Here is a 57,671-nt window from a genome sequence, read left to right as displayed (position 1 = left end):
TCTCGCGAAAATCACGGGCCGCTCCGACGACATGCTGATCGTGCGCGGCGTGAACGTGTTCCCGAGCCAGATCGAGGAGATCGTCGTTGCGCTGCCGCTGCTGTCGGGCCAGTTCCAGATCACGCTGTCGCGCGACGGTCACATGGACCGGCTCGACCTCGCGGTCGAGTTGCGCTCCGAAGCCGAGGCGTCCGTCACCGACAGCGATCGCGCGGCGCTCGCACGCGAGCTGCAGCACCGGATCAAGACGATGGTCGGCGTGTCGTCCGGCGTGACGGTGCTCGCGGCCGGCGGCATTCCCGCGACCGCGACCGGCAAGGCCCGGCGCGTGATCGATCGCCGCCAGGCTGCCTGATGCAGATGATTGCCGTTCTACCCGAGGAAACCTGTTCGATGGATGAATTGAAGACCCTGGCCGTCGCGGTCGATGCGCGCGGCATCGCGACCGTCGCGCTGCAGCGCGGCGACGTGCTCAACGCGTTCGACGAGACGATGATCGCCGAGCTGACCGATGCGTTCACGGCGCTCGGCCAACGCGACGACGTGCGCGCGATCGTGCTGCGCTCGGACGGCCGCGCATTCTGCGCGGGCGCCGACCTGCAGTGGATGCAGCGCGCGAGCACGAACGATGCGGCCGCGAACCTGCGCGACGCCGAGCGGTTCGCCGCGATGATGCGCGCGATCCGGCAGTGCCCGAAGCCGACGGTCGCACGCGTGCAGGGCCACGCGTTCGGCGGTGGCGTCGGCTTGTGCGCGGCCTGCGACATCGTGATCGCGAGCGACCACGCGCGTTTTTCTGTCAGCGAGGCGCGTTTCGGGATCCTGCCGGCCGTGATCGGCCCGTATCTGGTCGAGGCGGTCGGCCAGCGCCAGGCGCGCCGGCTCGCGCTGACCGCGACGCAGCTCGCCGCCGGCGAAGCGGTCGCGATCGGCCTGATCCAGCAGGCCGTGCCGCTCGACGCGCTCGACGAAACGCTCGAACGGACGCTCGCCGAACTGGGCCGCAATGGCCCGAACGCGCTGATGGAGATCAAGCGCTTTTTCGACGCGATCGGCGAGTATCCGCCGTCGGACGCGCGCGCGGCGTTCACCGCACAGACGATCTCCCGCGTGCGGGCGACGCCGGAAGCGAAGGAAGGCTTTTCCGCGTTCTTCGCGAAGCGGCCGCCGGCATGGGAGGCGGGCGCCGAATAACGACCAACGGCGACGCTCGGCGCCGCCGCGGGCCCGGCCGCATTTTGCGTCTCGGGCCCGGGCGCTTGCTCTACAATGCGTGACCCCCGGCGCGCTGCCGGCCCAGCCCCGACCGATTCCTCGCCCGATGATCGTCAACCGCCTTATCTCCGAGATCCTGTTCGGCTTCACCGGCCTGATCGGCATCATCAATCCGATCGGCATCGCGTTCCTGTTTCTCGAGCGGACCGAGGCGCTCACCGAGCACGAGCGGGACCTGCTCGCGCGGAAGGTCGCGTTCAACGCGTTCATCGTGCTGATGGTCGCGTTTTTCGCCGGCACGCCCGTGCTGCATTTCTTCGGGATCTCGATGGAGGCGCTGCGGATCGGCGGCGGCCTGGCGGTCGCGGTGGCGGGCTGGCAGATGCTGAACGAGCCCGACGTGCCGGGCGGTGGCGATACGCCGGTCAAGCCGATCGACGCGAACGCGATCATGACGCGCGCGTTCTTCCCGCTGACCGTGCCGCTGACGGTCGGCCCCGGCTCGATCTCGACCGCGATCGCGCTGAACGCGAACCGCACGCACAAGCTGTCGGAATTCATGCTGTCGAGCATCGTGTCGATCGCCGTTTCCGTGCTGGTCGCCATCGTGATCTGGCAGACCTACAGCCGCGCCGCGCTGCTGTCGCGCTACCTCGGCACCGAAGGCACCAAGGTCGCGATGCGCGTGTCGGCGTTCCTGCTGCTGTGCATCGGCGTGCAGATCATGCTGACCGGCTTCTCCGCATTCCTGCAGCCGATCGCCGACCAGGTCAAGTAACCCGGTTCGTCCTTTCCCGCCGCGCGGCCATACGCGTTCGCGCCGTGCGGGATAACATGCCACGTCTGGCGGATGCGCTGTGCGTATCCGGCCGCAAACCCAACTTGAGTGGCGAGGCGTGCGATGGAATACGTGAAATTCGGGTCGACCGGGCTGGAAGTGTCGAAGCTGGTGCTGGGTTGCATGACGTTCGGCGAGCCGTTGCGCGGCACGCACCCGTGGACGCTGCCGGAAGCGGAGAGCCGCCCGATCATCCAGCGGGCGGTCGAAGCCGGCATCAACTTCTTCGATACCGCGAACATGTATTCGGACGGCACGTCGGAGGAGATCGTCGGCCGCGCGCTGCGCGATTTCACGAAGCGCGACGACGTCGTGATCGCGACCAAGGTGTTCTACCGGATGCGGCCGGGCCCGAACGGCGCCGGCCTGTCGCGCAAGGCGATCATGACCGACATCGACCAGAGCCTGCACCGGCTCGGCACCGACTACGTCGATCTCTACCAGATTCACCGCTGGGATGACGGTACGCCGATCGAGGAGACGCTCGAGGCGCTGCACGACGTCGTGAAGGCCGGCAAGGCGCGTTATATCGGCGCATCGTCGATGTTCGCGTGGCAGTTCGCGAAGGCGCTGCACACGTCGAAGCAGAACGGCTGGACCCGCTTCGTCAGCATGCAGAACCACCTGAACCTGCTGTATCGCGAGGAGGAGCGGGAAATGCTGCCGCTGTGCGAAGCCGAAGGCATCGCGGTGATTCCGTGGAGCCCGCTTGCGCGTGGACGCCTGACGCGCAGCTGGGACGAATCGTCGGAACGGCAGCAGAAGGACGAAGTCGGCCAGCGGCTGTACGACGCAACGGCCGATGCGGACAAGGCGGTCGTCGAGGCCGTCGCGGCGATTGCCGCCGCGCGCAACGTGCCGCGTGCGCAGGTCGCGCTCGCGTGGGTCGCGCAAAAGCGCGGCGTCACTGCGCCGATCGTCGGCATCTCGAAGCCGCATCAGCTGGACGATGCGCTCGGCGCGCTCCAGCTGAAGCTGACGGACGACGAAATCGCCACGCTCGAAAGCCCGTACGTGCCGCACGCGGTCGCCGGGTTCAACTGAACGCGGCATCGCCGGGCAGCGCCGCGTGCCGCGTTCAGTGCGCGGCGGCGAGCATCGGGTAGGTGAACAGCCCGAAGTGGACGACGTTCAGCCCCGCATGCGCGAGCGCGGACGCGAGCAGTCCGCCGCGCCGCCACGCCAGGCCGTAGCCGACGCCGGCCACCGTGCCGAGCACGATCCATGGCCAGCCGCCGGCCGCGTGCGCGGCGCCGAACAGCACCGCGCCGATCGCGAGCGCGGCCCACGGCCCCCATGCGAACGCGCGGAGCGCGCGCGTCAGCCCGCCTTGCACGTAGCCGCGGAACAGCGCTTCCTCGGCGAGCGTCACGAGCAGCAGGTTGTTCACGAGCCACAGCCAGCCGGACGGCGGCCATTTGGGCGCCCAGCCGACCATCCCGAACGCGAGCGCGGCGGCCAGGCACGCGGCGGCCGTCGCGACGGCCGCCACCGCGCCCGTGCGCAACGCACGCGACAGCGCGACGTCGGGGGCGACCCACGGCAGCACCCACAGCAGCCACAAGCCGATGAGCGGCTTGTCGTAATTCAGGTACATCGTGAACGGCACGGCGTCCGGCGTGAAGCGCGTCGGCGCGATCACGCGCGGATTGTGGAAGCCGGGAATCAGGTGCAGGCTCAGCGCGATCGCGAGCGCGGCAAACACGATGTGCGCGGCGATGCGCACTGCGAGCGGGCGCGCGGGCAGCACGCCCCAGGCAGCCGCGGCCAGCAGCGCGAGCGGCGCCAGCGTGATCGGTGCGAGCTGGCCGAACGCGAGGGCGCCCGCATAGCCGAGCGCGGCAAGGCCGACGCTCAGGCCGTGCAGCGGGCGATGCCACGCGAATGCGGCGGCCGCGAACAGCGCGAGCCAGATCGTGGCACACGGAAGGAGCGAAAGGGACATAACGGGAGAGGCATTATTCGTCGGACGAGACGCCGCGCATCATACAGCAGGCACGGTGACAGGCCGCCGCGCCGGCGCCGGCCGATCGGCCCTCAGCGGCCGGCGACCTCGGTGACGCCGTCGCGGCCGCCGATGTGGACGCTATTGCGCACGCGCATCCGCCGCCGGTACCAGAACGTCCACAGCAGCAGACAGCCGAACACGGTGTAGCCGATGATCGGCGACACGACCAGCACGCGCTCGACCGGCCACGTGATGACCATCCAGCAGCGCAGCAGCATTTCCAGCGTCATGAACCCGCCCCACACGAAGGTCATTCGCCGGAGCATCTGCCGCAGCCCGGGCTGGGCGGCCCAGACCGATTCGAAGTGCGCGGCGCCGCCGTCCATCTCGCGGGCCACGGTGGCACGAGCGAGGTAGAAGATCAGCGGACGTTCGCGGAACAGCGACAGCAGGAACACGATGCCGATCGTGCCCGACGCGAGCGATTCGCGCATCAGCAGCGTGCGCGGGCTGCCGCCGAGCGCCATCCCGATGATCGACAGCGCGATGCCGAGCAGCACGATGGCCGCCACCGCGTCGACGCGGCGCGACCGGATGAATTCGACGATCGACCAGATGATGGGCGGAACCGCCGACGCGTACAGCGCGCCGGTTTCGCCGAAATGCGGATGCGCGACCCGGTAGGCAACCCAGGGCAGCAGCAGGTTGACGAAGAGTTCGAGAATCAGTCCGGCTCGCGGTTTCACGGTGCGGAATTCCACGCAGGTTGGGGCGAACGCGAGAAGGGCGTGGTTGCCCCCGGTTGCCCCGAAAAGGGTTCGGTCCAGTATATCGAAGAATCGCGCGGGGCTGCGGGGTTGCAATGACGGCTTGCGCCGGCGCGGGCGTCACGCATTCGCGGCCGCCGGCAGCCCGAATCCCGCTCATTGCAGCGATCCGTGAAACGCAGCGTTGCGCACATTTCCCTTTACTTGAAGTTAACTTCAATTTGTATCATGTGCGCCAGTCCGATCGCGGCCGCGTGAGACATCCCGTTGCACGCGGCCGCTTCAACGGAGGTGGAGATGACCGAATCGTCTGTCGCGGCCGATGCCGCCGCGCTGCCGTCGCGCAGCTACCGGGCCGCCGTCGCGAACGTCGTGCTGGCGAGCATCGTGTCCGCGTTGCACGTCGGCAAGGCGACGATCGCGTTGCCGTCGCTCCAGCACGAATTCGGCGGCTCGCTCTCCTCGCTGAGCGGGATCATGTCGGTGTTTCCGTTCGTCGGCGTGTTCGGCGGGATCGCGGCCGGGTTGCTGGTGCGCCGCTGGGGCGACCGGCTGCTGCTGATGACGGGCCTCGTCATTCTCGGCCTGTCGAGTCTCGCCGGCGCGTGGGCGGGCAGCTTCGCGCTGCTGCTGGCCACGCGCTTCGCCGAGGGGCTCGGTTTCGTGATCGTGGTCGTCGCCGCACCGGCGGTGCTGAATCGCGTGACGCCGCCCGAGCGGCGCAATCTCGCGTTCGGCCTGTGGAGCACGTTCATGCCGGCCGGCATGGCGCTGTCGATGCTGGTCGGGCCGCTGCTCGGCGGCTGGCGCAACGGCTGGCTCGCGGCCGCGGCGCTGACGCTCGTCGCGGCGGCCGCGGTGCCCGTCACGACGTCCGCCGACTCGCCATCGCGACAGGCAGCCGCGCCGCGCATCGGCGCCGCGCTGCGCGACGTGCTCGCGTCGCGCTCGACGACGTTGCTGGCGCTGGGCTTCGCGACCTACAACGTGCAGTTCTTCGCGGTGATGACGTTCCTGCCGGTCTTCCTGATGCAGCGCCTCGGTGTCGCGGTCGGCGCGGCGGGGTTGATCAGCGCGGCGATCGTCGCCGCGTGCGTGATCGGCAACCTGAGCGCCGGCTGGCTGCTGTCGCGCGGCGCGCGGCCGGGGATCGTGATGGCCGCGACGTCGGTTGCAATCGGCGCGGCGGGCGCAGGGCTCTTCAGCGCGGCGACGCCCGCGCCGCTCGCGGTCGCGCTGGGTTTCGCGTTCTCGGCGATCGCGGGCATGTTGCCCGCGACGATCCTCGCGTGTGCGCCGGGCTCCGCGCCGTCGCCTTCGCTGGCGCCGCTCAGCATCGGCTGGGTCGTGCAGGGCAACTATCTCGGACAAGTGATCGGGCCGCTGACGATCGGCGCGATCGTCGGCGCGTTCGGCTGGTCGGGCGGCATCGGGCTGATGCTCGCGGCGGCCGTCGCGGGCGCGGCGATCGGCCTGGCGCTGCTGCGCGAACCGATGGGCCGGCGCTGAGCGCGGCGCCGGTGCCGTTCAACCTGCACGGAAATCCGTCAAGCATGCTCAATACCATGGAAAGCCTGATCTGCGAAGAAGACGTGGCGTGCGATGCGCAGGCATCCGGCGAACACGAAGCGGCACCGCTGCGCAGCGGTAATGTCGCGCATCCGCCGGTGACGATCGGTCACGCGCCGGCTCCGGAACAGGTCGCGGCAGCGGTCTCGCCGTTGCGCCCGCAACTGTTCGTCACGGTGCTGGAGGCCGGCGACGAGAGCCTGCTGATTCGGTGGGTCGAGAGCGGCCGTTGCCATTACGGCGAGCAACGCTGGCGCTTGCGGGTCGCGTTGCAGCCGGGCCGCTGCGCGATCTCGGGACGGCCGATCGAGCCGGGCGAGCCGGTGTTCCGGCCGGTGCGGCGGCCCGTGCCGGCCAACGGCGACGAGATGATCCGCCCGGCATCGGTGCCGGGCGCGGCCGGGGTGGCGTGCCCGGATGTTGCTTCTGAACATGACGATGCGCGGGATCCGGCCGAGGTTCTCGACTGAACGCGGGCCGGCCGTGCAACCGCGTTACTTCTTCAGATCCTTCCGGTACTGGATGAACCCGGCGTTGTTCGCGAGCCTGTCGTACAGCGCGCGCGCGGTCGTGTTGGTTTCGTGCGTGAGCCAGTACACGCGGCTCGCGCCGGCTTCGCGGGCATGCTCGTACACGGCCTCGATCAGTGCGCCGCCCGCGCCTTGCCCGCGTGCGTCGGCCGCCGTGTAGAGATCCTGCAGATAGCAGTACGGCCCTTCGGTCCAGCACGAGCGGTGGTAGATCGAATGCACGATCCCGACCAGCGCGCCCGATGCGTCGAATGCGCCGAGCACGAACATCGGTTCGGCGGGGTCCATCAGGCGGGCCCACGTCGTCGCGAACACCGTGTCGCTCAGCGCGGTGTCGTAGAACTTCTGATAACCCTGCCACAGCGGGCGCCACGCGGCTTCATCGGCGGCGACCAGCGGGCGTACCGTGACGCGCGTCGCGTCGTTCGCGCGGCCGGCCGCGTCTCGGGCGCTGGCCTGCGCATGGCGGATCGCGGTGAGCGACTGGCGCTGCTCGCCCTGCGCGTCGAAGTTCTCCGGCGCGAGCCACGCGTCGAACGCGGCGCGGACGTCCGGCCATTCGCCGTCGATGATCGAGAACCACGCGGTGTCGCGATTGCGGCCCCGGTAGAGGATCGCTTGCCGGAACGTGCCTTCGTAGCGGAAGCCGAGCCGGGCGGCCGCCTTGCGCGACGGCGCGTTCAGGTCGTCGCACTTCCATTCGTAGCGCCGGTAGCCGAGCGTGTCGAACGCGTACTTCATCAGCAGGAACTGCGCTTCGGTCGACACGGGCGTGCGCTTGAGCAGCGGCGAGAACGTGACGGAGCCGACTTCGATCACGCCGTTGGCCGGATCGATGCGCATCAGCGCGAGCGTGCCGACCGCGCGGCCGGTGGCGCGGTCGATCACCGTGTAGTGCAGCGGATCGGCGCTGGCCCGCGCGCCGCGCGCGTAGTCGCGGTAGCTCGACTCGTCGGCGTACGGGCCGTGCGCGAGATAGGTCCAGTCGCTGCCGTCGGGCGCCTGTGCATAGGCGGCGTACAGGTCGGCTGCGTGGCGCTCGGCGTCGAGCGGCTCGAGCCGGCAGTAGCGGCCTTCGAGCACGATGCGCTCGGGGCGCGGGCGCGCGGACCAGTCGGGAACGGGGTGGCCGATGGGCTGTTGGAAGGCGTTGGTCAGCGTGGACAAGGTCGATCTCGCTTCGGTTGGCGGCCGGCGACATGCCGGCATGCAGACGATCGTAGTCGCGCCGAGGTACCATGAGAAGCGCCAGCCTTCGGCAAATTTATGGTGCCACGATTCGGGTGCCACCGACCGTGCGCCGTGTTCCGCCACTTTCACGTTGCGATGTTCCGATGACGACTGCCTTTCCTTCCGGCGACACCCCGTTGTTGCCGCTCGACGCGCCGCTGGCGCGCACGCCGGGCGCGCCTTCGCTGCAGCGCCAGTTGCTGCGCCGCGTGCGCGACGCGATTCTCGGCGGCGCAATGCCGACCGGCACGCGGCTGCCCGGCACGCGCGCGCTGGCCGAAACGCTCGGCGTGTCGCGCAACACGACGGCCGCGGTCTACGAGCAACTCGTCGCCGAAGGTTTCCTGCAGTCCGACCGCCGCGGCACGCGCGTCGTCGGGCTGTCGCGGCCGGCGCCGCCGCGCCGGCGTGCCGCGCCGCCGGCCGTCGCGCAGCGGCTCGGCCGGATCCGCCCGAGCCTCGTCGGCACCGGCGAATCGGAGGGCTTCCGGCCGGGCGTGCCCGCGCTGTCGCATTTCCCGGTGGATGCGTGGCGGCACGCGATCGATCGCGCGCTGCGCCGCGCCGGCCGCGACCTGCTCGCGTACGGCGATCCGCTCGGCGAGCGCGCGCTGCGCGAATCGATCGCGCGCCACCTGGCCGTGACGCGCGGCGTGCGCTGCGATCCCGAGCAGATCGTGATCACGGAGGGCGCACAGGGCGCGATCTCGCTGTGCGCGCAATTGCTGACGAACCCCGGCGATACGGTGTGGGTCGAGGAGCCCGGCTATCGCGGCGCGCGCACCGCGATGCAGGCGGCCGACCTCGACGTCGTGCCGATGCCGGTCGATATGGAAGGGTTGCGCGCGGACGAAGACGACTGGCGCGAGCGGACGCCGCGCCTCGTCTACACGACGCCGTCGAACCAGTTTCCGACCGGCGCCGTGCTGTCGATCTCGCGCCGGCTCGCGCTGATCGATGCCGCGCGCCGGCATCGCGCGTGGATCATCGAGGATGACTACGACAGCGAATTCCGTCACACCGGCGAGCCGATCGGCGCGATGCACGGGCTCGCGCCCGATTCGCCCGTCGTTTATCTCGGCTCGTTCAGCAAGACGATGTTTCCGGCGCTGCGGATCGGCTTTCTCGTGCTGCCCGACGCGCTGCTGGCCGCCGTGCGGAGGGTGCTGCCGGAGATGCTGCGCGGCGGAACGCGCCATGTGCAGCTCGCGCTGGCGGATTTCATCGAGACGGGGGAGTACGGCCGGCACCTCGGGCGGATGCGCCGGCTGTATCGCGACCGGCGGCGCTTGCTGCTCGCCGCGCTCGACGGCAGCCTGGGCGTGCCGCACCAGGTCGAGGGCGGGCCATGCGGATTGCATCTCGCGCTGCGGCTGCCCACGCGCTATCGCGACCGCGCGATCGTCGACGCGGCGCGCGCGCACGGTATCGGGCCGTTTCCGCTGTCGGGTTTTTCGATCGATGCGGCACGGGCGGGCAACGGGCTCGTGCTCGGTTTCGGCAATACGTCGGCCGATGCGTTCGAGCCGATGTTGCGGATGTTGTCGGCGATCGCGGAGCGGGTCGCCGGCGATTGAACCGTTGCCGGACTTGTGCGGATTGACGAATCGCGCACTTTGTCCGGAACGAGCGCCATCGCGGCTTCGCGGCCGTCGCACCACCCGGCATGCGGGTTTCGATTCATCTGTTCGAACAGGCCGCGTGGAGTATAAATGGATGCGTGTACCGGTGCTTGTCGGGCGCCTGCGCGTCTCGCGCAGGTCGGCGCCGCGACTGCCGGGGGAGGTGCACCGTGGTTCGCCAGACGCTTGCTCGCGCCGTGTTTCACACCGCGCTGTTGGGAGGCGCGTTCGCCTTTTTTGTGTCGACGCCGCCGGCCGCCATGGCGGGGAGCGTCGCGCAGCCCGCCACACCCCCCGTCATAAGGGCCAGGCCGGCCGCCGCGCCTTACGCGATTCCGGTCGATTTTCCGGCCATCGTCGATCGTTACGGACCTGCGGTCGTGACGATCATGACCGCGCTCGAGCAGCAAACCGGCGGGCCGTCCTTCGCGATCCTCGATACCGACGATCCGCTCGCCGCGTTCTTCCGGCGCGCCGCGCCGCCGCCCGCGCAGGGTGTGCCGGCGCCGCCCGACATGTCGCCGCGCGCGGTGTCGGGCAGCGGCTCGGGTTTCATCGTCAGCGCCGACGGCCTGATCCTGACGTCCGCGCACGTGGTCGACGACGCGACCGACGTGACGGTGCGCCTCACCGACCGCCGCGAATTCAAGGCGACGGTGCTGGCCGTCGATCCGCAAAGCGACGTCGCCGTATTGCGTGTCAACGCAACGAAACTGCCGTTCGTGCGCATCGGCGATTCGGCGAAGGTGCGGGCGGGCGAACCGGTGATGACGATCGGCGCGCCGGACGGATCGGGCAACACGGTCACGGCCGGCATCGTCAGCGCGACGTCGCACCGGCTGCCGGACGGCAGCGCGTTTCCGTTCTTCGAAACCGATATCGCGCCGAATCCCGACAACTCGGGCGGCCCCGTGTTCAACCGTGCGGGCGACGTGATCGGCATCGTGGTGGAGGTCTATACGGGCGCCGACCGCTACGCGAGCACGACGTTCGCGATCCCGATCGCGTTCGCGGCAAAGGTGCGCGCGCAGCTACAGGCACAGATGCAGGAGCAACAAGCGCAGCAGGCACCCGCGCCGGGCGCGCCGTCCGGCAACGCGTTTGGTCTCGACGTGCAGGATGTCGGCATCGGGCTGGCCGCGGCGTTCGGGTTGCCGCGTCCGGCGGGCGCGCTCGTCAACGGCGTCGCGCACGGCTCGCCGGCCGCCGCGGCCGGCGTGAAGCCCGGCGACGTGATCGTGAAGCTGGGCGACAAGGCGATCGGCCACTCGGCCGAACTGAACGACCTGGCCGCCGCGCTGCCGCCGGGCCAGAAGGCGCCGCTGCGCGTGATTCGCAAGCGCGCGCCGGTGATGCTGACGATCACGGGCGCCGACGAGGCGGCCGGCAACGCGGGCGCGACGGTCGGCATGGCTGCGCCGATGGCCGCTGCGCGACCGGGGCCAGGGCCGGGAGCGGGGCCGGCGGCGGGTGACGGTGGCGACCGTCTCGGGCTGACGATGCACGCGCTGAGCGACGACGAGCGCCGTTCGACGGGGCTCGCGGTCGGGATGATGGTCGACGCGGTGCACGGCCCGGCAGCGAACGCGGGCATCCAGCCGGGCGACGTCGTGCTGGAGCTCAACGACACGCTGCTGGAGACGCCGGACGACGTGCCGTCGCTCGAAGCGAACGGCGGCAGCGTGATCGCCGTGCTGATCCAGCGCAACAACGCGCGGAAGTTCGTGTCGGTGCGTGCGCGTTAGCGCGTTGACGCGGTTGGCGTCGTCCGCCTACCATCGTCCGATATCGCTGGCAGTCAATCAGGCATTCAGGAGCCATCCGGCATGAAAGCGGCATTCATCATCGTAGTCGTACACAGGCGCAGGGTCCGGTAGCGGCACCGCGCCGGCACCCCTGCGCCCCCGACTCGTTCGGGGGCTTTTTTTGGGGTTCATCGAGGATTACCGGGGAACGCGAGGCAGACTGTCGGCGATCGGCCGATTCCGTTGGAATACTCGGCTCGGACGACGTCCATAACTCACTTGCACTTGCGATGAGGTTCGGTTGAATCGATGCGCCTGACTTCGAAGAAGCTTTCGCCTCTCATCGCATGGCTACACCGCCATCGCAATCATCTCGTTGCCGAGCGGCGCCAACCGTTTAGCCATTCGTCGCAGGTTTTGCGCAGTTGTTGCCAACAGGAATTCGTCCTGCACTCCGCTCAGATCTCGTGGCCTCAGCGATCGAGCTTCAGATGCGCGAACAGCATCTCGACCGTCTTTCGCTCGCGGCGCTATTGTTTGAACTCCGGTGTGCCGATAGCTTCCGCGCCACGTCCCGAGCATTTTCGTGAACGCGCGCGCAATCTTGCGGAACGGCATTGCAAGCAACCTTATCGACTCGAAATTGGGGCGGCTTCATGTTCAACGACTGCCGGAGAGATATCGCCGCCCCCTAACATCAATTGGATTCCGGTTCAAGCGTGGCAGGTAACTTTCGGGTCCCACTGATAATATCCAATCTTGCCGATATTTCCAGTTCTGCGATCAACCTCCATTAACGCAAATACTACAATATAATTATCTGTGCCAGTGCCAATAACAGAAGAATCGATACGGTTATCCAAAAACTGCTTAATATCGTAAGGTTCACCTTTGTCAATGTTGTAACCCAAATAAGACCCCGGGACATCACACGGAGGGCCCTTAAATTGAAGGACATGTAGGATCCCATTAGGTTTGATCGCAACTAGGGCTCCCGCATGGTTGATGTTTCCACTGAAGGAGAGCCCGCGCCAACGGACGGTATCGCCGGTAAGGCCATAAATCGTGAGATCCGGTGTCGCGTTTGTATCGGGCTCCACATACTCCTCAGGAGCAACCAGATACGCATATTTTACTGATTTTGGCCCGTGTTCGATCCACGTGGCGGTCTGAGGAGTATTATTAGTCTTTATTGGATAATCGTGCAGAATTAACTCGACGTCAAACAATGCAATAATTTCGATTGTTGCGGGTGCGCCAGCGAGAATTTCGCGATGTCCCATGATTTTCTCCGAAGTAAATTTGTGTCAAAGCAAAGGTGCTTGCGGCACCCATTTCTCTTCTGGATTTAAAATCTTCTCGATCGAAGAATTCGAATCTTCCCAAAGAGTTCTAGCAGCGTAGGCGGAATTGGCGCGCGAATCGATTACACTCGATTACAGTCCGATGTGGCCGATAGAGGAGTATTGGCCACTAGCAGATTCCGCGCGATTCGCAGCAGTGGGGCGGACAGCGACATCCACGGAAATCCGCGAAGAACCTTTTTTTTGCATTGCGCACGGCCATGCGGCGCGTGCGCGGAGGGCATCCGCTTGCAAACGAACCTGCCGATCGCTTCCGAACCGGCGTCTCCGAGACACGCGACGCTGATCCTGCTGTGCGCGTTCTCGGTGCTGCCGCTGAGCCTGTTCCTGCCGTCGCTGCCGGCAATCGCGCGCGACCTGCACGCCGACTATGCGCTCGTCGCGCTGTCGCTCGGCGGTTACGCGGCGGTGGCCGCGTCGCTCGAGTTCGTGATGGGGCCGCTGTCGGACCGGTTCGGGCGAAGGCCGATCGTGCTGACGAGCGTCGGCGTGTTCGCGCTCGGCTCGCTCGGCTGCGCGATGGCGACCGATATCCGCGTGTTTCTCGCATGCCGGCTGATGCAGGCGGCAATCACGTCGGTCTATCCCGTGTCGATGGCGACGATCCGCGACGCCGGCGGCGGCAGCCGCGCGGCGAGCCGGATCGGCTATGCGGCGATGGCGGCCGCGTTCGCGCCGATGCTTGGCCCGACGCTCGGCGGCGTGCTCGACCAGTCGGTCGGCTGGCGCGCGAGCTTCTGGCTGCTCGGCGCGGCCGGCATCGCGTTGTTCGGCTGGTGCGCGTTCGATCTCGTCGAAACCCATACGAACCGGTCGTCGAGCCTCGGGCGGCAGCTGCGCGCGTATCCCGCGCTGCTCCGTGCGCGCCGTTTCTGGGCCTACGCGCTGTGCATGGCGTTTTCGACCGGTTCGTTCTATGCATTCCTGGCCGGCGCGCCGCTCGCCGCGAGAACGATGTTCGGCATCGCGCCGGCGGAGATCGGCTTCTACATGGGGACGATCACGGCCGGTTTCGTGTGCGGCAGCTTTCTGGCCGCGCGTTACGCGCGCCGCTTCGCGCTGGCCACGACGATCCTGTGCGGGCGCGTCGTCGCATGCGCGGGGCCGCTGATCGGGCTCGCGCTGGTGTCTGGCGGCGCGACGCATGCGATCGCATGGTTCGGGCCGTGTGTGCTGGTCGGCATCGGCAACGGGTTGAGCAATCCCGGCGCGCATGCGGGCGCGGTGTCGGTGCGCCCGGATCTGGCGGGCAGCGCATCGGGGCTGGCCGGCGCGATGACGATCGCCGGCGGCGCCGCGCTTTCGTCGCTGACCGGCGCGGTGCTGACGGCCGGCAACGCGGGGTATGCGCCGCTCGCGATGATGCTGCTGTCGGCCGGGATCGCGCTGGTGGCCGCGGTCTGTGTGCACGTGTTCGATGCGCGGGACGCCGGACTGTGAGTGCAGGCGCGGCACACCGAAGCGCGGAGATGCGGGCCTGCTACCGTGTGACAGGCGATTGGCGGACAATTCGGCCAATGTCGGGAGACGACGAACCCTCCGCAAGCCGTATTCCCCGACGCATGCGAAGGGCGAATGGACGAGGTAACGATGGACGACTTTTCTGATTTCCAGCGGGAAATTGCCGACGCTGCGAGGGCCACCTTCAAGGCGCTGCGCGCACTGCACCCGGACGAGCAGTTCTACGCGTTCGCGCTTTATACGGACAGCGGCGCGATGACGGTGGTGCCGGCGGCCAATTCGGTCGAAGGGCTGAGCCGGATCCGCGCGCAACAGGCGATCGCCGATGACGATCGGGACCCGTGGTACACGTGGGGCTTTTCGGAGTGGGCGTATGCGGCGGCGGAAGCGTCGCCGTTCAATGCAATCTGCGGAAAGCTGGCCGATGCCGTGCTGAGCCCGCGGTTTGCCCGGTCGAGATTCGCGGAATTTTCCCGGCAACTGCACGCGGACATGATCGAGGCGTTGCGGCTGCTCGATCGCGACGGCCTGTTCGGCACCGGCGAGGCCAGGGCGGCCATCACGCTGTTCGTATCGATCAGCGACGACGATGCGGCCGAGGCACTGGAAAACGAATCGGCGAAAGCGCTGAATCCGCCGGCCGTCGTCGAAACGTTCCTGCGCCGCTACGACTGACCGGAAGCGGGACAGGGCATGGCGGCTACCGGACGGGCGGCCGCCATGCCTGCGTCGTCAGGGCTTCGCGCCCATCACGAACTCGAACGTCGCGACGCCGTCGACGCCTCCCGTCACGCGGTCGCCCGGCTGCAGCGCGCCGACGCCGGCCGGCGTGCCGGTGAAGATCAGGTCGCCGGCCTTCAGTTCGACCGAGCGCGACACGTACGCGATCACATCGGGCACGGCCCAGATCATGTCGGCCAGATCGCCTTGCTGGCGCGTTTCGCCATTGACGGCGAGCCAGACGCGGCCTGTCGCCGGGTGGCCGGTGGCCGCGGCCGCGCGCAGCGCGGTCACGGGGCCCGACGCGTCGAAGCCCTTCGCCCAGTCCCACGGACGGCTCAGCTTCTTCGCTTCGGCCTGCAGGTCGCGACGCGTGAGGTCGACGCCGACGCCGTAGCCCCACACGTGCGACAGCGCGTCGGCCGGGTCGATCGAGCGGCCGTCCTTGCCGATCGCGACCACCAGCTCGATTTCATGATGGAGGTCGTTCGTCAGCGGCGGATACGGGACGGTGCCGCTTGCCGGGACGATCGCGTCGGCCGGCTTCGTGAAGAAGAACGGCGGTTCACGATCGGGATCGGCGCCCATTTCCCGGGCGTGGTCGGCGTAGTTGCGGCCGACGCAGAATACGCGGCGCACCGGAAAGCGCGCGGACGCTTGTTCGACTTCGACGGAAGGACGCTCGGCGGCGTCGATGACATAGGCGGACATCGGATGGCCTCGTTCGGTAGGAAGACGGATGCCGGCGCCCGTGCGGCGCACGGGCCGGCATGCATGCAACGATACCGGACGTGCGTGCGGCCGGATGCGACGCAAGTGCGTTTTACCGGGACAAAACTACGCGTCGGCGGCCGCCGGCGCATCGTCGCCGGCCGGCAACGCGGCGTTCGCGTCGCGGTAGGCCTTCGGCGACACGCCGACCCGCGCGCGGAAGCGCCGCGCGAAATACCCTTCGTCGCGGAAGCCGACCGAGCGCGCGATGTCCGCGATGCGCCGGCTCGTATGGGCCAGCAGCGATTGCGCGAGCGCGATCCGGCGCTCGGTCACGAGATCGGTGAACGTGCTGCCGGTTTCCTTGCGGACCAGGTGCGCGAGGTAGTTCGGCGACAGGAACGCGGCCTCGGCGGTCGCGGCGAGCGTCAGGTCCTCGCGGGTCAGATTCGCGCGCACGTGCCGCAGCACGCGAGCGAGCGCGTCGCGCCGGCCCGCGCGCTGGGCGCCGCGCTGCGCGAGCTTGTCGAGTGCGCCCGCGTATTGCGTGCAGACGAGTCCGATCAACTGCAGCAGGTAGCCGCGCAGCAGCGTGGTCGAGCCGAACGTGCGCACACGATCGGTGTCGAGCATGCACAGCGCGAGGCGGCGCGCTTCATCGTAGGTGTCGCCGGTCAGGATGAAGTCGAGATGTTCCTGGAAGCGGAACGGCGTCAGCTCGGGAAAGCGCTGCGCGGGCACATCCTCGAGATCGAGCGGATCGACGTCGAGATCGGCGCGCAGGAACGCCTGGCTGAAGTTGATCACGATGAAGTGCGCGCCTTCCGGATGCGGGATCAGATGCTCGCGGTGCGGCAGCACGAACGCGAGCGCGCCGCGCGGAAACGGCCGCGTGACGCCGCCGATCCGTTGCTCGGTGTCGCCGCCGAGATTGAACTGGATCTGGAAATACGCGTGCCGGTGCGGCTCGGTGATCGCCTGGCGCGACGCCTGGTCGCGAATGTAGAAATCGAGCCGGTCGCTGCGTTCGGGCATCCCGTACAGGCGCGGCGGGGCGGTGGAGGGCATGAAGGATTCTGCTGTTCGTGACGCGGTTGAGCCGCGATGGTACAGCGAACCGGGCGCGGCCGGAATGTGCGGCGGCCGCGCCCGGTGGCGATCAGGCGTCCGGATGGAAGCCGAGATAGCGGGTGTCCGGGCCGGCCAGGCTACCGGCAAGCCGGCTCGACGCGTCGACCGACGCGAGTGCATCCGTCGTCGCCGCGCGGTTCGACACCAGCGTCCAGGCGAGCGTGTCGTCGGCGGCCACCGTCGGCTTCGCGAGCAGATCCGTCAGCGCGGCGAGCAGCGCGGGCGCGGGCGGCGCATGAATCACGAACCCTTCATTGGCCACGGCCGCCGTGTCGATCCCCAGCACCGCGCACAGGCGTGCGCGCAGCGGCGTTTCAGCTTCGCTCGCCGCTCGCGAGCGCGCGATGCTCTCGCGCGTGTCCGCATCGACGATCGTGCCGCCGCGGATGAGCGGCGTCTGCTGCCATGCGTCGGACGGGCATTCCTTGCCGCCGGGCGTCAGCGGCACGAACGGATTGATCTCGGCCGGGTAGATCCGGCACACGAGCGGGCGTTCGTCGTAGATCGCGCAGCGCAGGTCGTCGCGCAGGTTCGGGCAGGGCCCTGCATGGGCGGCGGTGAGCACCACCGTGACGCGCACGGGCAGCGAGCCGCTGAGCGCGGGTGTCGAACGGGCGCGCTTGTAGGCGGCGAACGCGTTGTCGGGCTCGGGTTCGACGAGCCATGGCATCGCGTCGCACAGCAACTCGACGTGACCGCCGCGCCGCAGCCAGGCGATCGCCTCGCCGATCGTCAGGGGAATGCGCAGGTCGCGGCAGCATCCGCCGCAGCCGGTGCAGGCGAAGTCGATGTCGGGGGCGGTGACGGTATCGTTCATTGGGTGTGTATCGGGGGTTCGGGCGCGCCGCGAAGCATCGCGACGCCGCCGGTGGTTTCATTCATCGGTCGAGCAGCGGTGCCACGCGGCGGCGCAGCTCGGGCACAACGTCGGCGTCGAACCACGGATGGTGTTTGAACCACGCCTGGTTGCGCGGCGACGGATGCGGCAGCGGCAGCACGTCGGGGCCGTAGTCGCGCCATGCGTGCACGGTGTCGGTGAGCGTCGCCTTGCGCGTGTCGCGCAGGAAATGCCGCTGCGCGTACTGGCCGATCAGCAGCGTCAGCCGGATCGACGGCAGCTCGGCGATCAGCCGGTCGATCCACAGCGGCGCGCATTCGGGACGCGGCGGGTTGTCGCCGCTTGCGCCGCGGCCCGGGTAGCAGAAGCCCATCGGCACGATCGCGAAGCGCGTCTCGTCGTAGAAGGTGTCGGCGTCGACGCCGAGCCAGTCGCGCAGCCGCTTGCCGCTCGCGTCGTCCCACGGGATGCCGCTCGCATGGACGCGTGCGCCCGGCGCCTGCCCGACGATCAGGATCCGTGCGTCGCGATGGGCGCGTACGACGGGGCGCGGGCCGAGCGGCAGGTCGGCTTCGCAGACGCGGCACGCGCGGATTTCGGTGAGCAGCACGTCGAGCGGCGCGTGCGTTCGTTTCGGCATCGATTCGGATCGGGGACGGAGTGGCCATGCGGTGTCGCCCGGGTGGCCGGAGCGGCGTGGTGTCGCGCCGGCGCGCGCGCCGCATGCATCACGCGGCGCGCATCAAACCCGCGACGGGCCCGGTGCGCCGCCTTCGGCGACCGCAGCATCATACAACGCGGTCTGCGCGATCGCCGCGGCGATCTTCGTGTCGTCGTGCGAACCGTCGAGCATGCCCCAGCGCCGGTATTGCGACAGGAACCACCGGGCTTCGAGCGGATCGGGCCGGTTCACGGCGCCGCCGTCGTGGAAGCGGATCGGCAGCGGCGGCTCGGCGTAAGGCCCCGCGCCGTAGTCGCCGAGCAGGCGCGGCGCGATCAGCCGGGCCGGTACGCCGAGCGCGTCGGGCGACGCGAGCCAGTCGGCTGCCTCGCGGCGGTGCGCGGGGCTGTCGAGCCACGCGCACGCATCGACGAGCGTGCGGATCAGCGCGCGGGCGGTGGCCGGATACAGCGCGACGAAGTCGCGCCGGGCCGCGAGCACCTTCTCCGGATGATCGGGCCAGATCTCGCTGGTGACGGCGACGGTCCGGCCCGCGCCGCAGGCGTCGGCCACCGCATGCCACGGCTCGCCCGAGCAGAAGCCATCGAGTTCGCCGTTCGCGAGCGCGGCGACCATCTCGGGCGGCGGGATCACGACGCTGCGCACGTCGCGCAGCGGATCGACGCCGTGCGACGCGAGCCAGTGATTCAGCCACATCGCGTGCGTGCCGGTCGGGAACGTCTGTGCGAGGAGCGGCTTGCGGCCGAGCGTTGCGAGGGCCGCGCGCACGCTGCCGCTTGCGCGGTACGCGTCGGCGAGGCTGCGCGAAAACGTGATCGCCTGGCCGTTGCGGTTCAGTACCATCAGCGCGGCCATGTCGGCCCGCGGGCCGCCGATGCCGAGCTGCAGCCCGCAGACGAGCCCGTAAAGCGCATGCGCGGCGTCGAGTTCGCCGCTCAGCAGCTTGTCGCGCACGGCGGCCCACGACGGCTGACGGTGCAGTTCGAGCGTCAGGCCGTGCGGTGCGCCGAGATCCAGGTGCTGCGCGACGATCAGCGGGGCCGCGTCGCTCAATGCGACGAAGCCGAGGCGAAGATGTGCGCGTTCCGGCGCGGCGGGAAGGGACGTGTTCATGGCGTTCATTGGGGTGTCGCGTCGAGCAGTTGCCGCGCGACGTCGACGATGCGCAGGCCCTGATCCATCGCGCGCTTGCGCAGCGCCGCGTACGCGTCGTGCTCGGACAGCCTGCGCTGGTCCATCAGCACGCGTTTCGCGCGATCGATCAGCTTGCGCTCGGCGAGTTCGCGCTCGACGTCGGCGAGCCGGCGGCGCAGCGCATCGTCGTGCGAGAAGCGTGCGAGCGCGACTTCGAGAATCGGCGCGAGGCGTTCGGCCGACAAGCCTTCGACGAGATACGCACTGACGCCCGCGCCGACTGCCGCGCGGATCAGCGCCTGGTCGCCGTCGTGGCTGAACATCAGCACCGGGCGCGGCGCGGTCGCATGCATCACCGCGAGTTGCTCGAGCGTATCGCGCGATGGCGAATCGGTATCGATGATCACGACGTCGGGGCGCTGCTCCTCGACGGCCGCCGGCAGGCGCGCGGGCGTCGCGACGTCGTTCAGCATCTCGTAGCCGAGGCGCGCGAGCGCGTCGCCGAGTTCGCCAATCGGCTTGTCGGTGTCGGTGACGAGCAGCACGCGCAGGCGGGCGGATGGGGCAGACGAACTCATGAGGCGAGCAGCAGGGGCGGCGAAGCTTCAGCGCAAGGCGCGCACGACGGATGCCGGCCGCAAGCGCGGCCGGCGTTGACGGAAACGGGGAGCGGCCGAAGCCGCGCGATGCCGCGCATGCTAGGCGGCCCTGGACAGCGCCGCTTCGCCGGCGGCATCCGCGCACTGCACGGCGGCTTCGCCGATCGCGCCGCCGACGAGGATCACGGCCGGGCTGCCGAGCCGCGCTTCGTCTATGCCGCGCGCGAGGCCGCCGAGCGTGCCGGTCCAGCGGCGTTCGTCGGGCGTGCCGGCCCATTGCACGGCCGCGGCCGGCGTCGAAGCCGGTAGCGCGGCGAGCAGGCCCGCGGCAATGCTGTCGACACGGCTCATCCCCATGTAGATCGCGAGCGTGGTGCCGGTCGCCGCGAGTCGCGACCAGTCGGGTTCGCCGTGGTCCTGGCGGTGCGCGGTGACGAACGTGACGCCCTGGCAGTGCTCGCGGTGCGTGAGCGAGATGCCGAGACTCGCGGCGGCCGCGAATCCCGACGAGATACCGTTGACGATCTCGACCGGAATCGCGGCGGCGCGCAGCGTCGCGAGTTCTTCGCCGGCACGCCCGAACAGCAGCGCGTCGCCGCCTTTCACACGGACCACGTGCGCGCCGCGCTGCGCGTAGCGGCGCATCAGCCGCTCGATGAACGCCTGCGGCGTCGAGCGGCAGCCGCCGCGCTTGCCGACGCGGATGACGCGCGCCTGCGGTGCGAGTTCGACGATGCCGGGTGCGACGAGATCGTCGAGCAGCAGCACGTCGGCGGCGGCCAGCGCCTTCACGGCCTTCAGCGTGAGGAGATCGGGATCGCCGGGGCCGGCGCCCAGCAGCGTGACTTTGCCTGTCGTCATGTCGTGTTCCAGTGCCGCGTGCGTGCGGCGGTCGTTAACGCGTTGTCGGCGTGGCGGCGGGCGGTCGAAGCACACGGGCGTCCGGCCGTGCCGCGCACGGGGGGACGCCGTTGTCCGGATGGGCCCGTCGTGAGCGACGGGCCAGGTTTGCAGGGACTGCCCACCGGCGCCGTTGCCGGTGTGATGCATAAGGTTCAGCAATATCCGGGCCAGCCGCCAACACGCGCGGCGGGTGCGTCGCGCAACGCAACGCGAGACGGCCGCAGGCCTGCCTGCGACTGCCGCGCGCGGGCAGACGCAATGCCGCAACGGCGTGCATCGTGCCCCGTCAGCGCGCACCGCGATGTCGCACGGCGACAGTGCTGCAGCGCACCACATCTGTGCCTCGCTGCATCACGGCGCATCGCGCGCCGTGGGCCGGACGGCCTCGCGCACTGACCGGCGAGCCTTGCGCGGCGGGGCTGCCGGCCCGTTTCGGGCCGACATGGCACGGCGTTTGCGTAAGCTGGTTCGGGCGGATCAACGGCGATTCGTCCGCAGTACCGATTACAGACGCGCCCGGCAACGGGCTTCATGGGCAACGGCGTCCTACACATCGGGTCTCGACGAGACCGGGTGTGCAGGACGCCGTTTTTCGTTTGGCGGATGACATGACCGACAAAGCTACCCGTATCGATCTCTTCAGCTTCCGCACCGCGCCGATGCGCGCGTTCCACCTGACGTGGATGGCGTTCTTCGTCTGTTTCTTCGCGTGGTTCGCGTGCGCGCCGCTGATGCCGCTCATCGCGCGCGAATTTCACCTGACGGCGGCGCAGGTCGCCAACATCAACATCGCCGCGGTGGCCGCGACGATCGCCGTCCGGCTGCTGGTCGGCCCGCTGTGCGACCGCTTCGGCCCGCGCCGCGTGTATGTCGGCCTGCTGCTGCTCGGCGCGATCCCCGTGTTCGCGGTGTCGTTCACGCACGACTACCTGTCGTTCCTGATCTGCCGCCTCGGTATCGGCGCGATCGGCGCGGGCTTCGTGATCACGCAGTACCACACGTCGGTGATGTTCGCGCCGAACGTGGTCGGCACCGCGAACGCGACGACGGCCGGCTGGGGCAATGCGGGCGCGGGCGCGACGCAGGCGCTGATGCCGCTGCTGGTTGCCGCCGGCCTGATGCTCGGCTTCGGCGATGACGCTTCGTGGCGCATCGCGCTGGTCGTGCCGGGCGTCGCGATGCTCGTGATGGCGTGGGCGTACTGGCGCTTCACGCAGGATTGCCCGCAAGGCGACGTCATCGCGCTGCGCAAGGAAGGCGTGACGGTCGACAGTGGCAAGAAGGGCGGCTGGGCGAGCTTCTTCGCCGCATGCGGCAACTATCGCGTGTGGATGCTGTTCGTCACGTACGGCGCGTGCTTCGGCGTCGAGGTGTTCATCCACAACATCGCCGCGCTGTACTACGTCGATCACTTCAACCTGTCGCTGAAGGACGCGGGCTTCGCGGTCGGCCTGTTCGGGCTGCTCGCGCTGTTCGCCCGCGCGCTCGGCGGCTGGCTGTCCGACAAGATCGCCGCGCGGCGCAGCCTCGACGTGCGTGCGACGCTGCTGTGCGCGTTGATCGTCGGCGAAGGGCTCGGGCTGATCTGGTTCTCGCATGCGCAAAGCATCGGCATCGCGCTCGTCGCGATGCTGACCTTCGGCCTCTTCACGCACATGGCGTGCGGCGCGACCTACGCGCTGGTGCCGTTCATCGACCGCAAGGCGCTCGGCGGCGTCGCGGGGATCGTCGGCGCGGGCGGCAACGTTGGCGCGGTCGCCGCGAGCTTCCTGCTGAAGGGCGTCGGCGACGTGCAGCACACGCTGAGCGTGCTCGGCCTCGCCGTCACCGCGACCGCGCTGTGCGCGATGGCCGTGCGCTTCAGCGACGAACACAAGGCACGCGAAGCCGAGCTGCGTGACCGCGCGCTGGCCGCCGGCAGCGTCGCCAACTGATCGACCGAAGGAAACGTCATCATGAAACTCATCGTCATCGGCCACGGCATGGTCGGCCACAAGCTCCTCGAATGCGTCGCGGCGGAAGCGGGCGCGGCGGGCGCACTGCAGGTCACCGTGCTCGGCGAGGAACCGCGCCCGGCCTACGATCGCGTGCACCTGTCGGAATTCTTCGCGGGCAAGTCGGCGGACGACCTGTCGCTCGTCGAACCCGGCTTCTTCGAGCGTCATCCGCAGTTCGACCTGCGCCTGAACGCATGCGTCGCGTCGATCGACCGCGCCGCGCATACGGTCACGCTCGCGTCGGGCGAAACGCTCGCGTACGACAAGCTGGTGCTCGCGACGGGTTCGCGCCCGTTCGTGCCGCCGATGCCGGGGCACGATCGCGCGGGCTGCTTCGTGTACCGGACGATCGAGGATCTCGAAGCGATGCAGGCATGCGGCACGCACGCGAAGCGCGGTGTCGTGGTCGGCGGCGGGCTGCTCGGCCTCGAATGCGCGAAGGCGTTGCGCGACATGGGGCTCGACACGCACGTCGTGGAATTCGCGCCGCGGCTGATGGCCGTGCAGGTCGACGACGGCGGCGGCCGGATGCTGCGCGCGAAGATCGAGGCGCTCGGCGTGACCGTGCATACGGGCAAGAACACGCTCGAGATCGTCGACGGCGAGGCAGGCACGCACCGGATGGCGTTCGCCGACGGCACCCACCTCGACGCCGACATGATCGTGTTCTCCGCCGGCATTCGCGCACGCGACGAACTGGCGCGCGCCTGCGGGCTCGAAACCGGCCCGCGCGGCGGCGTCGCGATCGACGACGCATGCCGCACCAGCGACGCCGACATCTACGCGATCGGCGAATGCGCGGCATGGAACGGCATGGTGTACGGCCTCGTGGCGCCCGGTTACGACATGGCGCGCGTGGTCGCGAAGCAGCTCGCCGGCAGCGCCGACGAGACGGGCGCGGCCGCGTTCGCGGGCGCCGACATGAGCACTAAGCTGAAGCTGATGGGCGTCGACGTCGCGAGCATCGGCGACGCGCACGGCACGACGGCCGGCAGCCGCACGTACCAGTACGCGGACGAACGCCGCCAGGTCTACAAGAAGCTCGTGGTGTCCGACTGCGGCAAGTTCCTGCACGGCGCGGTGATGGTCGGCGACGCGGCCGAATACGGCACGCTGCTGCAGATGATGCTGAACCGCATCGAGCTGCCCGAATCCCCGGAATTCCTGATCCTGCCGTCGTCGGACGGCGTCGCGAAGCCGGCGATCGGCGTCGACGCGCTGCCCGCGGCCGCGCAGATCTGCTCGTGCAACAACGTGTCGAAGTCGCAGATCTGCGCGGCGGTGGCCGATGGCGCGACGAGCCTCGGCGCGCTGAAATCGTGCACGGGCGCCGGCACGTCGTGCGGCGGCTGCGTGCCGCTCGTCACGCAGATCATGAAGGCCGAGATGACGAAGCAGGGCCTCGCGGTCAACAACCATCTGTGCGAGCACTTCCCGCATTCGCGCCAGGAGCTGTTCCACCTGATCCGCGTCGAAGGCATCACGACGTTCGCCGAACTGCTCGCGAAGCACGGCCAAGGGCTCGGCTGCGACGTGTGCAAGCCGGCCGTCGCGGGCATCCTCGCGTCGTGCTTCAACGAGTTCGTGCTGAAGAAGGAACATGCCGGGCTGCAGGATTCGAACGACTACTACCTCGCGAACATCCAGCGCGACGGCACGTATTCGGTGGTGCCGCGCATGCCGGGCGGCGAGGTCACGCCCGAAGGGCTGATCGCGGTCGGCCAGGTCGCGCGGAAGTACGGGCTCTACACGAAGATCACGGGCGGCCAGCGCGTCGACCTGTTCGGCGCGCGCGTCGAGCAGCTGCCGTCGATCTGGGAAGAGTTGATCGCGGCCGGCTTCGAATCGGGGCATGCGTACGGCAAGGCGCTGCGTACCGTGAAGTCGTGCGTCGGCTCGACGTGGTGCCGCTACGGCGTCGACGATTCGGTCGGTCTCGCGATCGACCTCGAGAACCGCTACAAGGGGCTGCGCGCGCCGCACAAGATCAAGTTCGGCGTGTCGGGCTGCACACGCGAGTGTGCGGAAGCGCAGGGCAAGGACGTCGGGATCATCGCGACCGAGAAGGGCTGGAACCTGTACGTGTGCGGCAACGGCGGGATGAAGCCGCGCCACGCGGAACTGCTCGCGTCTGACCTCGATCGCGCGACGCTGGTCCGCTACATCGATCGCTTCCTGATGTTCTACGTGCGCACGGCCGACCGCCTGCAGCGCACGAGCGTGTGGCGCGACAACCTCGAAGGCGGCCTCGACTACCTGACCGACGTCGTCGTGCACGACAAGCTCGGGATCGCGGCCGAACTCGAAGCCGACATGCAGCACGTGGTCGACACCTACGAGTGCGAATGGAAGAAGGCCGTTACCGATCCCGACACGCGCAAGCGCTTCCGCCACTTCGTGAACAGCGATGCGCCGGACGCGAACATCGAATTCGTCGAGACGCGCGGCCAGATCCGTCCCGCGACGCCCGACGAACGCGTGCGCGGCAAGCCGGTGACGATTCCCGTCGTCACGGAAATCGCGCCGCAAGCCGTCACCGAATCCGCAACCGCCTGACCCTGACCGACACCAGCGTCTTTTCCAAGGAGCCCATCATGAACGATCGTCTTCCCCTGTCCTGGACCCGTGTGTGCCCGCTCGACGACATCGTGCCGAACACCGGCGTGTGCGCGCTCGTCAACGGCGAGCAGGTCGCGGTGTTTCACGTCGCGCATGCCGACGGCGGCGTGTTCGCGATCGACAACGTCGACCCCGTATCGCAGGCGGCCGTGATGTCGCGCGGGCTGATCGGCAGCCTCGGCGAGCGCGTCGTCGTTGCGTCGCCGCTGTACAAGCAGCATTTCGACCTGCGCACCGGCGAATGCCTCGAAGCGCCCGAGCAGTCGGTGAGCGCGTATCCGTCGCGGGTCGAGGACGGCTTCGTGTGGATTGCGGCCTGACCGTCCCGGAGCGCGCATGACCGCCACCCCCGTCAAGAGCGTGTGCCCGTACTGCGGCGTCGGCTGCGGCATGGTGCTGCACGTCGAGGAGGGCGAGGTCGTCAAGGTGTCCGGCGACGCCGACCATCCGACCAACTTCGGGCGGCTGTGCACGAAGGGTTCGTCGGCGCACGTCGCGCTGCGCCGCTCGGGGCGGCTCGACCGCGCGTTCGTGCGCCGCGCGCGCGAGGACGACCTCGTGCCGCTGCCGGCCCGCGACGCGATCGCCGAGACCGCGCGCCGCCTGCGCGCGGTGCTCGATACGCACGGCCCCGACGCGCTGTCGTTCTACGTGTCGGGGCAGATGTCGATCGAGGCGCAGTACCTCGTCAACAAGCTCGCGAAGGGCTTCGTCGGCACCAACAACATCGAGTCGAACTCGCGCCTCTGCATGGCGAGCGCGAGCACCGGCTACAAGCAGTCGCTCGGCGCGGACGGCCCGCCCGGGTCGTACCAGGACTTCGATCGCGCGAACCTGTTTTTCGTGATCGGCGCGAACATGGCCGATTGCCACCCGATCCTGTTCCTGCGGATGATGGATCGCGTGAAGGCCGGCGCGAAGCTGATCGTCGTCGATCCGCGCCGCACCGGCACGGCCGACAAGGCCGACCTGTTCCTGCAGATCCGGCCCGGCACCGATCTCGCGCTGACGAACGGGCTGCTGCACCTGCTGCATGCGAACGGCCGCACCGACGGCGCGTTCATCGACGCGTACACCGAAGGCTGGGACGCGATGCCCGCGTTTCTCGCCGACTACACGCCCGAGCGCGTCGCGGCGATCACGGGGCTCGCGGAAGCCGACCTGCGCACGGCCGCGCAATGGATCGGCGACGCACCGGAGTGGATGAGCTGCTGGACGATGGGGCTCAACCAGAGCACGCACGGCGTGTGGAACACCAACGCGATCTGCAACCTGCACCTCGCGACCGGCCGCATCTGCCGCCCCGGCAGCGGGCCGTTCTCGCTGACCGGCCAGCCGAACGCGATGGGCGGGCGCGAGATGGGCTACATGGGCGCGGGGCTGCCGGGCCAGCGCTCGGTGCTGTCCGACGACGACCGGCGCTTCGTCGAGAACCTGTGGCGCGTGCCGGCCGGCACGCTGCGCAAGGAGACGGGGCAGGGGACGGTCGACCTGTTCTCGCGGATGGCGGCCGGCGACATCAAGGCATGCTGGATCGTCTGCACGAACCCGGTCGCGACCGTGCCGAACCGGCAGAACGTGATCGCCGGCTTGCAGGCCGCCGAGCTCGTGATCGCGCAGGACGCGTTCCTCGACACCGAGACCAACCGCTACGCGGACATCCTGCTGCCCGGCGCGCTGTGGGCCGAGGGCGACGGCGTGATGGTCAACTCCGAACGCAACATGACGCTGATGCGCGCCGCCGTCGCGCCGCCCGGCGATGCGCTGCCCGACTGGCGCATCGTCGCGGAAGTCGCGCGCGCGATGGGCTTCGGCGATGCGTTCGACTATGCGTCGGCGGCCGACGTGTTCGACGAGATCGTCCGTTTCTCGAATCCGGCGACCGGCTACGACCTGCGCGGCGCGAGCCACGCGGCGCTACGCGACGGGCCCGTGCAGTGGCCGGTCGCACCGGGCACCGCGCGCGAGCGGCACCCGATCCGCTACCTGAATGACGGCGTGAGCCAGACGCCGCGCACGGCGGCCGACGAGAGCGCCGCGCCGCGCATTGCGTTCCCGACGCCGTCGGGCAAGGCGCGCTTCTTCGCGCGGCCGCATGTCGATCCGGCCGAGCTGCCCGACGACACGTTCCCGATCGTGCTGAACACCGGGCGGCTGCAGCATCAATGGCACACGATGACGAAGACCGGCAAGGTCGCGATGCTGAACAAGCTGAACCCGCGCCCGTTCGTCGAGCTTCATCCGGACGACGCGAGCGCGCTCGGCATCGCCGCGAAGGACAGCGTCGAAATCCGTTCGGCGCGCGGCCGCGCGGTGCTGCCGGCCGTCGTCACCAAGCGCGTGCAGCGCGGCAACTGCTTCGCGCCGATGCACTGGAACGACGTGTACGGCGACGACCTGTGCATCAACGCGGTGACGAACGACGCGATCGATCCCGAATCGCAGCAACCCGAACTGAAATATTGCGCGGTCGCGCTGCGGCGCGTCGAGACCGATGCGTTCGCGTCCGATGACGACGGCACGGCGCAATCCGATGCATGCGCCGACGACGCGCGGCCCGCGCCGGCAATGGTGCAGGCCACTGCTTCACAGGAATCCGACATGGCAGACATCGACACTTTCGCGGCCGCGCTCGGCGTCGCCGACCTCGCGCCGCCGCCGCTGACCGACACCGAGCGGCTGTATGTGGCCGGACTCGTCAGCGGGTTGAAGGCGAGCGCGGGCCGGCGCGAGGGCAGCGTGCCCGTGCTGCCGGCCGGCGCGCCGCTCGCGCCGCCGGTGCGGTTCTGGCTCGACGGGATGCTCGCCGGCCTGTTCAGCCGCTCGGCGCCCGCGCACGCACACGCGCTGGATGCCGCAACGCCGGCCCAGCCGGCCGACGCCGCCGGCGGCGTGCGCATCGTGCGCACGCGCCCGAAGGTCGTGCTGCTGTGGGCATCGCAGACGGGCAACATCGAATCGCTGACCGAGGACTACGCGACGCAGTTGATGAACGCGGGTTTCGAGATCCGCACCGCGTGCATGTCCGACTATCCGATCGCGTCGCTTGCCGGCGCGCAATACGTGCTGCTGATGACGAGCACGTTCGGCGACGGCGATGCGCCCGACAACGGCACCGAGTTCTGGGACGCGCTGCAGGCCGGCAGTGCCGCGCGCCTCGACGGCGTGCACTTCGCGGTGCTCGCGTTCGGCGATCGCAACTACGACCAGTTCTGCGGCCACGGCCGCCGGCTCGATGCGCGGCTCGCGGAACTCGGCGCGGCGCGCCTGTGTGCGCGCGTCGATTGCGACGTCGAATTCCAGCGCGATGCCGACCAGTGGCTCGAACGCGTCGTCGCGCGGATCAAGGAGGCGGACGCCGCGCTGCACGCGGTGCCGACCGGCGGGATGAGCCCGTCGGGGCTGCTGCCGACGAAGGCGCATCCGGCGCCGTCGAAGCTCGTCGCGAACCTGCGGCTCAATCGTCCGGGTGCCGCGAAGGACACGCGTTATGTGTCGCTGTCGACCGAAGGCGCGAACCTCGAATACGAAACCGGCGACGCGCTCGGCGTGTGGCCGACCAACTGCCCGGAGCTGGTCGACGAGCTGCTGTCCGTCACCGCACTGAAGGCCGATGCACCCGTGTCCATCGCGGGCGTCGGCGACGTGCGGCTCGGCGATGCGCTCGCGCGCCATTTCGACATTACGCGCCCGCATCCGGACACGCTCGCGTTGATCGCGTCGCGCAGCGCGAACGGCGCGCTGAAGTCGCTGCTCGGCGACGACCGCAAGAGCGACCTGAAGCAATGGTTGTGGGGACAACAGCTTGCGGATGTGCTGCACGAGTTTCCGGTCGAGCTGTCGGGCACGGAGCTGGTCGGGATGTTGAAGCGGATGCAGCCGCGTCTCTATTCGATCGCGTCGAGCCCGAGCGCGCACCAGGGCGAGGTCCACCTGACCGTGTCGGCCGTGCGTTACCACAACGGCCGGCGTGCACGCAAAGGCGTCGCGTCGACTTTCCTAGCCGATCGCGCGGACGACGGCCGCGTGCCCGTGTTCGTGCAGAAGTCCGCGCATTTCCGGCCGCCGGTGAACGGCGACGTGCCGATCGTGATGGTCGGCCCGGGCACCGGCGTCGCGCCGTTCCGCGGCTTCCTGCACGAGCGGCAGGCGCGCGGCGCGCGCGGGCGCAACTGGCTGTTCTTCGGCGAGCAGCACGCGCAGACCGATTTCTACTACGGCGACGAACTCGGCGCGATGCACGACAGCGGTTTCCTGACGCGGCTCGATCTCGCGTTCTCGCGCGACCAGGCCGACAAGATCTACGTGCAGGACCGGATGCGCGAGCAGGGCGCCGAGCTGTTCGCGTGGCTGGAGGAAGGCGCGCACTTCTATGTGTGCGGCGACGCCGCGCGGATGGCCAAGGACGTCGATGCGGCGCTGAAGGCGGTCGTCGCCGAGCACGGCGGCATGTCGGACGACGACGCGAACGACTACGTCGCGCGGCTCGCGAAGGCGCGGCGCTACATGCGGGACGTGTACTGACCGCAGGCGGAGCGGCTTGACGCGGCCCGCCGGCTTGCTGGTCCGGCACGGTGGCCGGCCAGCCGGCGGCGGTCCGGGCTGCCGGCATGGCAGTCGACGGCGGATGCGGTGTGACCCGTCGGCCGCCGCCGGCTTGCGTTACTGCTGCCGGTCCCACGCACGCGCCTGTTCGGCGCGCACGAACGCTTCCGACGACTTCGGCAGCAGGTTGCGGAACGCGCCGCCGTCGCTATCGATCACGTCGACCATCTTCGCGATCATTTCCTCCGGGTCGTGCTGTTCGAGCGGGAACGTCAGCCGCTCGGGCGTCACCGTGTGGACGGCCGGATCGCGCCAGCGCTGCGCCGTCTCCATCATCCGGTCGTTGAAGCCGGTGCTGTAAGGGCCGGGGTTCACGACCGCGACGCGAATACCGTGCGGTGCCAGTTCCGCATGCATCGCCTCGGCCACCGATTCGACCGCATGCTTCGACGCGCAATAGGCGCCCGTGAACGGCCCCGTGATCAGCCCCGCGATCGACGACACGAACACGATCTTGCCGTGCCGGCGCGCGAGCATCCCGCGCGCGATCTGCTGCGTCAGTTCGAGCGGCCCGAACACGTTGACGTCGAACAGCTCGCGCACGATCTCGACCGGCAGGTCGACGAGCGCGCCGGCTTCGCCGACCCCCGCGTTGTTCACGAGCACGTCGATGTCGAGTTCGGCCGCACGGGCCCGGTCGTGCGCGGACGTGACGTCGAGCTTGATGGCGCGCAGCGTGGTGCCGCGTTGCGCGGCGGCGGCCGCCAGTTCGTCGATCTCGGTCGTGACGCGCACGCCGGCCGTCACGTCGTGACCGCGTTCGGCGAGCCGCAGCGCGACTTCGCGGCCGAATCCGGTGCCCGCGCCGGTGATGAGGATGCGTTGCTGTGCCATGTGCTTACCTTGTGGTGAGGAGCGTTGCGTGAAAGCGATCGCGGCAATGTCGGGCGATCGCGGTGTCTTCGTCGACGCTGCCGCCCGATACGCCGATGGCGCCGACGCAGCGTCCGTTGTCGTCGACGAGCGGTTCGCCGCCGCCGAATGTGACGAGCCCGCCGTGACTGTGTTCGATGCCGCGCAGCGGGCCGTCGCCCGACATCGCGCCGAGCGAGCCGGTCGATGTGCGGAAGCGGACGGCCGTTTGCGCCTTGCGCTGCGCCAGATCGATCGCGCCGAGAAAGCAGTCGTCGGTGCGCACGAATGCGAGCAGATTCGCGCCGGCATCGACGATCGCGATGGCGACGCCGGCGACTTGCAGCGACGCGGCGTGCGCGAGCGCGGCTTCGATCGTGCGGCGGGCGGCTGCGAGCGGCAGCGCGGCGGTGAGCGGGTCCATTCGAGGCTCCGGTGGGACGACAGGGCCAGTGTAGGCCGTCGCGGTATATGGGAGAATCCGCATTCCGCTCGAAGGAGTTTCAAGTTTTTTTAATGATGGGCAGACGCGATCCGATGGCCGGGCTGCACGTATTCATCAGCGTCGCGACGGCCGGCAACTTCACGCGGGCCGCCGCCGCGCTGGGCTTGACGCCGGCCGCCGTCAGCCTCGCGATCGGGCAGCTCGAGGGCGAGCTGAACGTGAAGCTGTTCAACCGCAGCACGCGCGGCGTGAGCCTGACGGAAGCCGGCCAGCGCTACTGGCAGCAGACGGAGCCCGCCTACCGGCAAGTCATGCAGGCGCGCGACGCGCTGAAGGACGCGCGCAGCGAGCCGAGCGGGCTGTTGCGCGTGACCGCGCTGCCGCTGGCGCGCTCGCTCGTGATCGCGCCGATTCTTGCTGCGTTCCGTGAGCGCTTTCCGAAAGTCCGGCTCGAAATCCGCTACGAGAACGAGTTGGTCGACATCGCGAAGGACGGCTTCGACGCGGGGATCCGCCTCGCCGACCGGCTGCAGCCGGGCATGATCGGCGTGCGGATCGCGCCCGCGCTGTCGTGCGCGCTCGTTGCGTCGCCCGGTTATCTGGCGCGGTACGGCGTGCCCGCGTCGATGACGGAGCTCGAGCGTCATGCCTGCATCCGCTTCCGGTTTTCGGAGAGCGGGCGCCTGCACAAGTGGCTGCTGCACGATGGGCGCCGCGACGTCGATCTCGATCCGGACGGCGTGTTCGTGACGAACGATGCCGACGCGGTGATCGATGCGGCGCGTGCGGGTGTCGGCATCGCGTTTGCGTTCATGCGCGAGCGCATCGAGCAGGACCTGCGCGACGGCACGCTCGTCGAGGTGCTGCCGGGCGCGTGCCGGACGTTGCCGCCGATGTGGCTCTACTACGTGAATCGCAAGCACGTGCCGGCGAAGCTGCGCGCGTTCATCGACGTGCTGCGCGAGCGGGCCGGCGAAGCGTAATTCGACGGCGTCGCCTGCCGGCAGCGATTCGCGCGGCGGCGCATGATGGCGGCTCCATCCACGCAGCCAGGGAGCGCGTCATGCCGGCATTCCCGCATTTCCCGATTCGAACCCTCGTGCTCGCCGCCGCGCTGGCGGCCGCCGCGACCTGCGGCGCGCCGGCCTTTGGCCAAACGTCGACCGTGCCGGCCGGCACGGCTGCCGCGACGCCCGACAATGCGGTGCTGCTGACCGTGTTCCTGAAGCACGATCAATCGCGCCCGCTCGCCGAGTTGAACGCGCAGCTCGCGAAGCAGGGGTTCTACAAGGCGTTTCCGCCGCCGGGCGTCGAAGTGGTGAGCTGGACCGTGACGATGGGGATCGGTCAGATCGTCGTGCTGCGGTTGCCGGCGTCGCGGGTGCGTGAAGTCAATCGGGTGCTCGAGGATACGGCGTGGGGTGCGTACCGGACGGAGTTCTATCCGACTTACGACTACAAGGCGATCGGGTTGGGGGAGCATGAGCGGGCGAAGTGACGGTACGCAGTGCGATTCCGTCACGGTGGAAAGCGGGGGCGAGCGTGCCGAATCAACCTGTCCCCATTCCGGAGGCGCCCCGCGCCGTCACGTTTTCATCCTCGCCAGTCGGGCCCGCCCGGCAGATTTCTCCCAAATGCATCACAAGTCATTCATCCGACGAAAAAACCGCCCCGGTTCCCGGTATGATGCGCACCTTGCGTTTTTCGGCCGCACGATTTTGATGCGATGTTTACGCGCCCCGCACGCCACAAAACCGCACAATGCGAACCGGAAAGATTTTGTAATATAAGACCCGTATACTTGTAAGTTCTGATTCAGGCGCTCCCTGCCTTTTCTTCCGGCCGACCGCCCACGCAGAACAACCAGATTCGTCGCCGCCTGGCTACCTTGCGCCGCGACACGCTATGCACCACCACTGAATAACCTATGTCTTCCCGCCACTCTGGTTCGCCCGGCCGTGCCGCGGCGGTGATCGCCCGTGTCCGGGCGCTGATCCGCCATGAGCGCGTGCTGTCGCCGCTGCTCGCGCTCGGCATCGGCCTGCTGCTGATCGTGGTTTTCCAGCACCTGTCGGAATCCGTCGACTACCGGTCGGTGATCCGTCAGTTGCGTCACATGTCCGCCGGCGAGTGGGGCGCGTCGCTGGCCGCAACGGCGCTCAGCTATCTCGCGCTGGTCGCCCGCGATGCGGTCGGCCTGCGTTATGTCGCCGCGAAGGTGCCGCGCGTCGCGCTGTGGATCGGCGCGATCGCAGGGTCCGCGCTCGGCAACGCGACCGGCTTCGGCGCGCTGACGGGCGGCGCGGTCCGCGCGCGCGTGTACGGCGTGTCGGGCGTCACGCCTGCACAGATCGGCCGGATGACGGTGTTCACGAGCGGCACGCTGGCGCTCGCGATGGTGCTGATGACGGCGGTCGGCATGGTCTGCGTGCCGGAGGCGCTTGCCGCCATGCTGCACGTCGCACCCGGCGTGCTTACGTGGGGCGGCGCCGCGCTGCTCGTGGTGCTGGCCGCGATGGTCGTGATGTGCGGCAACACCGCGCGCCCGGTCGTGACGCGCTTCAAGTGGCTGTCGTTCGACGTGCCCGCGCGGCGCGATCTCGTCGCACAGGTCGTCTACGCGGTGCTCGACGTCGTCGCGGCGGGCCTGACGCTGTGGGTGCTGCTGCCGGCCGCGCCGGTCGGCTTCCCGACCTTCATCACCGTCTACGCGGCCGCCTTGCTGCTCGGGATGATCGGCCATACGCCGGGCGGGATCGGCGTGTTCGAAGCCGCGATGGTCTTCACGCTCGGCCGCGAAGTGCCCGCCCATGCGATGGTCGCCGCGCTGATCGCGTATCGCGCGATCTACTTCGGCGTGCCGCTCGTGCTGTCGGCCGGCCTGCTGGCCGGTTTCGAGGGCCGCGCGCTGCGGCGCCGGCTCGTGACGCGGCAGGCCGTGCGCGTGTCGCAGCTCGCGCCGGTGTTCCTGAGCCTCGTGACGTTCGCGGTCGGCAGCATGCTGGTGATCTCGAGCGCGACGCCCGCGTTCTGGCACCGGATCGCGATCCTGCGCCACCTCGTGCCGCTGTGGGTGCTCGAAGGCTCGCAGGTGATCTGCAGTGTGCTCGGCGTCGCGCTGCTGTTCGTCGCGCGCGGATTGCTGCGCCGCCTCGACGGCGCATGGTGGATGACTTTCGCGCTGACGCTCGCGAGCCTCGCGCTGTCGCTGGCGAAGGGCCTCGCGTTCGTCGAGGCCGGTGTGCTCGGCACGCTGCTCGTGCTGCTGCTCGTCAGCCGCCGCCGCTTCAACCGTCATTCGTCGCTGCTCGCCGAGCGCTTCACGGTCAGCTGGTTCGTATCGGTGACGATGGTGCTGATGCTGGCCGTGTGGGTGCTGTTCTTCGCGTTCCGCGACGTGCCGTACACGCGCGAGCTGTGGTCGCATTTCTCGTTCGACGCGCGCGCGCCGCGTGCGCTGCGCGCGACGCTCGCGAGCGGCGTGTTCGTCGCGATGTTCGCGCTGTGGCAACTGCTGCGCCCGGCACCCGGCCGTTTCGTGAAGCCGGTGCAGCAGGATCTGTTCGACGCCGAGCGGATCATCCGCGCGCAGGAATGCAGCGATGCGGGCCTCGCGCTGATGGGCGACAAGTCGTTCCTGTTCTCGGAGTCGCGCCAGGCGTTCCTGATGTATGCGAAGTACGGCCGCACGTGGGCCGCGCTGCACGACCCGGTCGGGCCGCGCGAAGAATGGCCGGCGCTGATCGGCAAGTTCATCGCGCTCGCGCATGCGCACAGCGGCCGCGCGGCGTTCTACCAGGTGCGCGCGAACGCGCTGCCGCTGTATCTCGACGCGGGGCTCACGCTGATGAAGCTCGGCGAGGAAGCGCATATCGCGCTCGACCAGTTCGACCTGAAGGGTTCGAACCGTTCGCACCTGCGCTACGCGCTGCGCCGCGGCGACAAGGACGCGCTGGCGGTCGAGGTGATCGCGCCGTGCGACGTGCCGGTCGCGCTGCCGAAGCTGCGCGACATCTCGGATGGCTGGCTCGACAGCCGCGACGCACGCGAGAAGAGCTTCTCGGTGGCCGCGTTCCACGACGGTTATCTCGCGACGCAGTCGGTGATGCTCGTGCGTCAGGCCGACAAGCCGATCGCGTTCGTCACGTTCATGACGACCGACCTCAACACCGAGGCGACGGTCGGCGTGATGCGCCATCTGCCGGACGCGTCGCCGTACGCGATGGAGTATCTGTTTACGCAGCTCGCGCTGCATCTGAAGGAAGCGGGCTTTCGCAAGCTGAGCCTGGGTATCGCGCCGTTCTCGGGGATGGGGGCGGCGAAGATGCCGTCGCCGTGGCACCGGCTCGGCCTGATGGTCTGGCGCTTCGGCGGCCGCTTCTACAACTTCCGCGGCTTGCGCGCATTCAAGAGCAAGTTCGAACCGCACTGGGAGCCGCGTTACCTCGCGGCCTCGGGCTCGGTCGGCGTGTTCGTCACGCTGGCGGATCTGTCATTGCTGGCTGGAGGTCGGCGTTCATGATGTCGAAGAAGGGAATCGCGCGGGCGGCAATCGCCTGCGCGGGAATGATGCTGGCCGGCGCCGCGTGTGCCACGCAGCCGGCGGCAGTAAAGGCCGAAACCGTGTCGGGCGGCCGTTATGGGCCCGTTACCGTGACCAAGCCGAGCGGGCCGCTGCGCGGTTTCGTCGTGCTGTTCTCGCGTGAGGCCGGCTGGAATGCCGCCGATCAGCAGGCCGCCGATGCGCTCGCGAAGGCCGGTGCGATGACGGTGGGTGTCGATTCCGAGCGTTATGCGATGAATCTCGCCGCGAAGCAGGAGACCTGTCACCACCTCGACGGCGACGCCGAGGCGGTCAGCCACCAGCTCGAACGCCTCGCGCAGTCGTCGCGCTATTTCACGCCGATCGTCGCGGGCGTGGGCCAGGGTGGCGCGATCGCGAAGCAGATCCTGTCGATGGCGCCGGAGAACACGATTGCCGGTGTCGTCTCGGTCGATCCGGCGGCGAAGCTCGATCCGCGCTTCAAGCCGTGCCCACCCGATCCGACGATCGTGCGCCGCGCGATGCCGGGTTTTGTCGAAACGGCCGCCGCGGGCGACACCGCGAAGCTCGTGTCGCTCGTCACGTCGCACCTGCGTGACAACAGCAGCGGCGATCAGCTCGACGTGTCGGATCTGCCGCTCGTCGAGCTGCCGGCCAAGGGCGGCAGCGATCGCCTCGCGATCGTGATCTCGGGTGACGGCGGCTGGCGCGATCTCGACAAGACGATCGCCGAGGCGCTGCAGCGCGACGGCGTGTCGGTGGTCGGCATCGACAGCCTGCGTTATTTCTGGAGCGAGAAGCCGCCCGCACAGGTGAGCCGCGATCTGGCGCGCGTGATGCGGACGTACACGGCGCGCTGGCATGCGAACCGCGTGGCGCTGGTCGGTTATTCGTTCGGTGCCGACGTGATGCCGTTCGCGTACAACCGGCTGCCGGCCGACCTGCGCGACAAGGTCGCGGTGATGTCGCTGCTCGGTTTCGCGCCGTCCGCCGATTTCCAGATCCGCGTGACGGGCTGGCTCGGCATGCCCGCGAGCGACAAGGCGCTGAAGGTCGCGCCGGAACTGGCGAAGGTGCCGCCGCAGCTCGTGCAGTGCTTCTATGGCGCGGAAGAGAAGGACACGATGTGTCCGGCGCTCGTGAACACGGGCGCCGACGTGATCAAGACGCAGGGCGATCACCACTTCGGCCGCGACTATATTGCGCTCGAGAAGAAGATCCTCGGCGCGTTCGGCAAGCCGGTGGCGGCGCGCTGAACAAGCATGTCGGGGCGGAGATGTTGCCGCCCCGACATGCTGCGCTCACGTCAGCGTAACCTGATTCTCGAATGCGATGCCGAGCTTGGCGTATCCCTGCGGTGACGGATGAATCTCGTTTTCCCAGTCGCCGGAGGGGCCTGTCGAATTGGCTGGGTCGGGGTTGAGCGTGCCGATCAAGTAGATCGGCCGGACATTGGGTTTGGCAATTCCGCGTGCAATGAGCCTGCCGTTGATTCCCGACAAGTACTGAGCCCATTGCTGAATGATGTACGTCGTCAAATCTAGCCAATCACCGGGCGGAATGGCGTATTCGGTGTACGCGCGTGACAGCCACGGGCCAATGCCGGGCCCGGCAGGCGCGTTGCGCGGTTGGGGGCAGTCGTAGGTGTGGATAAAGATGGGTACGCCGTTGGAACGACTGGTCGGTGCATCCCGTTTGCTGATGACTGCGGCGAAACAGTCTTCGATCATTGCGAAGAAGGCTTGCCAACCCTCCGGACGCAGGTAGCGGTTGATCGGCCCGCTCGACGGAACGAGGGCGGTGTTTTGCAGTAACCGACGGGCAGCCTTGCCCGGATCGGTTTCAGTGGGGAGCGTCAGAATTGCGTCGAACAGGTCGTTGCCGCCTGCCGACAGCAGAATCGCATCCCATGAATAGGCAAGTGTTCCGCCAGCGAGATACGTGGCGAATTGCACCTCGCTTGTCCAATCAACCATCTGCGCGAATGTCTTGCCAGGCGACGCCATCGACACGGCCGCAGCGCTGTATGGCAAACGCAGGCTGAACAGCAGGTTGCTGGTTGCCCATGGCGGCAACTGCCCGATGGAGAACCATGAGTCGCCTTGCGCGAGAAACCGCCAGGTCGACGTTGTCAGGACGCTGCCGCGATCGCGGTTCAGGTCGCCGGGCTGCAGGACTGCCAGCGGATAGATGAATGACATGGAACCTCCCTCTCAGGGTGTTGGTGCACGCTACAGCGCCGGGTCGAGCGGCGTGATCCGCGCCAGCATCGACGTGTACTCTTCCGCCGCAATCTGACGGAATTTCATTTTCACGATTAATGGAGCTTGCTTTTCCATATCGAGGCCGGTAGGTGTACCGGAAAACAGGCAGGTGGCGGCCGCGTTGACGATTGTCTCGGGCTCGTCGAGTTGCGGTCTGTTGAGCGGGACTCCCACTGGTTGATTGCCGTCGAGGGCCAGGACGAGCAGATAGATCGGCACAACGTCCGCGAGGCCGATCGGCAGTAGCTTCGAAGCGTCCGTTCCGAAATGTCGGCGCACGATCGCTTGAGAGCCGAGCCGTAGCGTGAAACGAAACGGAAATCCGGTACGAATCGATAGCGTGACGGGATCGGCTGCGGCCATCTGCTCGATCGACGTGATGCCTTCTGCGTGCAATGTGGCAGTCACGAACGTTGTTACGCCGCTCAGTTGGAGCAACTCGTCTGGTTTGCTTTTTTCTATTTCGAGTGCGGTTACGTTTGTCGCCGCGATTCGGCGAATGACCTTGATGATTTCTTCGACAGGTAAGGTGGTCAGTGTGAATGCGATCAGCACATGCGGCGGAGCGCCGGACGACGGTGCATCCGCGGCGACGACCGCAAGCGGCATCGCGAGAAACAGCCTCAATGAGTACCAGTAGACGTCGGATGCATTGAGCGCACGACGCCGGATGTTCAGTACGGAATCGCTGACGACAAACATCAGCGCGCCGGCGATTGCCGAAACGACCATTGGGGTGCCGAGCCCGAAAATGCAGGTCGCGGTATTTGTCGATGCGCAGGCCCCCACCGTGCATAACCACGCGACGACGGCCGTGATCGCATAAGTCACGACAAGCAGGATCAGAAACGGTGGCACAAAAACCCAGAGACCGTACTGCGCGTGATAGATATTCGCGAACAGGCGGTCGCCCAGTGTTGGCCAGTACGCCGAGAATTGGCTCAGGCGCTCCGTATCGCTGGTAAATACTGGGCCTCCTTGCTGTTCTGCGTACCGGATCGTCTTCAGCAGCGATTTCGACCAGAAGCGCTTCAGGTAGGCATCGAGCGCGTCGTTCTTGAGGCTGTTGCGGAACTCGTCATAACGCGCATACCAGCCAAGGCACAGGAACGCGATGAGCGGTGCACCGACGAGCACGGTGGCGATCCCGCTGATGAGGATGATGGTCCACGGCCATCGAATTGCGCAGAGCGATGAAAAGTCTCCATGAATCCAGGCCCCGACTATGTGGAGCCAGGCCAGGAACGAGCAGGGCCAATCTCCAGCGCCCGGTTGGTGAATCGGCCGGTTGGTCGCGCATGTTGCGATTACTGCTCCAGCCACATTGACGAGAATCAAACCTAAGCTCAAGCGCCATGCGCGAACCCTTGCCGTCCAGTGGTTCGTTCGAACGGGATTGACAGTGGGAGTCCAGGGGTTAAACGGATTCGAGGTAGCCATGCTGTGCTCGCGAGTGATCACGCCCGCTTCCAGGCACGATCACGCGTGCGGAAGACAGGCTAATGTCGCGTTCCGCCGCCGAACGGCGAAACGATTCTCTTTGCTTCGATGAAGTGAATCAGGGAAGGGGCAGCGGGGTCAGCGCGGAGGGGCAAGGAGATGCTTCGACGCGCGCACGGGGGGAATGGCGGCTTCGCATGCCGGCGCGCGCGATGCGTTTGCGAACGGAGCGATTGCGGTGGTGTTTGTTACGCCGCAAGACGATGACTTGTCCATGGCGAGTCCCCAGGTTGAAATTTATTTGTATAACTTAATTATTGTGTCGAATCTTCACGCGATTCATGTGTCCCGATATGAATCGAACAGAATGTGCCGCGCATTTGATCCGTAGAGTCAAGCTAGGTTATACGTTGAAAATGTCAAGCAATGACCGAATCAAATGCGGGATTATGCTGATATTGCCAGATGGTGCGAGGGTTGGCATGAGGAATGCAGATTGAATGATCCTATGAATGACTTCCTCATCGTGGCGAGTGTGCCCGCGCGCTTGCGAATCAAGTCAATCGTCTGACATTATCTCGCGCGGCGATGCCGGCGCTTCCGATCTCGCATCGCGCTGATAGAAGCCCGGAAACCGGTCGAGCTGCCGCCGCGCGGCCGCGATGTCCGTGTCGTCACCGAGCACCGCGCTCGAAAATCCCGTGCGCTCCATCAGCAGCAGCTGGTCGATCAACACGTCGCCGGTAGCGCGCAAGTCGCCGGCGAAGCCGAAGCGCTTGCGCAGCAGGTAGGCCTGGCTGTACGCGCGGCCGTCGGTAAACGACGGGAACCGCAGGTCGATGCGCACAGCCTGCGCGATCCGCGCGGCGAGCGGCGGCAGTTCCTCGTCGTTGCCGATCGTCAGCGTCGCATCGTCGTGCTGCTGCGTGTCGCGGGCGTGTTCGGCCGGCGTCAGCAGCCGGATGCGTGCGTTGGTGCTGTCGTTGTCGCTGGCTGGCTTCATGCGTGCTCCGCCTGATGGCGCGCGTCGTTCGCGGCGGCCTTGAAGGGTTCCGCGCCGATGCGGCGCACCGTGTCGATGAATCGTTCGCTGCGGCCGTTCGCATCGATCCGCGCGTCGAGATACGCGCTGACGATCGCATCGACGACATCGACGATCTCGTCCGCCGAGAACGACGGGCCGATCACCTTGCCCGGCCGCGCGGGGCCGCTCGCGGTCGAGCCGTCCGACCCGCCGAGCGTCACCTGGTACCACTCCGCGCCGTCCTTGTCGACGCCGAGGATGCCGAGGTGGCCGCTGTGATGATGGCCGCAGGAATTGATGCAGCCGCTGATGTGCAGGTCGATGTCGCCGACGTCGTGCAGCAGGTCGAGATCCTGGAAGCGCTCGGCGATCGCGTCGGCGATCGGGATCGAGCGCGCGTTCGCGAGCGCGCAGAAGTCGCCGCCCGGGCACGCGATCATGTCAGTCAGCAGCCCGACGTTCGCACTGGCGAGCCCGATCGCGCGCGCGTTTTCCCACAGCAGGAACAGGTCGTCGACGTGCACCCACGGCAGCACGACGTTCTGCGTGTGCGTGACGCGCGCCTCGCCGGCCGAGTAGCGCTCGGCGAGATCGGCGAGCGCGTCGAGCTGGTCCGGCGACGCGTCGCCGGGCGCCTGCAGGCGACGCTTGAATGACAGCGTGACGATGCGCAGCGCTGGGTCGCGGTGCGTGGCGACATTGCGTGCGAGCCAGCGCGCGAACGCCGGATGGCGGGCCGCCTGCGCGGATACGCGCGCATTCGCGTCGTGCAGGTCGAGCGTGCGCGGCTTGAGCCGCGGCGGGACGAACGACGCGGCGACGCGCTCGAACTCGGCCTGTGGAATCGTATGCGGGCCGCCGTCATGGTCGACGATCTGGCGGAACTCCTCCTCGACGTCGTCGATGTAGCGCTGCCCCTCGGTCTTGACGAGGATCTTGATCCGCGCCTTGTACTTGTTGTCGCGGCGGCCGTAGCGGTTGTACACGCGGACGATCGCCTCGATGTAGTTCATCACGTGCCGCCACGGCAGGAACGCGCGCAGCAGCGTCGCGATCATCGGCGTGCGGCCCATCCCGCCGCCGACGCTCACGCGAAAGCCGAGCTCGCCCGTCTCGTCGCGCACGAGCTTCAGCCCGACGTCGTGCCAGTCGGTCGCCGCGCGATCTTCGGTCGCGCCGGTGATCGCGATCTTGAACTTGCGCGGCAGGAACGCGAATTCGGGGTGCAGCGTCGTCCACTGGCGCATCACTTCGGCGAACGGGCGCGGATCGGCGATCTCGTCCGGCGCGACGCCCGCGCGCTCGTCGCACGAAATATTGCGGATGCAGTTGCCGCTCGTCTGGATGCCGTGCATGTCGACGGTCGCGAGCAGGTCCATCACGTCGGCCGCCTTCGCGAGCGGAATCCAGTTGAACTGCACGTTGGTGCGGGTCGTGAAGTGCGCACTGCGGGTCGGCAGACGCAGCGTGCCGAGCAACGCCTGCGCGTCGCACGCGGCGCGATAGGTGGCGTCGTCGGGCACGTCGTAGTCGCGCGCGATCCGCGCGAGCACGCGAAGCTGGGCGCTCGACAGTTCGCCATACGGCACGGCGACGCGCAGCATCGGCGCGTGGCGCTGCACATACCAGCCGTTCTGCAGGCGCAGCGGCCGGAACGCGTCTTCGCTCAGCGTGCCGTGCTGCCAGCGTTCGAGCTGGTCGCGAAACTGGGCGGCGCGGCTGTGCACGAGCGCCCGGTCGAAATCGGTATATCGATACATGACGTGATACGCGAGAGGAGCCACGGCGCGCGCGGCTCGAAAGGGACGTTGCGACGGGTGTCAGGCAACCGGGGACAGCGTAGGGAACGCGGGGCGGCGGGACAAGCAGCAGATCGGGACGAAAAGGGCGCAGCAGATGGCGGGCGCGACGCCGGTCGTGGCGGCGCCCGCGCGGGCCGGACATGCATTCATGCCCGTGGCGGATTCAGGCGTCGACGACGAGCGCCGGATCGAGTGCGCGAATGCGCTGGTCGATGAAGTAGCCGCCGCCTTCCTGATAGCGCAGGAACAGGCGGCCGCACGTGCGGCAGCGGCTGACGTTGCAGCGGTTGTACGGGAAATGGCGCAGCGCGATCGGCGCATCGTCCGACGCGTAGCGCGTACCGGCCGGATGATATTCCGCATAGGTCGGCTCCGCATCGCCGGGCGGCGCGAGCGTGGCTACTTCGGTCAGTTGCGCGTCCTGCAGCGACAGCGGCAGGCTCGTCCATCCGGCGAGCGATGTCTTCGTGCACGTGCACGGCTGCGCGACGTGCGCCGCTTCGGCCGTCAGTTTCAACAACGCGTCGTGATCGAGGTAGGGCAGTTGGCTCATGGAAAATCGTGAAGGGGCAGCGGGATCAGCAATGTAACCCGCGCGCCGATTACCTGCATGGACGTGACCGCGCACACCGGGTGCGATCAACCGCCCTTGCGGACCGACGGTTGCGCGACCAGTTCACCAAGCACGCGGATCGCGCGCTCGATGTCGCGGCTCCACGGATGACCAAAGTTCACGCGCACGCAGCGCTCGAAGCCGTGCGTGGCTGAAAACAGCGGCCCCGGCGCGAAGCTGATCCCGCGTGCGATCGCCTGGCGATGCAGTTCCATCGCGTCGATCGCATCGGGAAACGCGAGCCACAGGAAATACCCGCCGTCGGGCCGCACCCACTCGACGCCGGGCGGCAGCCAGCGCCGCAGCGCGTCGTCCATCCGGTCGAGTTGCGTGTGCAGCGCGCCGCGCAGCTTGCGCAGGTGGCGGTCGTAGCCGCCGTGCTCGAGATAGTTCGCGATGCCGGCCTGCGCGGGAATGCTGGCCGACAGCGTCGTCATCAGCTTGAGCCGCTGCACCTTCTCCGCGAACCGGCCGGCGGCGGCCCAGCCGATCCGGTAGCCGGGCGCGAGCGTCTTCGAGAACGAACTGCAGTGCATCACGAGGCCGTGCCGGTCGAACGCACGCGCGGGCAGCGGATAGTCGGGACCGAAATGCAGCTCGCCGTAGACGTCGTCCTCGATCAGCGGCACTTCGCGCGCCGCGAGCAGGTCGACGAGCGCGCGCTTTTTTTCGACGGACAGCGTGACGCCGGTCGGATTCTGGAAATTGGTCATGAACCAGCACGCGCGGATGTCGTGCCGGTCGAGCGCGTGCGCGAGCGCATCGAGATCGAGGCCCGTGCGCGGATCGACGGGAATCTCGACCGCGCGCAGGTCGAGCCGCTCGATCGCCTGCAGCGCCGCATAGAAGCCGGGCGCTTCGACGGCGACGACGTCGCCGGGCCGCGTGACGGCCATCAGGCACAGGTTCAGCGCTTCGAGTGCGCCGTTCGTGACGACGATCTCGTCGATGGACTGCGACACGCCCGTCGCGAGATAACGCCGCGCGATCTGCTGGCGCAGCGCCTCGTTGCCGGGCGGCAGGTCGACGACCGTGCTCCACGGGCTGACGAGCCGCGTGGCCTGCGCGAGCGACTTCGCGAGACGCGGCAGCGGAAACATTTGCGGCGCCGGGAACGCGGAACCGAGCGGCACGATGCCGGGCTGCGTGGCCGCATCGAGGACCGAGAACACGAGGCTGCTGATGTCGACCTTGCGCGATGCGCCGGCACGGCTCGCGCGACGCTTCGCGGCCGGGCCTGCGTCCGGTTGTGCGCCCGGCGCGACGTAGTAGCCGGAGCGTTCGCGCGCACGGATCAGCCCCCACTGTTCGAGCAGGTAGTACGCGCGAAACACCGTCGACTGGCTCACGCCATGCTGCGCGATGATCTGTCGCAGCGACGGCAGGCGTGTGCCGACCGCGAGGTTGCCGTTACGGATGTCGTCGGCGATCGTGTGGGCGAGGGTTTCGTAGCGTTTCATCGGCGAGGGCGGGAGCGCGTCGCGCGCGGGCGGCTCATTGTCCGATGCGCGGCCCGAAAAGGAAAGCGCGGGCGGCGCGGCGAAGGCGCCGCCGCCGCGCCGCGCTGTCCCGATGCGTCAGGCCGCGTTCGGCTCCGCACCACGCCCGTTCGCGCCGCTGCGCAGCGGCGGCAACGGTTCGACCTTGCCGACGATGAACAGGTACGACAGCGCGCCGACCACGCACAGCACACCGGCCACGGCGAGCGGCACGACGAACGAGCCTTTCGTGATCGACAGCATCACGCCCGTGAACGTCGTGATGAAGATCCCCGCGAGATTGCCCGCGAAGTTCTGGATGCCGCCGATCGAGGCGACGTGCGCGGGCGTCGGCGCGACTTCGCCGACGAGCGTCCACACGTTCGCGCCGGCGAACGACAGGCTCGCATACGCGAGGGCGAACAACCCGAGGCACGCCCACACGCTTTCGACGAACGCGGACAGCGCGATCGACGACGACAGCAGCATCCCGAGCACGAGGCAGGTCTTGCGCGCGGCGGTCGCGCTCCAGCCACGGCGGAACAGGCTGTCCGACACGTAGCCGCCGAGCCAGCCGCCGGGAATCGCGAGCAGCGCGGGCAGCATGCCCCACGTGCCGAGCGACGCGAGCGAGAAGCCGCGCGATTGCAGCAGGTAGCTCGGGAACCACGTGATGAAGAAATAGATCGCGAAGTTCAGGCAGAACAGGCCGATCATCATTCCCCACACGGTGCGGTAGCGGAACAGGTCGAGCCACGACACCTTCGCACCGTCGGTTGCGGCCGCAACGGTTGGCGCGCCGCGCTGTGCGAGCAGCGCGTCGACGGCATCCGGCGCGATCGCGCGATAGCGTTCCGGGTCGCGATAGATGAACCACCACGCCAACGCCCACACGACGCCGATGCCGCCCGTGATCACGAACGACCCGCGCCAGCCGACGATCGAGATCAGCCACGCGACGAGCGGCAGCGACAGCGCGGAGCCGACGCGCGAACCGCTGTCGAAGATGCTGCTCGCGAGCCCGCGTTCGCTGCGCGGAAACCAGTTGAACGCGACCTTCGCGAACGACGGGATCGCGGCCGCTTCGCCGACGCCGAGCATCAGCCGCACGCCGACGAGTTGCGAGAGGCCGCGCGCGGCGCCCGTCGCGACGGTAAACACCGACCACCAGCCGACCGCGAGCGCGAGGCTCACGCGCACGCCGACCTTGTCGATGAACCAGCCGGCCGGCAGTTGCAGGAACGCGTAGGTCCAGAAGAACGCGCTCAGCACGAGCCCCATGCCGACCGCGTCGAGGCCGAGGTCGGCGCGGATGCTGGGCGCCGCGATCGCGAGGTTCGCGCGGTCGATGAAGTTGATGACGTTGGCCAGGAAGCACATCAGGATCATGGCCCATCGGATGCGTGGCATGCGGTGTCTCCGCGCGGAATGTCGTGACGGGCGACCGGCGTTCCGCTGCGCCGGCCGCCTCGATGGGGGTGTTACTGCGGCGCGCGGTCGAACTTCGCCAGCGATTCCCACAGGCCGTTCAGGTAGACCGCGCCGAGTGCGCGGTCGTAGAGGCCGTAGCCGGGCTTGCCCGTCTCGCCCCAGATCATGCGGCCGTGGTCGGGGCGCACGTAGCCGGTGAAGCCGGTGTCGTGGTACGCCTTCACGATCGCGGCGATGTCGAGCGAGCCGCAGCTCGACAGGTGCGCGGTTTCCTCGAAATCGCCGTTCGCGTCGACCTTCACGTTGCGGATATGCGCGAAGTGGATGCGGCCCATCGCGCCGAACTCGCGCACGAGCGCTTCGACATCGTTCTGCGGGCCTGCGCCGAGCGAGCCCGAGCACAGCGTCAGCCCGTTCGCGGGCGTGTCGACGATGCGCACGATGCGTGCAAGATCGTCGCGGTTCTTCACGATGCGCGGCAGCCCGAAGATCGGGCGCGGCGGATCGTCGGGATGGATCGCCATTTTCACGCCGGCTTCTTCCGCGACGGGGATGATCGCCTTCAGGAAGTATTCGAGGTTCGCCCACAGCGCGTTTTCGTCGACGTCGCGATAGTCGGCGAGCAGCGCCTGCAGTTGTTCGGGCCGGTAGCTCGAATCCCAGCCGGGCAGCGCGATGCCGTCGTTCGGATCGATCCGGTCGACCGATTCGGTGCTGAACGCGAGGCAGGTCGACCCGTCGTCGAGCGTCTTCGACAGTTCGGTGCGGGTCCAGTCGAACACGGGCATGAAGTTGTAGCAGATGACGCGGATGCCGGCCGCGCCGAGATGGCGGATCGTCTGCCGGTAGTGGTCGATAAGGCGGTCGCGGCCCGGCTTGCCGAGCTTGATGTCCTCGTGGACGGGCACCGATTCGACGACCTCGAAGCGCAGGCCGGCGCGTTCGATCGTCGCCTTCAGCGCGTCGATCTTGTGCGCGGGCCAGACTTCGCCCACCGGTTCGTCGTAGATCGCGGACACGATGTGCGTGACGCCCGGGATCTGGCGGATGTATTGCAGCGAGACCGGATCGGACTCGCCGTACCAACGGAAAGACATCTTCACTGGAGCGGCTCCTGGCTGGCGGTTCATGCATCGGACGACCGGGCGGCTGCGTGCCGGCCCGTCGTCGGTGTGCGGATTATGATTGGTATGCCAGTTAACCGGGATAGTGGTTTACCAGTTATCCGATTCCAGATCGCCAGGAATGACGCTTTCGGGAATGCCATGCAGGACTGGCCGACAGGCCGAACGGGATGCAGGCCGGAATTGGTGTACCATTTTGGCGATCCGGTGCCGCGATGGCGCCGGCCAGCCCGTTGCGAGCCTTTCGATGACCGATCTTTCCAGCCTGCCCGCCAGCCGCGACACCGATGCCGCGGACCGCTCCTATATCGGCCTTGCGCGGCAGATTCATGCGATGGTGGCCGCCGGCGCGTTCGAAGCGGGCGCGCGGCTGCCGTCGGAGCGCAGCCTGGCCGACCAGTTCGGCGTGAGCCGCACGCAGGTGCGCGAGGCGATCATCGCGCTCGAGGTGCAGGGGATCGTCGAGGTGCGGATCGGCTCGGGTATCTACGTGTCGGCGGCCGATGCTGCGCGGCCGGTGACGTTCGAGGTGCCGCGCGGCCCGGGGCCGATCGAGACGCTGCGCGCACGCGGGCTGATCGAGGCGGAAGTCGCGGCGCTCGCGGCGACCGAGCGCAAGGATGCCGATCTCGACCGGCTGTTTTTCTCGTTGACGACGATGCGCGAGCAGATGGACGACAAGGCCGCGTACGACGCGGCCGATCGCCAGTTCCACCTGCGCATCGCGGAATCGACCGGCAACACGGTGCTGCTGCACATGGTCACGGCAATGTGGGACTGCGCGCGCAGCGATCCGCTGTGGGACAAGATCGAAGAGCACTTTCATTCGACCGCGCTGCGCGAGGCGTCGCAGGAGGATCATCAGCGTATCTTCGCGGCGATCATGGCGCGCGACGCGGACGGCGCGCGCGATGCGATGCGCGCGCACCTGTCGCGCGTGATCGCCGAGTTCACGCAGGCCTGGCGCTGACGTTCGTTTCCTCGGATGAAAGCGGCGCGGCGTCGCCGTGCTGCATTCCCGCTGCATGCCGCGTCGACGACGGCACGCACGCATGCCGTGTGCGGCTTCTTCCGATTGCGCGACCGTACGATTTATGGTCTCGTTGCGGGATATCGCATCGACTCGAAAAAGGACAGTCGAATGCAGCCGGGCGATTCGGGCGGGGTCCGATTGATCAGGGGAATCGGCGCGCATGCGCGCCGACGTAGCGGCGTGTTCACGCTGCTCATCACATTGACACTGGGCTTACTGGGCCGGCCTGTTTTCGCTGCCTCTCCCGAAACCGTCAATGACAACGTGCTGCGCGTGCTGGCGTGGTCCGGCTATGCGGACAGCGACGTCGTCGGCGCATTCGAGGCGCAGTTTCACGCACGTGTCGAAGTGACGTTCGTCGATTCCGACGAAGCGCTGTGGGCGCGGATGCAAAGCGCGTCGCCGCCGCCGTACGACGTGCTGGCCGCGAACACGGCCGAGATCCAGCGCTACGCGCGCGAACGGTTGCTCGCGCCGATCGACCTGTCGCGCATCCCGAACCGGCGGCGTCAGTTGCCGAACTTCCAGCAGCTCGCGACGATCGGCGGGCTCGTTCAGGACGGCGCGGCATACGCGATCCCGTTCACGTATTCGTCGATGGGGCTGATCTACGACCGCAAGCAGGTTCCGGCCGCGCCGCGCTCGATGCGGGAGCTGTGGAACCCACGCTACCGCGGCAAAGTGCTCGACTTCAACAGCGCGCAGCACAATTTCTCGTTCGCGGCGCTGGCGCTCGGCTATCCCGATCCGTTTCGGCTGTCGCCCGAGCAGACGCTCGCCGTCGCGCGCAAGCTGATCGACCTGCGCCGCAACCTGCTGACGTACTACACGCTCCCTGAAGAGGCGACCGCGCTGTTCGTCCAGCATCGCGCGGCGCTGATGTTCGGCAACTACGGCACGCAGCAGGTCGAGCTGCTGCGTCGCGCGGGCGCGGACGTCGGCTACGTGATCCCGGATGAAGGCGCGCTCGCATGGCTCGACTGCTGGGCCGTCACGCGCGGCGCGCAACATCCCGAGCTCGCGTTCGCGTGGATCAACTACATGCTCGAACCGGCGATCGGCGCGCTGCTGACCGAGCGCCAGGGGCTCGCGAACACGCTCGAGCCGCCGCCGGGCCTCGACGCCGGGCACGAGCGTCTCGTGTGGCTGCAACCCGTCGAAGACATCGCGCGGCGCGAATCGCTGTGGGGGCGCATCGTGTCGGGCGACCGGCCTGAGCGGTTCGGAAAATGATCCGGCTCGGGCTCACGTCGAAGCTGTCGGTGCTGTTCGCCTGCATCGGCGTGATCGCGTCCGGCACCACCGGCTACTACACGTACCGCGCGAACCGCGCGATGCTCGTGCAGGAAGCGCAGCACAGCCTGCTGATGTCGACGCAGTTGCTCGGGCAGCGCTTCACGACCGCGCTCTCCGACGTCGCGGACGACGCGCTGGTGCTCGCGCAGTTGCCGTCGTCCGCGCTCGTCGCGGGCAGCGACAACCCGGACCGCGCGCGACGCACGCGGCTCGAGCAGGTGTATTACAGCTTCATGAGAAATCATCCTGAATACCTGCAGATCCGCCTGATCGCGAGCGGGCATTTCGGGCTCGAACACATCCGCGTCGATCGCGATGCGCGCGGCATCGTCGTGATGCCGGAAAATGCGTTCCAGGAGAAAGGGCAGTTCTCCTACGTATTCGATACGCTCGCGACGGCGCCCGGTCATATCTACCTGTCGCCGATCGTGATCAACCACGAGACGGGTTCGCACGCGGCCGAAGGGCTGCCGATCCTGCGAGTGGGGACGCCGGTCGTCGATCGGCTGGGCCAGACGGTCGGCGCGCTAGTCGTCGACGTCGAGCTGTCGCGCGTGTTCGATCGGCTCGAACGCGATCTGCCGGAAGACTATGCGGTGTATCTCGCGAACGAGTGGGGCGATTTCCTCGTGCATCCGGATCCGGCACAGACGTTCGGCTTCGACCGCGGCCGGCGCGTGCTGATGCAGGACCATTTTGCCGCGACACACGTGCTGTTCGACAGCGCGCGCGCGAACGTGACGTTCAATGGCCTGGCGCAGCCGGACGAGGCGCCGGGGCAGATGTTCGCGTTCGTGCGCACGCCGTTCGGGCACGACGAGGGCAACCGCTTCGTCGTGCTCGGGATGGCGCGTTCGCTCGCGGACGTCCTCGCGCCGGCCGGCATGCTTGGTGAACGGATCGTCAGGATGGTGCTCGTGTCGAGCCTGCTGGCGGTGATTCTCGCGATCCTGTTCGCGCGGGCGATCACGCGGCCGCTACAGATGCTCGCGCGCGCCGCGACGCACGTGTTCGACGATCCGGCGGCGGAACAGCTGCCGGTCGGGCGCGCCGACGAGATCGGCGTACTCGCGCGCTGTTTCGACAGCATGCGCGTCGAGATCCGCACGCAGGTCGCGATGCTGCGCGCGAAGCAGCGGGAGCTGACGCACCTCGCGGGCCACGATCCGCTGACCGCGCTGCCGAACCGCCTGCTGTTCATGGAGCATCTCGATGCCGCGATCCGGCATGCGGCCGCGGTGCGCGAAGGGCTGGCCGTGATGTTCGTCGATCTCGACCGCTTCAAGCAGATCAACGACCAGCATGGGCATTCGGCCGGCGACCGCACGCTCGTCGCGGTCGCGAAGCGGCTGAGCCTCGCGCTGCGCAGCGGCGACATGGTCGCCCGGCTCGGCGGCGACGAATTCATCGTGCTGATTGCGGATGTGCGTTCACCGGCGGTGATCGGCGATGTCGCGTCGCGCATCCAGATCGTGATGGCCGAGGAACTGGAGTTCGGCGAGCGGCGCGTGGCTGTCGGCGCGAGCATCGGCGTCAGCGAGTTTCCGGCCGACGGCGCGTCGGCCGAGGAACTGCTCGTGAAGGCCGACGCGGCGATGTACGCGGCGAAGGCGTCCGCGCAGCGCGCGTGCGTGCGCTATCAGGAACTGGTCGGCGGTGCCGCCGCGACGGAAGAGGCCGGCCGGGTTGCCTCGGGCGGTAGCGGGTGACAGAGGGCGGCCGAGGCAGCACGCGTCGCGCACGGTACCGCGCAAGCGTGCAACGGTCGCGCCGGGGCCGCTGATACACCGTCGATCCAGCCATCGCAACCACCCGTTCCGTGAGCGGCTCGCAGTCCGATTACCGGGTCAGGCTGAATGCTAGAATCTGCCGCGCACAACGTGCGCGAGCGGCGTCCATTGCTGGAGCGGCGAGCCGATAGCGCTTCGCCGTGCCGCTTCGATAATCAAGAACAATCGAGAGAACCCATATGACCATTCCGTGGAATTCAGGACTGGGATCGGCTGTCGGTGCGATCGGCCTGGCCGGTCTGCTGGCCGCGTGCGCGCAACCGGGTGCCGTGGACGCTGTTCGACCAACTGACGGCGCCCTTGACGATGCCGCGTGGCACGTTGCTCGATGCCAATGCGGCCCCGCGCCGATTTAGAACGGTCCACGATGTGACGCTCGCGCCGCTGCGCGTTCACTCAGCCCGTTTTGCTACGGCCACGATGGTCCCTGCGGCTGTCCGACTTCCGGCCAACTGTCGTTCATCGATCGCTTACGAATTCGTGCTCGGGTTGTTGTCGAATCTGCGCTCGGGTGCGCGTGGAATACTCAGCGGGAGTCGTCGGACACGCATTGCAGCCGCATGCCGACTTGCCGGCTGATGCGGCGGGCTGTCGGTTGGTCCATTGGCGATTCCATCCTCCCTGTGCTGCACAGACCGTCGGGCAAATCGCTTGCGCGTCCCGATAGTTGTGGATAGGCCGCGCAGTTTCGATATCGCAGCCACACACATAGCTGGATTGTGTCTGTTGCTGAATCACCGAGTTCATCGACGCAAACCAGTTACGGGCCTGCGCGTCGAGCTTGAACATCACTGGATTACCCGCATTGAGCAGTGCATTCATCTTGCCGTAGAGCGGATAGCTGCGTGCCAGTGTTGTGAGAACGCTGCGACGGGTGGCGAATAGATACTGTGGCACGGCACTCGCATCGGGACCGATGCTTGCCAGCATCGTCGACGATGAGGCAACCACGTTGGCGAGTTGTACGGCTAGCATACGCGTGCCGCGTAGGTTCGTCGACGTATTGACTCCGATGACATCTGCATAGAACAGCTGCGACTGGCCGCGGTCGGATAAGGGCATGAACTTGAAGTCGATATTCTGTCGAGCCTGTTCGCTCATTGCCGACATCGATTCGGAGTAGGCGATCACTGCCCGTCCTTCGCCATTACTGAACCAGACGGCTCGGTCGTACTGGCCGGACAGGCTCGTCATCGCGTTCTTGAAGCTGGCCATTGCAAGTAACGAACGCGTACTCCCGACGGCATCCGAATTCAGGTCGCCTAGGCTCCAAGGAAGCGACAGCGGATACGCGCCATTCCAACTGTGCGCTGCATCGAGATAGAGCAAACTGTTGTTGACAGAGCCAGACATGTCGATCATCAGCCCGCGTTTGTCCGGTGGCACCTCACTGGTATACGTGCATTGATCCAACGCAGAGCGCACCTGCGCGAGTGTCTTAGCGGCCGCGAGTTCCTTGTCGCTTTTTCTGTAGAACAGAATGTTCGCGCATCCCAGCTGCGGCAGGCTGTAGTAGCGCTCTCCAACCTTCACGCCTTTGATTGCATATGGCACGTAGTCGTCAATGTTCTGCACCTCCTTGGCTGCAAGCGGTTCTAGCCAATTGCGGCTCCGAAAGTAATCGAAGAAAATCGCGTCATACACGTAGACGTCTGCATTTGCAGGCGGCTCCTTCGTATAGCCACCGTCCCAGTCATCCGCGCTGACAAATACCAGCTCGACTTTGGGCTGCACCTTTTTCCATTCTTTCTCGATCGCCTTCTGGAATTGCTCGACGCGTGGAACCCACGGGTACAGCGCGATCGTCAACTGTCGAGGCGCCGCAGTGTCGGCAAACGCTTGCGATAGGATGCCGAGGCACAATCCGAGCAGTAGTATGAAACGATATGGCAATCGAGACATGATGAGTTCTCCCTCGTCGAAGCGACGTAGACGGAACGCACACGAGCGCAGGTAATACGTCAACGCCACATTGCATGAAAATGGTGAGTCGGCCCATGACCGCGTCCTACGTCTAACCGCCATGCTTCGGTCAGTGCGCCATTCAAATAAGCCTTCGCGCACCGTACGCTGTCCTGCATCGTGTGATGAGGAAGCAGCGCGGTGATTGCTGCAGACAACGTGCACCCGGTGCCGTGATCCTTCAGGGTGGCGATGCGCGGTGCATCCAGCTTGATGAGTGTCTCTGCACCGAACAATAAATCGGCGCAGACTGTGCCGATGAGATGTCCGCCCTTTAGAAGCACCCATTTAATTCACTATTCGAGCCCGCATGCAAGTTCGAATAACAGTGCCGAGCATAGACACAAGGTGCTCGAGAGCGGGCGGAACGAGAACGCCCTCGACTCCTTCACGAACAGGGGGGCGCTCGCCACCAACCCCTTCGTCGCCAGCCCGGATTCGTACGACGCAATCCAGCCTCGGCGATGCGTGCCACCAACGTTTCCCGTGCGATGGTGGAGACCCGGATATCGGTCTCCTGCATTCTCCCGATCGCCGCGCGAACCTCGTCCGGTTGATCGTGTGCAAGCGCAATCACGAACCTTGAACGTGTTTCCGCGGCCCGGACGGCCTCGCTCCAGTCAGCCCGGGCGACTGCGACTTCGATTGCGTTCGTGAGCACATCAAGGTTCTGGATGACTTTCAACAGCGTCATTTTGGACTCCTATCAGTAAATCGTGCCGTCCGGATGCTTGCCCCTCGAAGGCCCGAGCGACGTCAACACCGATCCACACGCGTTCCATGCCGGCAATGGCGCGCTGAATGTGGGCAGCTGCGTGTACCGGTCACCGTCTTCGTCGCAGCAAGCCCGTCGACGACAGAGCGGAAACCGCGGTCCGGCATGCCCGTCCCTGAGTTGAGTGGATTGTAGGAAGCCCTATGCCGCAACGCCGGTAATATTTTGTAATAATATGTCGAGTAACCTTTACCGGATTTCGAATTGGTCAGCGCAGGTGACGTTCGCACAAGCGGCTTTCCGCAAACGTTCTCGCCCGAACGACGCCTCGTCAGAGATCCCCGTCGGCGACGCGCCGGATATCGCTCTGAATCATTTCACCCGAACATCGAGTCGTTCGTCGACGACACGATTCCACACTGTCATCTATTCGCTTTTCCGCTAGACGGCGATGATTTTCGTGCAGATATGTGCGATGAATGATGCAAATTTCGTCGCATTCCGTCGAAATGTTGCGCAGTATTATCCACTTCGCTTCGGCTACCACGCGTTCGGACTGGGCCTAACCAGCGCGCCATTTTCCCGTATTACCCGTCGTTGACCGATGCCCATCCGAATCCTGCTCGTCGAAGATGACGTCCATTTGTCCGCGCTGATCGCGGACTATCTGCGCAAGCATCAGTACGAGGTGGACACGCTGTTCGGCTGTACCGACGCCATCGCCACGATCGTCGCGAGTTGCCCCGATGTGGTGCTTCTCGACATCAACCTGCAGGGCAAGGGCGGCTTCGATATTTGCCGCGAGGCACGCACGCAATATGACGGCAGCATCATCATGGTGACGGCACGCGACGAAAAGTTCGACGAGTTGCTCGGCCGAGAACTCGGCGCAGACGACTTTCTCTACAAGCCGATCGAACCACGCATTCTGCTCGCGCGGATCAAGGCGCAGTTGCGACGGCTACGAATGCATCCTGACGGCTGCGCGCCCGAAGCGCCCCAACGATGGTGTTTGGCAAATTCTCGATCGACCGGATAGATCGCAAGGTTCACCTTCCTGACGTCAGCGCGCCTCGCCTAACCTCAACCGAATTCGACCTGCTGTGGGCCCTCGCCAGCCGCGCCGGTGAGGTGGTCAGCCGGGAGGACCTGACGCGGCTGTTGCGCCGCATCGAGTTCGGCGGCCTCGATCGCTCGATCGACTGTTACATCTCGAAGCTGCGCCGCAAACTGAGTGATGACGCGCTTGAACCGACGCGAATCAAAACGATCCGGAGCAAGGGCTATCAGTTCAACAAACACGGGTGGGAATAACACGGCAACCACTGACCAGTCAGCGCGAAGTTGACAATGCCCTCCGGCGACATGAAATGGGCTCGACAGATCGGTACCTCGACGCGCTGAGACGAAACGTTATGGGTGAACTGGGTGCACCCGGGGCGGGGGGATTTCTCAGATTCTGGATAACTATATTGATGAGTTGACGGGGTGCAAGATATGAGATTGCATGGAAACCACATTGTTACAAAAATATTTCCTACACTTCGGCATCCAAAATTACATTTACTCCGTTTTAAGCTAGACTAATTTTCATGCGTTTGTTTGGGTAAACTAAATATATATCAATACTTATTCTATAGGATTTGTGCGGAGCAAGCATGCATCAATATATATTTAGATATTTTCTGTCATTGGGTGGCGGACTAAAATTTAATTCGAACATGTGCGAATTGACGATATTATTTTGGTGGTACTGCCAATAAAGTCGTCAACTCAGACGCCAGATGCCTTGAACCGTGGGGATTCTGGAGTGACAGAATTAATTTGCTCTACGGCAGGGGCGGGCGCTGCTCGGCGGGATGCGGGTCGAAGATGCGGAGTACGCGCGCAGCCTGCATCGCTGGATGGTGATGCGTCGCGACCCGTCATCCGATCCGGCGGCCGAAGGGGCTGACGACTACCGCGTGTCCGCGTCGCTGCTCGACGAATCCGGCAAGACGCTCGGTCGCTTCGACTGTGAATCGTCCGGCACGCTGACGCGGATCGGCGAGCTGATCGTGGCCGGTCGCCCGCCGTCCGGCGGCCGCGATTGCCTCGTCGGCCTGGTCGATCGCGACGGCAAGTGGGTCGTCCAGCCCGAGTATTCGTCGATCACGCAGATCAACGATGCGGCGTGGCGCGATCTGGTGCGCGACGACCCGGCACCGGTCGAGTATCTCGTGACGTCCGCGCTCAACGGGGCGACGCGAAGCGCGGCATCCTCGATGCGAACGGGCATCGCATCCTCGCGATCGAGTACGACAACATCACCGAACGCTTTCCGCAGCTCGGGCTCTACGTGGCTGCGCACAGCGCCCGGGAATGGGGCGTCGTCGACCGCAACGGACGCTGGCGCGTACCGCCGGTGCGCCGAACAGCGCCGCGCCGCTGCCGTTCATGATGTTCGTGAAGAGCGGCAAGACCGAAGACGATGAACGCTACGTGCTGTACGACTTGCGTAGCGGCCATCCGGTCTTCACGCAGCCGTACCGCTACCTGTCGGCCGAGTACGACTTTCGCTGGCGCTCGTTCGGCCTGCCGTGGGACAAGTATGCGGTGATCGTCGCGCAGCGGCCGGACAAGAAAACCGGTGTGATCGATCTGTCCGGCAAGACAGTCGTGCCGTTCCAGTACGACCGCATCGAGGTGCTCGGCGAGTGGGGGCACATGCGCGCGACGAAGAACGACAAGGACACCACGGTGATGGCATTGCAGGCGGACAAGGCGGCGGCGGTGCGCGACGCGATCTCGCGAGCGATCCGCACGGGCCCGGCGCCGATCCCCGACGAACGGTCGCCGTTCATGGGCCACTTCGCGCCGGTCAGTTACCTCGATACGACGGCGCTGAACGATGCGGTCGCGAAGAAACGGCTCGCCCGGCCGGTCGCGCCGATGATGCTGCTGAACGGCGACACGGCGATCATGGATTTCTCGATGATCACCAGCAAGCAGGCGCCGGCGTACGATTTCCTCGAGTATTACTGCCAGCGCGATACCGGCTTCGACGTGCTGATGCCGGGGGCCGAAACGCCGGACAAGGCATGTGCGGATCCGCAGTCGCCGATGCTGAAGTTCCGTCGCACGACGCACGACGACTGGCACTGCGACGGCTGCGAGCGCCGCGGCTTGCCGGTGCAGTGGCGGCGCCTCGACGCGCGGGCGGTGGGGCAGTAACGCCGGGCGTTACGCACAACGAACGATGGCCGGTCGTGGCAGACGCGCTTGCGTTGCCATGACCGGCCATCGGGGCCTGCCACATCGTCGAGCGATGTGCGTGCGATTTAGTGGCCGAAGTAGACCGAGTCGCGCGGGCTTTGCACCTTGGCGGCCGGTGCGCCACCCTGGACGGTCGCGGCCGGTTGCGCACCGTAGCCACTGTTGTCGGCGCCGCGCACGCGGGCTTGGGCGGCCTGGATGTCGGCCGGGTAGTACGGGCTCGACAGGCCCGGCTTGTAGCCGGCGCTTTCGAGCTGGACCAGTTCGTTGCGCACCTGGGCGCGGGTCACGGTGCTTTGTGCGAATGCGCTGAACGAGGCGGACAGGGCGACAGCGGCAACGACTGCGGAAACGAGCGATTTCATGATGACCTCCG

The 57,671-nt window shown here is 67.3% G+C and carries 49 protein-coding genes and 1 pseudogene (1 of these 50 running past the window's edge); 25 read left to right on the top strand and 25 right to left on the bottom strand.

Annotated elements, in window-relative coordinates; all coding sequences use genetic code 11:
• From paaK to VL15_RS32230, 4 genes are all read left to right on the top strand, one after another.
• Window positions 1-355, top strand: the 3' end of a protein-coding gene (gene paaK / locus VL15_RS32245) for a phenylacetate--CoA ligase PaaK (RefSeq protein WP_048250877.1). 959 nt of this gene lie to the left of the window's left edge; 355 of the gene's 1,314 nt are visible here — the last part of the coding sequence; its start codon lies off the left edge, out of view; the stop codon is at window positions 353-355.
• Between the two features lie 38 nt (window positions 356-393).
• The gene (locus VL15_RS32240) at window positions 394-1,194 is read left to right on the top strand and encodes an enoyl-CoA hydratase-related protein (protein ID WP_048250876.1); all 801 of its coding nucleotides are present in this window, start codon (window positions 394-396) and stop codon (window positions 1,192-1,194) included.
• 127 nt (window positions 1,195-1,321) lie between these two features.
• Complete coding sequence (locus VL15_RS32235) at window positions 1,322-1,993, top strand: MarC family protein (RefSeq protein WP_048250875.1); 672 nt, start codon at window positions 1,322-1,324, stop codon at window positions 1,991-1,993.
• A 123-nt stretch (window positions 1,994-2,116) separates the two neighbouring features.
• Window positions 2,117-3,097 carry an aldo/keto reductase gene (locus VL15_RS32230; protein WP_048250874.1) on the top strand — a complete coding sequence of 327 codons (981 nt, stop codon included), beginning with the start codon at window positions 2,117-2,119 and terminating at the stop codon, window positions 3,095-3,097.
• Between the two features lie 34 nt (window positions 3,098-3,131).
• Here the strand turns inward: VL15_RS32230 and VL15_RS32225 are convergent, their stop codons facing one another.
• Entirely contained in the window at window positions 3,132-3,998 is an 867-nt protein-coding gene (locus VL15_RS32225) for a CPBP family intramembrane glutamic endopeptidase (RefSeq protein WP_048250873.1), read from the bottom strand.
• A 92-nt stretch (window positions 3,999-4,090) separates the two neighbouring features.
• Window positions 4,091-4,747, bottom strand: a complete 657-nt coding sequence (locus VL15_RS32220) for a VC0807 family protein (protein ID WP_048250887.1) — start codon at window positions 4,745-4,747, stop codon at window positions 4,091-4,093.
• 318 nt (window positions 4,748-5,065) lie between these two features.
• Between VL15_RS32220 and VL15_RS32215 the strand changes: the two genes are divergently transcribed.
• Window positions 5,066-6,277, top strand: coding sequence for a CynX/NimT family MFS transporter (locus VL15_RS32215; RefSeq protein WP_048250872.1), 1,212 nt, complete (start codon window positions 5,066-5,068; stop codon window positions 6,275-6,277).
• A gap of 44 nt (window positions 6,278-6,321) precedes the next feature.
• Entirely contained in the window at window positions 6,322-6,807 is a 486-nt protein-coding gene (locus tag VL15_RS32210; RefSeq protein WP_048250871.1) for a DUF3331 domain-containing protein, read from the top strand.
• A gap of 24 nt (window positions 6,808-6,831) precedes the next feature.
• Here the strand turns inward: VL15_RS32210 and VL15_RS32205 are convergent, their stop codons facing one another.
• On the bottom strand, window positions 6,832-8,034 hold the full coding sequence (locus tag VL15_RS32205; RefSeq protein ID WP_048250886.1) for a GNAT family N-acetyltransferase: 1,203 nt from the start codon (window positions 8,032-8,034) through the stop codon (window positions 6,832-6,834).
• A gap of 167 nt (window positions 8,035-8,201) precedes the next feature.
• Between VL15_RS32205 and VL15_RS32200 the strand changes: the two genes are divergently transcribed.
• Window positions 8,202-9,674, top strand: coding sequence for a PLP-dependent aminotransferase family protein (locus VL15_RS32200; RefSeq protein WP_048250870.1), 1,473 nt, complete (start codon window positions 8,202-8,204; stop codon window positions 9,672-9,674).
• 215 nt (window positions 9,675-9,889) lie between these two features.
• Entirely contained in the window at window positions 9,890-11,464 is a 1,575-nt protein-coding gene (locus tag VL15_RS32195) for a trypsin-like peptidase domain-containing protein (RefSeq protein ID WP_048250869.1), read from the top strand.
• Between the two features lie 713 nt (window positions 11,465-12,177).
• Here VL15_RS32195 and VL15_RS40960 read toward each other — a convergent pair.
• Complete coding sequence (locus tag VL15_RS40960) at window positions 12,178-12,747, bottom strand: AidA/PixA family protein (protein ID WP_080971024.1); 570 nt, start codon at window positions 12,745-12,747, stop codon at window positions 12,178-12,180.
• 309 nt (window positions 12,748-13,056) lie between these two features.
• Here VL15_RS40960 and VL15_RS32190 point away from each other — a divergent pair, with 309 nt between their 5' ends.
• Together VL15_RS32190 and VL15_RS32185 are read left to right on the top strand one after the other, a co-directional pair.
• The gene (locus tag VL15_RS32190; protein ID WP_048250868.1) at window positions 13,057-14,268 is read left to right on the top strand and encodes an MFS transporter; all 1,212 of its coding nucleotides are present in this window, start codon (window positions 13,057-13,059) and stop codon (window positions 14,266-14,268) included.
• 150 nt (window positions 14,269-14,418) lie between these two features.
• On the top strand, window positions 14,419-14,964 hold the full coding sequence (locus VL15_RS32185) for a DUF4303 domain-containing protein (RefSeq protein ID WP_048250867.1): 546 nt from the start codon (window positions 14,419-14,421) through the stop codon (window positions 14,962-14,964).
• A gap of 57 nt (window positions 14,965-15,021) precedes the next feature.
• Here the strand turns inward: VL15_RS32185 and VL15_RS32180 are convergent, their stop codons facing one another.
• The 7 genes from VL15_RS32180 to cobA form a co-directional block, all read right to left on the bottom strand.
• Entirely contained in the window at window positions 15,022-15,720 is a 699-nt protein-coding gene (locus VL15_RS32180; protein WP_048250865.1) for a fumarylacetoacetate hydrolase family protein, read from the bottom strand.
• A gap of 126 nt (window positions 15,721-15,846) precedes the next feature.
• Window positions 15,847-16,788 (bottom strand): helix-turn-helix transcriptional regulator, encoded by a 942-nt coding sequence (locus VL15_RS32175; protein ID WP_048250863.1) that lies wholly within the window; start codon window positions 16,786-16,788, stop codon window positions 15,847-15,849.
• A gap of 91 nt (window positions 16,789-16,879) precedes the next feature.
• Window positions 16,880-17,668, bottom strand: a complete 789-nt coding sequence (locus VL15_RS32170; protein ID WP_048250862.1) for a YkgJ family cysteine cluster protein — start codon at window positions 17,666-17,668, stop codon at window positions 16,880-16,882.
• A gap of 61 nt (window positions 17,669-17,729) precedes the next feature.
• Entirely contained in the window at window positions 17,730-18,329 is a 600-nt protein-coding gene (locus VL15_RS32165) for a uracil-DNA glycosylase family protein (protein WP_048250861.1), read from the bottom strand.
• A gap of 102 nt (window positions 18,330-18,431) precedes the next feature.
• Complete coding sequence (locus VL15_RS32160; RefSeq protein ID WP_048250859.1) at window positions 18,432-19,484, bottom strand: CmpA/NrtA family ABC transporter substrate-binding protein; 1,053 nt, start codon at window positions 19,482-19,484, stop codon at window positions 18,432-18,434.
• Between the two features lie 5 nt (window positions 19,485-19,489).
• Window positions 19,490-20,083 carry an ANTAR domain-containing response regulator gene (locus tag VL15_RS32155; protein ID WP_048250857.1) on the bottom strand — a complete coding sequence of 198 codons (594 nt, stop codon included), beginning with the start codon at window positions 20,081-20,083 and terminating at the stop codon, window positions 19,490-19,492.
• Between the two features lie 120 nt (window positions 20,084-20,203).
• A complete protein-coding gene (gene cobA / locus VL15_RS32150; protein ID WP_048250855.1) occupies window positions 20,204-20,965 on the bottom strand; it encodes a uroporphyrinogen-III C-methyltransferase in 762 nt (253 codons plus the stop codon).
• A 650-nt stretch (window positions 20,966-21,615) separates the two neighbouring features.
• Here cobA and VL15_RS32145 point away from each other — a divergent pair.
• Genes VL15_RS32145 through VL15_RS32130 form a run of 4 tightly spaced genes read left to right on the top strand, consistent with a single transcriptional unit; the run spans window position 21,616 to window position 30,147 of the window.
• Window positions 21,616-22,941, top strand: a complete 1,326-nt coding sequence (locus VL15_RS32145; RefSeq protein ID WP_048250853.1) for an MFS transporter — start codon at window positions 21,616-21,618, stop codon at window positions 22,939-22,941.
• Between the two features lie 21 nt (window positions 22,942-22,962).
• Window positions 22,963-25,560, top strand: a complete 2,598-nt coding sequence (gene nirB, locus VL15_RS32140; RefSeq protein ID WP_048250851.1) for a nitrite reductase large subunit NirB — start codon at window positions 22,963-22,965, stop codon at window positions 25,558-25,560.
• 38 nt (window positions 25,561-25,598) lie between these two features.
• The gene (gene nirD, locus VL15_RS32135; RefSeq protein ID WP_047903106.1) at window positions 25,599-25,943 is read left to right on the top strand and encodes a nitrite reductase small subunit NirD; all 345 of its coding nucleotides are present in this window, start codon (window positions 25,599-25,601) and stop codon (window positions 25,941-25,943) included.
• A gap of 16 nt (window positions 25,944-25,959) precedes the next feature.
• Window positions 25,960-30,147: a bifunctional nitrate reductase/sulfite reductase flavoprotein subunit alpha gene (locus VL15_RS32130; protein WP_048250849.1), complete on the top strand. Its 4,188-nt coding sequence runs from the start codon at window positions 25,960-25,962 to the stop codon at window positions 30,145-30,147.
• Between the two features lie 138 nt (window positions 30,148-30,285).
• Here the strand turns inward: VL15_RS32130 and VL15_RS32125 are convergent, their stop codons facing one another.
• Both VL15_RS32125 and VL15_RS32120 read right to left on the bottom strand, forming a co-directional pair.
• Window positions 30,286-31,062: an SDR family oxidoreductase gene (locus VL15_RS32125; RefSeq protein WP_048250848.1), complete on the bottom strand. Its 777-nt coding sequence runs from the start codon at window positions 31,060-31,062 to the stop codon at window positions 30,286-30,288.
• A 4-nt stretch (window positions 31,063-31,066) separates the two neighbouring features.
• On the bottom strand, window positions 31,067-31,504 hold the full coding sequence (locus tag VL15_RS32120) for a GlcG/HbpS family heme-binding protein (protein ID WP_048250846.1): 438 nt from the start codon (window positions 31,502-31,504) through the stop codon (window positions 31,067-31,069).
• Between the two features lie 95 nt (window positions 31,505-31,599).
• Between VL15_RS32120 and VL15_RS32115 the strand changes: the two genes are divergently transcribed.
• The 4 genes from VL15_RS32115 (at window position 31,600) to VL15_RS32100 (ending at window position 37,324) form a co-directional block, all read left to right on the top strand.
• Entirely contained in the window at window positions 31,600-32,508 is a 909-nt protein-coding gene (locus VL15_RS32115) for a LysR substrate-binding domain-containing protein (RefSeq protein WP_080971023.1), read from the top strand.
• An 80-nt stretch (window positions 32,509-32,588) separates the two neighbouring features.
• On the top strand, window positions 32,589-33,023 hold the full coding sequence (locus VL15_RS32110) for a hypothetical protein (RefSeq protein WP_048250842.1): 435 nt from the start codon (window positions 32,589-32,591) through the stop codon (window positions 33,021-33,023).
• A gap of 429 nt (window positions 33,024-33,452) precedes the next feature.
• Window positions 33,453-36,047, top strand: coding sequence for a bifunctional lysylphosphatidylglycerol flippase/synthetase MprF (gene mprF, locus VL15_RS32105; protein WP_048250841.1), 2,595 nt, complete (start codon window positions 33,453-33,455; stop codon window positions 36,045-36,047).
• On the top strand, window positions 36,044-37,324 hold the full coding sequence (locus VL15_RS32100) for a virulence factor family protein (RefSeq protein ID WP_048250840.1): 1,281 nt from the start codon (window positions 36,044-36,046) through the stop codon (window positions 37,322-37,324). The genes mprF and VL15_RS32100 overlap by 4 nt, the downstream gene beginning before the upstream one ends.
• 45 nt (window positions 37,325-37,369) lie before the next feature.
• On the opposite strand, the gene VL15_RS32095 is transcribed toward VL15_RS32100, so the two are convergent.
• The 8 genes from VL15_RS32095 to uxuA form a co-directional block, all read right to left on the bottom strand.
• The gene (locus tag VL15_RS32095; RefSeq protein WP_053077751.1) at window positions 37,370-38,269 is read right to left on the bottom strand and encodes a hypothetical protein; all 900 of its coding nucleotides are present in this window, start codon (window positions 38,267-38,269) and stop codon (window positions 37,370-37,372) included.
• A 30-nt stretch (window positions 38,270-38,299) separates the two neighbouring features.
• Window positions 38,300-39,772 (bottom strand): membrane protein, encoded by a 1,473-nt coding sequence (locus VL15_RS32090; RefSeq protein ID WP_048250884.1) that lies wholly within the window; start codon window positions 39,770-39,772, stop codon window positions 38,300-38,302.
• A 559-nt stretch (window positions 39,773-40,331) separates the two neighbouring features.
• On the bottom strand, window positions 40,332-40,775 hold the full coding sequence (locus tag VL15_RS32085; RefSeq protein WP_048250839.1) for a DUF934 domain-containing protein: 444 nt from the start codon (window positions 40,773-40,775) through the stop codon (window positions 40,332-40,334).
• Complete coding sequence (locus VL15_RS32080; RefSeq protein WP_048250838.1) at window positions 40,772-42,556, bottom strand: nitrite/sulfite reductase; 1,785 nt, start codon at window positions 42,554-42,556, stop codon at window positions 40,772-40,774. The genes VL15_RS32085 and VL15_RS32080 overlap by 4 nt, the downstream gene beginning before the upstream one ends.
• A gap of 205 nt (window positions 42,557-42,761) precedes the next feature.
• Complete coding sequence (locus tag VL15_RS32075; RefSeq protein ID WP_048250837.1) at window positions 42,762-43,151, bottom strand: hypothetical protein; 390 nt, start codon at window positions 43,149-43,151, stop codon at window positions 42,762-42,764.
• An 86-nt stretch (window positions 43,152-43,237) separates the two neighbouring features.
• On the bottom strand, window positions 43,238-44,671 hold the full coding sequence (locus VL15_RS32070) for a PLP-dependent aminotransferase family protein (protein WP_048250836.1): 1,434 nt from the start codon (window positions 44,669-44,671) through the stop codon (window positions 43,238-43,240).
• Between the two features lie 117 nt (window positions 44,672-44,788).
• Window positions 44,789-46,099 (bottom strand): MFS transporter, encoded by a 1,311-nt coding sequence (locus VL15_RS32065; protein ID WP_048250834.1) that lies wholly within the window; start codon window positions 46,097-46,099, stop codon window positions 44,789-44,791.
• Window positions 46,100-46,170: 71 nt separating this feature from the next.
• Window positions 46,171-47,223: a mannonate dehydratase gene (gene uxuA, locus VL15_RS32060; protein ID WP_196319650.1), complete on the bottom strand. Its 1,053-nt coding sequence runs from the start codon at window positions 47,221-47,223 to the stop codon at window positions 46,171-46,173.
• 268 nt (window positions 47,224-47,491) lie between these two features.
• Here uxuA and VL15_RS32055 point away from each other — a divergent pair, with 268 nt between their 5' ends.
• The 4 genes from VL15_RS32055 to VL15_RS42260 all read left to right on the top strand — a co-directional run bounded on the left by VL15_RS32055 (window position 47,492) and on the right by VL15_RS42260 (window position 51,942).
• Complete coding sequence (locus VL15_RS32055; protein ID WP_048250882.1) at window positions 47,492-48,214, top strand: FadR/GntR family transcriptional regulator; 723 nt, start codon at window positions 47,492-47,494, stop codon at window positions 48,212-48,214.
• Between the two features lie 171 nt (window positions 48,215-48,385).
• Window positions 48,386-49,510, top strand: coding sequence for an extracellular solute-binding protein (locus tag VL15_RS32050; protein WP_048250881.1), 1,125 nt, complete (start codon window positions 48,386-48,388; stop codon window positions 49,508-49,510).
• Window positions 49,507-51,282 (top strand): sensor domain-containing diguanylate cyclase, encoded by a 1,776-nt coding sequence (locus tag VL15_RS32045; RefSeq protein WP_048250832.1) that lies wholly within the window; start codon window positions 49,507-49,509, stop codon window positions 51,280-51,282. Before VL15_RS32050 ends, VL15_RS32045 begins: the two co-directional genes overlap by 4 nt.
• 300 nt (window positions 51,283-51,582) lie before the next feature.
• Window positions 51,583-51,942, top strand: coding sequence for a type VI secretion system baseplate subunit TssF (locus tag VL15_RS42260; RefSeq protein WP_329955977.1), 360 nt, complete (start codon window positions 51,583-51,585; stop codon window positions 51,940-51,942).
• Here the strand turns inward: VL15_RS42260 and bcmE are convergent.
• From bcmE to VL15_RS32035, 3 genes are all read right to left on the bottom strand, one after another.
• On the bottom strand, window positions 51,823-53,265 hold the full coding sequence (gene bcmE, locus VL15_RS32040) for a thiamine pyridinylase (protein ID WP_080971025.1): 1,443 nt from the start codon (window positions 53,263-53,265) through the stop codon (window positions 51,823-51,825). The two genes, VL15_RS42260 and bcmE, sit on opposite strands and share 120 nt — an antisense overlap.
• Before the next feature lie 59 nt (window positions 53,266-53,324).
• Window positions 53,325-53,609 carry a bifunctional hydroxymethylpyrimidine kinase/phosphomethylpyrimidine kinase gene (locus VL15_RS40950; protein ID WP_230684570.1) on the bottom strand — a complete coding sequence of 95 codons (285 nt, stop codon included), beginning with the start codon at window positions 53,607-53,609 and terminating at the stop codon, window positions 53,325-53,327.
• A gap of 104 nt (window positions 53,610-53,713) precedes the next feature.
• A complete protein-coding gene (locus VL15_RS32035; protein WP_053077750.1) occupies window positions 53,714-54,019 on the bottom strand; it encodes a hypothetical protein in 306 nt (101 codons plus the stop codon).
• 625 nt (window positions 54,020-54,644) lie between these two features.
• On the opposite strand from VL15_RS32035, the pseudogene VL15_RS32030 reads away from it, so the two are divergent.
• From VL15_RS32030 to VL15_RS32020, 3 genes and pseudogenes are all read left to right on the top strand, one after another.
• Window positions 54,645-55,354, top strand: a pseudogene (locus VL15_RS32030) (winged helix-turn-helix domain-containing protein).
• A gap of 545 nt (window positions 55,355-55,899) precedes the next feature.
• Complete coding sequence (locus VL15_RS32025; protein ID WP_048250831.1) at window positions 55,900-56,514, top strand: WG repeat-containing protein; 615 nt, start codon at window positions 55,900-55,902, stop codon at window positions 56,512-56,514.
• Window positions 56,477-57,253 (top strand): WG repeat-containing protein, encoded by a 777-nt coding sequence (locus VL15_RS32020; RefSeq protein WP_048250830.1) that lies wholly within the window; start codon window positions 56,477-56,479, stop codon window positions 57,251-57,253. Before VL15_RS32025 ends, VL15_RS32020 begins: the two co-directional genes overlap by 38 nt.
• A 107-nt stretch (window positions 57,254-57,360) precedes the next feature.
• On the opposite strand, the gene VL15_RS32015 is transcribed toward VL15_RS32020, so the two are convergent.
• Window positions 57,361-57,660, bottom strand: a complete 300-nt coding sequence (locus tag VL15_RS32015) for a DUF4148 domain-containing protein (protein WP_048250878.1) — start codon at window positions 57,658-57,660, stop codon at window positions 57,361-57,363.
• Window positions 57,661-57,671: the final 11 nt, after the last annotated feature.

Origin of the sequence: Burkholderia cepacia, assembly GCF_001039005.1 — a bacterium.
Classification (GTDB): Bacteria; Pseudomonadota; Gammaproteobacteria; order Burkholderiales; family Burkholderiaceae; genus Burkholderia; species Burkholderia theae.
This window is presented reverse-complemented; position numbering and strand designations above follow the sequence as displayed.

Bases quoted from the DNA above. Each gene is read 5' to 3' on its own strand.
- VL15_RS32240 (WP_048250876.1), top strand. From the start codon at position 394: ATGGATGAATTGAAGACCCTGGCCGTCGCGGTCGATGCGCGCGGCATC.
- VL15_RS32235 (WP_048250875.1), top strand. From the start codon at position 1,322: ATGATCGTCAACCGCCTTATCTCCGAGATCCTGTTCGGCTTCACCGGC.
- VL15_RS32230 (WP_048250874.1), top strand. From the start codon at position 2,117: ATGGAATACGTGAAATTCGGGTCGACCGGGCTGGAAGTGTCGAAGCTG.
- VL15_RS32225 (WP_048250873.1), bottom strand. From the start codon at position 3,998: ATGTCCCTTTCGCTCCTTCCGTGTGCCACGATCTGGCTCGCGCTGTTC.
- VL15_RS32215 (WP_048250872.1), top strand. From the start codon at position 5,066: ATGACCGAATCGTCTGTCGCGGCCGATGCCGCCGCGCTGCCGTCGCGC.
- VL15_RS32210 (WP_048250871.1), top strand. From the start codon at position 6,322: ATGCTCAATACCATGGAAAGCCTGATCTGCGAAGAAGACGTGGCGTGC.
- VL15_RS32200 (WP_048250870.1), top strand. From the start codon at position 8,202: ATGACGACTGCCTTTCCTTCCGGCGACACCCCGTTGTTGCCGCTCGAC.
- VL15_RS40960 (WP_080971024.1), bottom strand. From the start codon at position 12,747: ATGGGACATCGCGAAATTCTCGCTGGCGCACCCGCAACAATCGAAATT.
- VL15_RS32185 (WP_048250867.1), top strand. From the start codon at position 14,419: ATGGACGACTTTTCTGATTTCCAGCGGGAAATTGCCGACGCTGCGAGG.
- VL15_RS32180 (WP_048250865.1), bottom strand. From the start codon at position 15,720: ATGTCCGCCTATGTCATCGACGCCGCCGAGCGTCCTTCCGTCGAAGTC.
- VL15_RS32175 (WP_048250863.1), bottom strand. From the start codon at position 16,788: ATGCCCTCCACCGCCCCGCCGCGCCTGTACGGGATGCCCGAACGCAGC.
- VL15_RS32170 (WP_048250862.1), bottom strand. From the start codon at position 17,668: ATGAACGATACCGTCACCGCCCCCGACATCGACTTCGCCTGCACCGGC.
- VL15_RS32165 (WP_048250861.1), bottom strand. From the start codon at position 18,329: ATGCCGAAACGAACGCACGCGCCGCTCGACGTGCTGCTCACCGAAATC.
- VL15_RS32160 (WP_048250859.1), bottom strand. From the start codon at position 19,484: ATGAACACGTCCCTTCCCGCCGCGCCGGAACGCGCACATCTTCGCCTC.
- VL15_RS32155 (WP_048250857.1), bottom strand. From the start codon at position 20,083: ATGAGTTCGTCTGCCCCATCCGCCCGCCTGCGCGTGCTGCTCGTCACC.
- cobA (WP_048250855.1), bottom strand. From the start codon at position 20,965: ATGACGACAGGCAAAGTCACGCTGCTGGGCGCCGGCCCCGGCGATCCC.
- VL15_RS32145 (WP_048250853.1), top strand. From the start codon at position 21,616: ATGACCGACAAAGCTACCCGTATCGATCTCTTCAGCTTCCGCACCGCG.
- nirB (WP_048250851.1), top strand. From the start codon at position 22,963: ATGAAACTCATCGTCATCGGCCACGGCATGGTCGGCCACAAGCTCCTC.
- nirD (WP_047903106.1), top strand. From the start codon at position 25,599: ATGAACGATCGTCTTCCCCTGTCCTGGACCCGTGTGTGCCCGCTCGAC.
- VL15_RS32130 (WP_048250849.1), top strand. From the start codon at position 25,960: ATGACCGCCACCCCCGTCAAGAGCGTGTGCCCGTACTGCGGCGTCGGC.
- VL15_RS32125 (WP_048250848.1), bottom strand. From the start codon at position 31,062: ATGGCACAGCAACGCATCCTCATCACCGGCGCGGGCACCGGATTCGGC.
- VL15_RS32120 (WP_048250846.1), bottom strand. From the start codon at position 31,504: ATGGACCCGCTCACCGCCGCGCTGCCGCTCGCAGCCGCCCGCCGCACG.
- VL15_RS32115 (WP_080971023.1), top strand. From the start codon at position 31,600: ATGGGCAGACGCGATCCGATGGCCGGGCTGCACGTATTCATCAGCGTC.
- VL15_RS32110 (WP_048250842.1), top strand. From the start codon at position 32,589: ATGCCGGCATTCCCGCATTTCCCGATTCGAACCCTCGTGCTCGCCGCC.
- mprF (WP_048250841.1), top strand. From the start codon at position 33,453: ATGTCTTCCCGCCACTCTGGTTCGCCCGGCCGTGCCGCGGCGGTGATC.
- VL15_RS32100 (WP_048250840.1), top strand. From the start codon at position 36,044: ATGATGTCGAAGAAGGGAATCGCGCGGGCGGCAATCGCCTGCGCGGGA.
- VL15_RS32095 (WP_053077751.1), bottom strand. From the start codon at position 38,269: ATGTCATTCATCTATCCGCTGGCAGTCCTGCAGCCCGGCGACCTGAAC.
- VL15_RS32090 (WP_048250884.1), bottom strand. From the start codon at position 39,772: ATGGCTACCTCGAATCCGTTTAACCCCTGGACTCCCACTGTCAATCCC.
- VL15_RS32085 (WP_048250839.1), bottom strand. From the start codon at position 40,775: ATGAAGCCAGCCAGCGACAACGACAGCACCAACGCACGCATCCGGCTG.
- VL15_RS32080 (WP_048250838.1), bottom strand. From the start codon at position 42,556: ATGTATCGATATACCGATTTCGACCGGGCGCTCGTGCACAGCCGCGCC.
- VL15_RS32075 (WP_048250837.1), bottom strand. From the start codon at position 43,151: ATGAGCCAACTGCCCTACCTCGATCACGACGCGTTGTTGAAACTGACG.
- VL15_RS32070 (WP_048250836.1), bottom strand. From the start codon at position 44,671: ATGAAACGCTACGAAACCCTCGCCCACACGATCGCCGACGACATCCGT.
- VL15_RS32065 (WP_048250834.1), bottom strand. From the start codon at position 46,099: ATGCCACGCATCCGATGGGCCATGATCCTGATGTGCTTCCTGGCCAAC.
- VL15_RS32055 (WP_048250882.1), top strand. From the start codon at position 47,492: ATGACCGATCTTTCCAGCCTGCCCGCCAGCCGCGACACCGATGCCGCG.
- VL15_RS32050 (WP_048250881.1), top strand. From the start codon at position 48,386: ATGCAGCCGGGCGATTCGGGCGGGGTCCGATTGATCAGGGGAATCGGC.
- VL15_RS32045 (WP_048250832.1), top strand. From the start codon at position 49,507: ATGATCCGGCTCGGGCTCACGTCGAAGCTGTCGGTGCTGTTCGCCTGC.
- bcmE (WP_080971025.1), bottom strand. From the start codon at position 53,265: ATGTCTCGATTGCCATATCGTTTCATACTACTGCTCGGATTGTGCCTC.
- VL15_RS32035 (WP_053077750.1), bottom strand. From the start codon at position 54,019: ATGACGCTGTTGAAAGTCATCCAGAACCTTGATGTGCTCACGAACGCA.
- VL15_RS32025 (WP_048250831.1), top strand. From the start codon at position 55,900: ATGCGGGTCGAAGATGCGGAGTACGCGCGCAGCCTGCATCGCTGGATG.
- VL15_RS32020 (WP_048250830.1), top strand. From the start codon at position 56,477: ATGATGTTCGTGAAGAGCGGCAAGACCGAAGACGATGAACGCTACGTG.
- VL15_RS32015 (WP_048250878.1), bottom strand. From the start codon at position 57,660: ATGAAATCGCTCGTTTCCGCAGTCGTTGCCGCTGTCGCCCTGTCCGCC.